Raw genomic sequence first — 57,129 nt, 5'->3', positions numbered from 1 at the left:
GCCGTTCCTGTACGGCCAGGTCGTCGATCAGACCGGTCAGCCGATCCGCTGGGAAGGTCGCGCCACGAAATTTGCCGACTACCTGCTGCAGACGCGCCTGAAAAGCCGCTCTAACGGTCTGAAGATTATCTATAGCGTCACCATCAACCTTGTCCCGAACCACCTCGACAAGCGTGCGCATAAGTACATTGGGATGGTGCGTCAGGCCTCACGCAAATACGGCGTGGATGAGTCGCTGATCCTGGCGATTATGCAGACCGAATCCTCGTTCAACCCGTACGCGGTAAGCCGTTCCGACGCCCTGGGGCTGATGCAGGTTGTGCAGCACAGCGCCGGGAAAGACGTCTTCCGCGCGCAGGGGAAATCCGGCACGCCGAGCCGCAGCTATCTGTTCGATCCGCAAAGCAACATTGATACCGGCACGGCCTACCTGGCGATGCTGAACAATGTGTACCTGGGCGGAATTGATAACCCAACGTCGCGCCGCTATGCGGTGATCACCGCCTATAACGGCGGTGCGGGCAGCGTGCTTCGCGTCTTCTCGAATGACAAAGTGCAGGCCGCGAACATCATCAACAGCATGGCGCCGGGGGATGTCTACTCTACCCTCACCACCCGCCACCCGTCTGCGGAATCCCGCCGCTATCTGTATAAGGTGAATACGGCGCAGAAGAACTATCGTCGCCGCTAAAAAACACCCCTCACCCTAACCCTCTCCCCAAAAGGGAGAGGGAACGTGAACACCCATACGAAAATGTTATTTGCATCACAATCCAAACTGCAAATTAATGTGGATTGCATTTTTTTGCGGGAGGTAACAAAACATATTGTTGCCAACTGATAGAATTGCATCAAATAACAACCCTGAATGTTCCCAAAACAACATATCTCCCGCTCACTTGTGAGGAAAGTAACATGAACCTTAAGCTGCAGCTTAAAATTTTGTCGTTTCTGCAGTTCTGCCTGTGGGGTAGCTGGCTGACTACACTCGGCTCCTATATGTTTGTGACGCTCAAGTTCGATGGTGCGTCAATCGGTGCCGTTTACAGCTCGCTCGGTATTGCGGCTGTCTTCATGCCAACGCTGCTGGGCATCGTGGCGGATAAATGGTTGAGTGCGAAATGGCTGTACATGCTTTGCCATCTGGTGGGCGCGGGGACGCTGTTTATGGCAGCCCAGGTGACCACGCCGGGGGCGATGTTCATGGTGATCCTGCTTAACTCGCTGGCCTATATGCCAACGCTTGGCTTGATCAACACCATTTCCTACTATCGCCTGAAGTCTGCGGATATGGATATCGTGACCGATTTCCCGCCAATCCGTATCTGGGGCACCATCGGCTTTATCATGGCGATGTGGGGCGTGAGCTTCGCGGGCTTCGAACTGAGCCATATGCAGCTCTATATCGGTGCGGCGCTCTCCGTGGTGCTGGCGATCTTCACCCTGACGCTGCCAACCATTCCGGTTTCTAACCAGCAGAAAAACCAGAGCTGGAGCACCATGCTCGGCCTGGACGCCTTCGCGCTGTTTAAAAACAAACGCATGGCGATCTTCTTTATCTTCTCCATGCTGCTGGGTGCGGAGCTGCAGATCACTAATATGTTCGGCAACACCTTCCTGCACAGCTTCGATAACAACCCGCTGTTCTCCGGCAGCTTTATCGTTGAACATGCGTCGGTGATGATGTCCATCTCTCAGATCTCTGAGACGCTGTTCATCCTGACCATCCCGTTCTTCCTGAGCCGCTACGGCATCAAAAATGTCATGCTGATCAGTATCGCGGCGTGGATGTTGCGCTTCGGTCTGTTCGCCTACGGCGACCCAAGCCCGTTCGGTACCGTGCTGCTGGTGCTGTCGATGATCGTTTACGGCTGCGCCTTCGACTTCTTCAATATCTCTGGTTCGGTGTTTGTGGAAAAAGAGGTGAAGCCTGAAATCCGCGCCAGCGCGCAGGGTATGTTCCTGATGATGACCAACGGCTTCGGCTGTATTCTGGGCGGCGTGGTAAGCGGTAAAGTGGTTGAGATGTACACCACCAACGGCATTACCAACTGGCAGCCTGTGTGGCTGATCTTCGCCGCATACTCGCTGGTGCTGTTCTTCGCGTTCATCGCGCTGTTCAAGTACAAGCATGTACGCGTGCCGAATGGTGCACAGCCAGTCGCACATTAATGACGATCCCCTCTCCTTTCAGGAGAGGGGTAATTTCGACAGCACCCACCCCACCGACAGCAAATCCGCGCTGCCGCCCGGGCTCAGATTACGCTCAATCAATGCTTTATCCATCTTAAGCAGCGCCTCGCGATCCCAGCCGTTAGCCAGTAATTCCCGCGCATAGCCCTGAACGTAGCGCAGCCCTTCAATGCCGCCTCGCGACACGAGATTACTGTCCTGATTGACCGCCATCAGGCGTAACAGCAGGCCGTGAAGAGACTGTCCGTTCCACTGCGCCAGCGCCCTACGCGCCGTCGCAAAGCCGCTCTCAGCCTCGCCGCGCGCCCCGGTTAAGCCGTACAGATGAAACTGCCGCTCGCCCGCAGTCGCCTGTCCGCCGCGCGCGGCCAGCTCACGCGACACCAGCCCGCTGCAGATGTTACTCACCTCACAGCAGAGGCTGTCTGCGGAGATATTTTTCACACGCCCGGCGGTGAAGCACAGTAAACCCAGGGCAAAAATCCCGCCCTTGTGGGTGTTCACTCCGTTCGTCGCGGCATACATCGCCTGTTCACAGGCCATCCCCATCGGGCGGATAATTCGAAGCTGCCCGGCGGCAGGTTTATCCGCATGCGCGTTACCGAGTTCAGCAAAGCGCGAAAACCACGGCGTAATCGCCGCGATGCTGCGGACGAACAGCGCGTGGTTCATATCGCGATGGGAACCGTTATTGAGCTTGTCCACCAGCCCCGGCTTGGGCGTCAGCTCAAGCTCCTGCCACAGCGCCGCTTCGGCAAGCGCGGGCACATCAACCGGGCGCGGTTTAGTCGCGAGCAAACCAGTCATCGATCGTCTTCTCCACGCGGGAAACCACCTGCTCAAGGGGGTGATTGCGCGAACGGGAACAGGCATGAGCGGGTTCGTCGCAGATTAGGCAGCGTCTGAGATTCGTCCCCAGCGACTGACGCCCGACGTGGCCGTGCTGTGGGCAGATCACGTCCAGATCCCACAGCCTGCCGAGTGGGTGCGTCTGCTCCAGCTCCGCGCAGTGCGCTTTGATTTCCACCGCGGGATGGGCCACGCACCACAGGGCTTCTGGCCCGGTAGGGAGCCACAGCACCTGGCGGTCCAGCACCGGCCAGCGGTTTTCCCACAGCAGCTGGTCGCACATCTGCAGCGCCACGCCCATGGTATTGCGATAGCGCAGGCTGTCTTTGATTTCCCCTGGCGTGACCAGCGTTAGGGAGATCACCGGTTGTTGATAGTGCGTAAGCCAGTCAGCCTGGCGCGCCGCGCGGCGATCTTTCGCCGCCAGCAGTTCGTCCAGGCTGACACCCGCCCGCACGGGTGTCGCTATTGTCATAACTACTCCTTTACCTGTCGCACGGTATCGATCACGCTGCCGTCGCGGTAGCGGATCACCCCGACGATTTTGTCGGTAAATTCAATCGGTTTCGGTACGCCGGTCAGGGAAATCGCCCGCTCGTAAAGCGCGCTGATATCCACAACTTTGAGCCCGGCCTCCAGCAGGCGCTCGCGGATCTCCGGGCGCGCCGGGTTGACCGCAATGCCGTGGTCGGTGACCAGCACGTCGATGCTTTCGCCCGGCGTGAGGCGCGTGGTGACATGCTTCACGACCGTTGGAATGCGGCTGCGCAGCAGCGGCGCTACGACGATGGTCAGGTTTGCCGCGGCGGCCACGTCGCAGTGTCCGCCGGACGCGCCGCGCATCACGCCGTCGGAGCCGGTGATAACGTTGACGTTGAAATCGACGTCGATTTCCAGCGCGCTGAGGATCACCACGTCGAGCTGGTCGCAGCTTGCCGCCTTGCTGCCGGGGTTGGCGTAGACGTTGGTGGAGATCTCCACGTGGTTCGGGTTGCGCGCCAGAGAAGCCGCCGCCTGGCCATCAAAGCACTGGGTATCGAGCAGCTTTTCGATGAGCCCCTTCTCGTGCAGATCCACCAGGCTACCGGTGATGCCGCCGAGCGCAAAGCGCGCCTTCACGCCGCTGCGCTCCATCTTCTCTTCCATAAAGCGCGTGCAGGCGGTCGCCGCCGCGCCGGAGCCGGTCTGCATCGAGAAGCCCGGTTTGAAGTAGCCGGAGTGTTCAATCACGTCCGCCGCATAGCGGGCGATCATCAGCTCGCGCGGGTTGCTGGTGACGCGCGCCGCGCCGACGCTGATTTTCGCCGGGTCGCCCACGCTTTCAACCTGCACGATGTAGTCCACCTGGTCCTGCACCAGGCTGGCGGGCATATTCGGAAACGGCACCAGTTCTTCAGTCAGCAGCACTACCTTACGGGCAAAGTGGGCGTCCACCATCGCGTAGCCCAGGGACCCGCAGCACGATTTACCGTGCGTCCCGTTGGCATTGCCAAACTCATCGCTGCACGGCACGCCGAGAAACGCCACGTCGATATTCAGCTCGCCGTCCTGGAGCAGCTTCACTCGCCCGCCGTGGGAGTGAATTTGCACCGGCTCGTCCATCAGGCCGTGGGAGATGGCATCCGCCAGCCTGCCGCGCATGCCCGAGGTGTAAATCCGGGTGATGACGCCGCTTTCAATATGCTCGATCAGCGCGTCGTTGCAGGTCATCAGCGAGCTGGAGGCCAGCGTCAGGTTTTTGAAGCCCATGCGCGCCAGCAGCGCCACAACGGTGTTGATCACCCGGTCGCCTTCGCGAAACGCATGGTGGAAGGAGATGGTCATCCCGTCCTGCAGGCCGCAGCGCTTAACCGCCTCTTCAACAGAGGCGCAGAGCTTGCGGCTGTGCTTCGCGTCGCTGTCCGCCAGCCACGGTGTAGCGCTGTGGGCGGTATCAAAGGGTTTTAAGTCCCGCAGATGGGGAAAATTCACGTGAAGAAGTTCAGTCTGATTCATTATTTTATCCTTACCGACGCACGCCGGAGGCCGCCGCGCGCTCCAGCACCACCTGCGCATGGTTAATAATCGGTGCATCCACCATTTTGCCGTTAAGCGACACCACGCCCAGGCCGTTACGCTCGCCCTCTTCTGCAGCCTCAATCACCCTTTTGGCGTGATCCACCTCTTCCTGAGTCGGGGCGTAGGCGTTGTGCAGCAGGTCAATCTGGCGCGGGTTAATCAGCGATTTGCCGTTAAAGCCCATCTTGCGGATCAGATCGACCTCGCGCAGGAACCCGGCCTCGTCGTTAACGTCTGACCACACTACGTCGAAGGCGTCGATACCCGCCGCGCGGGCGGCGTGCAGCACGGCGCAGCGGGCGTAGAACAGCTCGGTGCCGTCGCCGCGCTCGGTCTGCATGTCCATCACGTAGTCAAAGGCGGCCAGCGCAATCCCGATGAGGCGCGGAGAGCTGCGGGCAATCGCCACGGCGTTGATGACGCCAATGGCCGATTCAATCGCCGCCATCACGCGGGTGGAGCCGACCTCGCGGCCGCACTCCTGCTCAATGCGTTCGAGGTGGCCTTCCAGCTCGTAGATATCGTCCGGCGTGTCGGTTTTCGGCAGGCGGATCACGTCCACGCCGGCCCGCACGGCGGCCTCCAGATCCAGCAGGCCAAACGGCGTGCTGAGCGGGTTAATGCGCACCACGGTTTCAATATCCTGATACATCGGGTGCTGCAGGGCGTGGAACACCAGCATGCGCGCGGTATCCTTCTCGCGCAGGGCAACGGCGTCCTCAAGATCAAACATGATGGAGTCAGGACGGTAGATAAAGGCGGTGGAGAGCATGGCGGCGTTGGCACCCGGCAGGAACAGCATACTGCGGCGGAGTTTGCTCATTTCAGCGCCCCCCAGTTGATGGCCTTTTCATCGGCGGCACGCATCAGCGCGCTTTGCAGGCGGGCGCGGATCACACAGTCCAGCGCCCCTTTGTCTTCAATAATGATTAATCCCTGGTGCACGTTCATGGCGCGCAACGTGTCGTTGACCACCTGGCGAATTTGCTCGCCAAACTGCTTAATCACTTCACTGTGGATGACTATCTCCAGCTCGCCGTGAGCGGGAGCGATTTTCACCATCAGGTCGCTGGACTCCTGCGTTCCGGCCAGCGCCTCCCTTACAATTTTCATGATAAATTCCTGGTAGTTAAGCGACTTCCGCACTCGCACGGTAATGCGTTTCGAGATGCGCGAAGGTGGAGTCCGGGACAATCTCCCGGATCCGGGAAAACTGCTGTGTCTTCAGTAAGCGGCGCACTTCCGACGCTGATATGGCGTTACCGGTGGCCTTGATGCGCGGCATTTCCACCACCTCAATATGCGAGGCCAGCAGGTCGTGCAGCGTCTGGTTGTACTGGCGGGTGATATCGCAGAACGGCTCCGAGCCGATGAAGCGGTGCGTGATGCCGAGCGCCGGGGCGATAAAGTCCCGGAAGATCAGCACGTCGATTTCGCTCCACGCCTGCTGCACTTTGCCGGTCTCCTTCAGGAAGTAGGCCGGGAAGGTGGCGCGGGAGATGATGTACTGAGAGCCCTCATGCACCACGACGTTCGGCAGATGCGCCACGCCCGCGCGCACCATCTCGAGGCGCGCGCTGAACGGGAAGAACGAGGCGTCTTCGCGCACCACGAACAGGTGCAGGGCGTCGCACCGCTGCGCCGCCTGCTCCACCAGATGGCGGTGGCCGAGGGTGAACGGATTGGCATTCATCACTATCGCGCCAACGTTCTCCCCGCACTTACGCTTCGCGCGCAGGGAACGGCAGTAGCGTTCGATCCCCTGCGGGGTGTTCTCCATCAGCACCGCGTTGTTCCCGCTCTGGGCAATCGGCCAGAATCCGCTGCGGGCAAAGCGCTCCCGGTTGCACGGACGGGTGCAGAGGAAGAGGTGAAAATGGCCGCACTCCAGCGCCGCATTTTCCACCTCAGCAAGCAGCCGCGCGCTGAGGTTCTCGCCGCGAAGCTGCTCGTTGACCGCCACGCACTTGATGACGTTGGCAGCAAGCCCTGCGCAACCCACCAGCTGCGAGCCGGACCAGGCTTCGACAAACAGCGTGATGTCGTTGTCCAGGCCAAGGCCGCTGTCTGCCAGCAGGTAACGGATCTGGCTTAAGCGTTCCGGGTGTTTCGCCACGACGGTGTGGCGAAAATCGATGGGTTGACTGTTCATGCCGCCTTACTCAGTGTGCTGCCGCAAGCCCGACGGCTGGCGCTTCCACGATCACGTTGCTGAGATGACCGATATGCTCGATCTCCACCTCAATGCGATCCCCCTCTTTCATAAACAGCGGTGGATTGCGCTTTTTACCCACGCCGCCAGGGGAGCCGGTGATGATCACATCGCCCGGGCTGAGGCGGGTGAAGGTGCTGATGTACTCGATAAGCTCCGCAACCTTGTGGATCATGCTGCTGGTGTTGTCTTCCTGCACCATGCGGCCGTTCAGCCAGGTGCGGATCGCAAGCTGGTGCGGATCCGGGATCTCATCCGCCGTGGCCATCCACGGCCCAAACGCGCCGGTTTTGCGCCAGTTTTTACCGGCGGTAAACCAGGTGTGCTGCCAGTCGCGGGCGGAGCCGTCCATGTAGCAGCTGTAGCCCGCCACGTGGCGCAGGGCGTCGTCGCGGCTGATGTTCTCCCCGCCTTTGCCGATGATCACCGCCAGCTCGCCTTCATAGTCGAATTCGCTGGAGTGGCGCGGCTTCAGCACCGGCTCGTTGTGGCCGGTCTGTGAATCCGGGAAGCGAACAAACAGCGTCGGGGCCGGATTGTGCTGGTCAAACTCCTTGCGCTTGTCGGCATAGTTCATGCCCACGCAGAGGATCTTTTCCGGCTGCTCGATCACCGGTAAGAAGGTGATGGCGCTCATCGGCACGTCCACGGCATCGTTCAGGTAGCGGGTGGCCTGCGCCAGCCCGTTGCCCTGCAGCAGCGCCTTAAGGTCGCTGTAGCGGTCGCCGAGACGGCGGCCTAAATCAATCACGCCGTCGGCCTGGACGATGCCGTAGCTGCGTTTTCCCTGGTATAAAAAGCTTGCGAGTTTCATTGTTCTTTCCTGAAAACTTAAACGAGGAAGTTGCCCAGAATCAGCAGTGAGACAGAGACGTTAATCGCTCCGCCGATACGGGTAGCAATCTGGGCGAACGGCATCAGGCTCATGCGGTTGCCTGCGGTCAGGATCGCCACGTCGCCGGTACCGCCCTGGCCGCTCTGGCAGCAGGAGACGATGGCGACATCAATCGGATGCATACCAATCTTTTTGCCGACGAAGAAGCCGGTTGCCACCAGTGCGGAAACGGTGCTGACAATCACCAGCAGGTTGCTGACGGTGAACGCCGCCACCAGTTCATGCCACGGGGTGATGGCCACGCCGACGGCGAAGAGAATGGGGTAGGTCACGGAGGTCTGGAAGAATTTGTACACCACCTGAGAGCCTTCCAGCAGGCGCGGAGAGGCGCCGTTGCAGAGCTTCACCAGGACCGCCATAAACAGCATGCCAACTGGTGCAGGCAGGCCAATCAGCTTGTGGCCGAGCATGCCCAGCATGTAGAGCAGCACCGCCAGCAGCGCGCCGGAGGCGATAGTGGTGACGTCCGCTTTGCCGGAAAACGCAGGCTGAGAGACCGTAGCATCGGCATTCGCGCGGTTAGGCATCAGCTGGCCTTCACCGGTCAGGTGCGGGAAGCGTTTACCGAGCTGGTTCAGGCAGCCGGAGATGATGATTGCCGTCAGACCGCCGAGCATCACCATTGGCAGCACGCGGCCGAGCGCTACGCCCTGGTCCATGTGCAGCAGGGTGGCATAGCCGATGGAAAGCGGGATCGCCCCTTCCCCGACGCCGCCCGCCATAATTGGCAGAATGATAAAGAAGAAAATCTGGAACGGCTCAAGACCCAGCGCCAGGCCGACGCCCATCCCTACCAGCATGCCGACGATTTCGCCGCACAGCATCGGGAAGAAGATGCGCAGGAAGCCCTGAATCAGCACCGTGCGGTTCATGCTCATGATGCTGCCAACGATAATGCAGCAGATGTAGAGGTAGAGGATGTTGGTGGATTTGTAGAACTTGGTGGTGGACTCGACCACCACGTCCGGCAGCAGGCCATAGTAGACCAGCGCGGAAGGGATAAAGGTGGCGCAAATCGCCGCCGCGCCGAGCTTGCCGACAATCGGCAGGCGTTTGCCAAACTCGCCGCAGGCAAAGCCGAAGAAGGCCAGCGTTGCCACCATCACCACGATATCGCTCGGCAGTTTTCCGCCCAGACAATCAATCGCAATCAGCGCGCCCGCCAGAACGAACAGCGGCAGAGGAATAATCCCAATTTTCCAGGTATCCATAATATGCCACCAGCGCTCTTTGAGCGAAGGTCGCTGAATTTCAATCGGGTCGTGGGTAACAGAGAAAGAATCGTCAGTTGTGCTCATAATAAGCCCCTTGGTTATTTTGTGCGTTCAGCTTAGAGTCACAAAGGCTTACTTTATGTGAGGAATGGCATATTAAAAGCGAAGTTTTAATGGCAGCTATGGTTTTAATGGTTTCTTTTATTTAATGTGATTGATACCTTATTTATTGCCGTGGTTTTTATGGTTTCTTTTCCGAATTGAACAAACAAATAACATTTGTTCGTGCAGCCCGAAGCACGTTAGCCTTCAGGATAACTCTTTTACAGCGCCCGCTGTGCAAGGGATCACAAGTTTTCGGCAAAGCGGGCGTCAGCGCAAAAAAAGATGATATATTGGCGATCTTTGCTGCTACCTCGCGTGATAGTTATGAAACTCTCCTTCCAGATTAAGCTGTTTATTTCGCTGGTTGCCTTTTTCTCAGTGCTTTTCGCGCTGCTGGGCGGATATTATTATGCCGATGTTGGGAAACAGCTTTATCAGGAAATGAGTACGCGAGCCAAAATACAGGCTGAAGAGATTGCGCTTATTCCGACATTGCGTCATGAAGTTGAACAAAAGAATATCAACGCCATCCATGATTTTATGCAGAAAATTTCTGCGCACAGTGACGCCAGCTTTATTGTGATTGGCGATAATAAGGGCCAGCATCTTTTTCACTCCGTCTTTGCCGACAGAGTGGGCACAACCCTGGTTGGCGGAGACAATGAAGCCGTATTGCAGGGTAAAAGCATTACCACCATCCGCAAAGGCGGGCTGGGCATTTCGCTGCGCAGTAAAGCCCCCATCTTCAACGCTGCCGGACAGGTGGTCGGCATTGTTTCGGTTGGCTATCTCACCAGCTACCTGGACACCATTACCGTCAGTAAAGTGGTCAATATCCTGATTGCCGCCGTGCTGCTGCTTATCGCTCTCTTTATCTTCTCCTGGTTCTTTACCCGCAGCATCAAGAAGCAGATCTTCTCCCTTGAGCCGCGCGAGATCGGCCTGCTGGTGCGCCAGCAGAAGGCGATGATGGAGTCTATTTATGAAGGGGTGATTGCCATTGACGATCGGCGGCGGATTGAAGTGATCAACCAGGCGGCGCGCAAGCTGCTGGGCCTGAGCCAGCCCGCCCGTGAACTGCGCGGACAACTGATAAGCCAGGTGATCGATCCGGTCCCGTTCTTCGACACGCAGACGATGCTGGCGAAAGATACCCATGACGAGATTTGCCGTTTTAACGATCTCACGGTGATTGCCAGCCGGGTGCACATCATGCTTGAGGGTTCGCTACAGGGCTGGGTGATCACCTTCCGCGATCGCAACGAGATCGACTCGCTGAGCGCCCAGCTCAGCCAGGTAAAACGCTATGTCGATAACCTGCGCATCATGCGCCACGAGCAGTTAAACAGGATGACCACCCTCTCCGGCCTGCTGCACATGGGCCGCTATGAGGAAGCCATTGGCTACATTCAGGCGCAGTCTGAACACGCCCAGGAGCTGCTGGACTTTATCTCTTCGCGCTTCAGCTCCCCGACCCTGTGCGGCCTGCTGCTGGGGAAAGCTGCCCGCGCGCGGGAGAAAGGCGTCGAACTGTATTTCGACCCGGCCTGTCGGCTGGACAGACCGTTCCAGCCCCTTGGGGAGCAGGAGCTGATTTCAATTATTGGCAACCTGCTGGATAACGCCATCGAAGCGACACAGCGGTCGCCGCTTCCCCATGCGCCGGTAGAAGTGCTGATTAAACTTAGCGATCAGGAGCTGATTATTGAAGTCGCCGACCAGGGCGTTGGCATCAAGCCCGAGATCCGTGAGCGGATCTTTGAACGCGGCATCACCACCAAAACGCGCGGCGATCATGGGATTGGTCTGTATCTGATCGAAAGCTACGTCACACAGGCTGGCGGCGCGATAGAAGTTGCCGATAATACCCCGCGCGGCGCCATTTTCTCCTTGTTTATCCCGGCCACGGGAACCGCCCGGCAACTGGAAGACACCGACTATGCAACATGAACTTATCGACGTACTGATTGTTGAAGATGAGAACGAGCTGGCGCAACTGCACGCGGAGCTGATAGGCAAACATCCGCGTCTGAGGCTGGTGGGCATTGCCTCGTCGCTGGCTGCGGCCCAGGCAGAGCTTGCAAACAAACAGCCGCAGCTGATGCTGCTGGACAACTACCTGCCGGACGGCAAAGGGATCTCGCTTATCAATAACCCCATGCTGGCCCGCGCCAACTGCTCGGTGATTTTTATTACTGCCGCCAGCGATATGGACACCTGCAGCCAGGCGATTCGCAACGGCGCGTTCGACTACATCCTTAAACCCGTCTCCTGGAAGCGGCTCAGCCAGTCGCTGGAGCGGTTTGTGCAGTTTGCCGAACAGCAGCGGGTCTGGAAGATTGTCGACCAGCAAAACGTGGATTCTCTGTATCAGCTCCAGGCGAAAAACTACCGCCTGGACAACGGCAGCAAAGGCATTGAGGAAAATACGCTGGCGCGAGTGCAGACGCTGTTCAACGACAAGGCAACGCACTGCTTTACCGTGGATGAGGTTGTGAGCGAGACGGGATTAAGCAAAACCACCACCCGGCGCTATCTGGAGCACTGCGTGGAGGCGGGTTTTCTGACGGTGGAGATGCTGTACGGCAAGATTGGGCATCCGAGGAGGATGTACAAGCGTAGTGCGGTTTGATGAAACGTTCCCTCTCCCTGTGGGAGAGGGTTAGGGTGAGGGAAACAGCCCGCACTATCTTAAAACATACCCATACAGCCGCTTAATCCCGTCGGCATCCTTCTCGCTGTAAACTCCCTGCAGCTCCGGCGAGAAGCCCGGCAGCAGGTTGACACCCTCCTCCAGCGCCAGGAAGTAACGCTGTACCGCCCCGCCCCAGACCTCACCCGGCACCACGCACAGCACGCCCGGCGGATAGGGCAGCGCCCCTTCGGCAGCAATGCGCCCTCCGGCATCCCGTATGCGAACCAGCTCCACGTCACCGCGAATATAGGCCCGGTTTGCATCCTGCGGGTTCATCACCACCTCCGGCAGGCTCTCCTTGCGGAACATCGCCTTCTGCAGATCCTTCACGTCAAAGCTGACGTAGAGATCGTGCATCTCCTGGCACAGCTGGCGGAGGGTGTAATCCCGGTAGCGCACCGGGTATTTCTGAAAGATCGTCGGCAGCACGTCCGCCAGCGGCGTATCGTCTTCAATATGCTGTTCGAACTGGCCCAGCATCACCACCAGCTGCGCCAGCTTCTCGCTGCTTTCGGCAGGCGTCAGCAGGAACAGGATCGAATTGAGGTCGCATTTCTCCGGTACGATGCCGTTTTCGCGCAGGTAGTGCGCCAGAATCGTCGCCGGGATCCCGAAATCCGTGTACTCCCCGGTTTCGGCATCAATGCCCGGCGTGGTCAGCAGGAGCTTGCACGGGTCGACAAAGTACTGCTCGCGGGCATAGCCCTCAAAGCCGTGCCATTTGGCCCCCGGTTCAAAGCTGAAGAAGCGCAGCTCGCGGGCGATGGCGTGCGTCGGATGATCCTGCCACGGCCGCCCCGCCACCACCGGCGGGATAAACGGTTTGATCATATGGCAATTCGCAACGATCGCCTTACGCGCTTCAATCCCCAGCTCGACGCACTCCGCCCACAGCCTGCGTCCGCTTTCACCTTCGTGGATCTTGGCATTCACGTCCAGCGCTGCGAACAGCGGATAAAACGGGCTGGTGGAGGCATGCAGCATAAACGCGTTGTTCAGCCGCTTGTGCGGACAGAAGCGCGCCTGACCGCGAATGTGGTTATCCTTTTTATGGATCTGCGACGTTTGCGAGAACCCGGCCTGCTGTTTGTGCACCGACTGGGTCACGAAAATCCCCGGATCGTTCTCGTTCAGCTCCAGCAACAGCGGGGACGTTTCCGCCATCATCGGAATAAACTGCTCGTAGCCCACCCATGCGGAGTCAAAGAGGATGTAGTCGCAGAGATGACCGATCTTGTCGATCACCTGGCGGGCGTTGTAGATCGTCCCGTCGTAGGTGCCAAGCTGAATGATCGCCAGGCGGAACGGGCGCGCCTCGTCGGCCTTTTCAGGCGCCGCCTCGCGGATAAGATCCCGCAGATAGGCATCGTCAAAGCAGTGGTCGTCAATTCCGCCAATAAAGCCAAACGGGTTACGCGCGGCCTCAAGATAAACCGGCGTGGCGCCCGCCTGGATCAGCGCCCCGTGGTGGTTAGACTTATGGTTATTGCGGTCGAACAGCACCAGGTCGCCGCGGGTCAGCAGCGCGTTGGTCACCACCTTGTTGGCCGCTGAGGTGCCGTTCAGCACGAAGTAGGTTTTGTCCGCGTTGAACACTTTTGCCGCGAACTTTTGCGCATGCTTGGCGGACCCTTCGTGGATCAGCAGATCGCCCAGCTTCACGTCGGCGTTGCACATATCGGCGCGAAACACGTTCTCACCGAAGAAATCATAGAACTGTCGCCCAGCCGGATGTTTTTTGAAAAATGCCCCGTGCTGGTGGCCCGGACAGGCGAAAGTGCTGTTGCCCATCTCCACATACTGGCTCAGGGTGTCGAAAAAAGGCGGCAGCAGATTCTCTTCGTAACGGCTGGCAGCGCTCTCCAGTTCCAGAAACTCCTGAGCTTTACCCGAGATGACCGCGGTGGCGCCGTCGGGTACGTCCGTTGGCTCCTGCGAGAAAATAAACACCGGTAGCTGAAAGCCCGTGCGTTTCAGCAGTGCAAGAATGCCGCTGCGGCTTTCAGCTGTTGTGATGACGACGGCCGCCACATCGGTAAAATCAGTGCTGTCCAGCGTCACCTTTTCGCGGTGCGTAGACACAGTGGAGAGCAGCTCGCGGCTGACGGCAATTTTCATGGTTTTCATAGGCGCAGTTACCCTCACCGGGCGGTGAGACAGGGAGGAGAAAATTCGCGCAATAATGTCACCTTTTATTTTGAGGTGCAAGAAGGAATCAGTATGCACGAAATCAACCAAAGCTAAGGCCCGCGCAGCCCTGTCGTGCCATAATAATGCAATATCAATGATTAAATAACAGGAGTTAACTTTGGTTATCGGGCCATTTATTAACGCAGGCGCCGTATTGCTGGGCGGCGTACTCGGCGCCGTGCTGAGCCAGCGGTTGCCGGAGCGTATTCGCACCTCCATGCCCTCAATATTCGGCCTGGCATCGTTAGGGATCGGTATTCTTTTAGTCATCAAATGCGCCAACCTGCCGGTGATGGTGCTGGCCACCCTGCTCGGCGCGCTGATTGGCGAGTTCTGCTATCTGGAAAAAGGCATTAACAGCGCGGTGAGCAGAGCCAAAAACCTGATTGCCCGACCGGGCAAGGCGAAACACGGCACGCACGAGTCGTTTATTCAAAACTATGTCGCCATCATCATTCTGTTTTGCGCCAGCGGCACCGGGATTTTCGGTTCAATGCAGGAAGGGATGACCGGCGACCCGAGCATATTGATTGCGAAAGCGTTCCTTGATTTCTTCACCGCCACCATTTTCGCCACTACCCTTGGCGTCGCCGTGGCGGCGATTTGCGTCCCGATGCTGCTTATTCAACTCGCGCTCGCCACCTGCGCCACGTTGATTCTCCCGCTCACCACGCCGGCGATGATGGCAGACTTTACCGCCGTCGGCGGCCTGCTGCTGCTGGCTACCGGGCTGCGCATCTGTGGGATCAAGATGTTTGCCGTGGTGAACATGCTGCCCGCACTGCTGCTCGCCATGCCGCTCTCCGCGCTCTGGACGCACTTTTTCGCTTAAGGATGCGGCGAAATGGTGAGAGATTGCGCAGTCTGTAACGAAAACAACATTTTTCGTTGACGCCACGGGGCAGATCGGGTTTAATGCGCCCCGTTGCCCGGATAGCTCAGTCGGTAGAGCAGGGGATTGAAAATCCCCGTGTCCTTGGTTCGATTCCGAGTCCGGGCACCACTATTTAAAGAACCCGCCCTCGTGGCGGGTTTTTGCTTTTGGTTTCACCCCGCCCCAGGGATCGTTCCCACCTGCGTCCAGCAGTTTGTTTTTAAAGATAAACAAACACGCCTCGTTGAAGTTTTCAGCCCCCAGGCGTTCCGAGAGCGCCGTTCGTTTGCGATAGAGGCTTTTGACCGACGTATTTAGCTCATCGGCAATGGCTTCCATCGACATCCCTGCCCTCAGCAACCGCAGCATGATCGCTTCGTGCGTGCTAAGCCGTAAGTTAAGCAGCCACTTCGTGGTCAGGCGCCTGCCCTTCATATTGAGCACCAGGTTAAATAACGACGCCATATCCGGCGCGGTCAGCGACGTGTTCATAAACAGCTTCATACTGAGCAGATTCTCCTCGCGGTGTCGCATATCGAGCATAACGCAGCAGATTGTTTTTTTCGTTCTGGCCGGATGGCGTATCAGGTAATCATATAAACGGAGCGGAGAACGACTATCAATCAATACAGAATATTCATCTGCACCGTTATCAAATATGTTTCTGTCAATCGAGTCGAGCAGGATAATATCCGGAAAAAATATCCGCATCCCCCTGACAAGGTAGCGATCCTGAGTCACTAACACTATTGAAGTTGCCACTAACCATCCCTTTTAGATTAAAGCAAGAACGATCCCTCGCAAAGAAGGCCGCCTTCGTTTTATAGCGCTGTTATATTAACGATAAATGTATTCTGGCTTTGGACATCCCTCAATACAGACATTGATGAGTAAGACTTCCTGTAGACTATCATTCAATGGCTGCCATTAATTATAAATAAAAAACAATCGCAGAAAAGTCACTTCCCTAAACATTAAGAGTTTTTGTCATGAAACTTCCCAAACATGCACCAGAAAGTACTTTAATTGAGGCGGGCAAACCACATTAAAAATATATACAAAGCTGTCACAATATAAATAAAACACCCATTCATCAATCACTTACAAATAACCAATCATTTCAATAAAACCGCCAAAAACCACTCGATACAGAATTATCTCAAAACAACACGCCCCCATTTCAACATATTTATCCGGCAACATATCAGGTGTACATTAGCTTTCACCCAGTCCACTGAGATAAGGAACCATAATTACCTTTAGGTAAGTACCCCATAACGTTACTGCATTCAGATTTAATGTTCTCATTTATGGCCTTTAACGCTGAGTTTAAAGGCGGCCGTGTTATGCAATGGATTCATGATAAACAAATGGCAAATAGATATGGAAAGATCGCTTCGCTTCAATACGTTATTCTTTTATCGCACCCCAACATTATTGTTTCTGTTATTCCTCTTTCCTGTTCTGGCTCAGGCTACTGAATCCGTTTATGAGCAACAGATTCAACAGGCGAGAAACGGTAATTACTCACCGTTTCTCGATTATCTTCATCGTTATCAGCAGCAGCATGCCCTCACGCCAGAACACGTTGCGGACTGGTTACAGGTTGCGTCCTGGGCAGGTCATGATGACGAGGTTATTCAGGTCTGGCAGCGTTACGGTATTTATATGCCGCTGCCCGCCCGTGCCGTTGCTGCCGTCGCGCAATCCTGGCGTAATAAAAAAGCGTGGCAGCCGGCCCTGGCGCGCTGGAAAGAGGCACGTAGCCTTGCGCCGGATAACGACGATTATCGTATCGGCTACATCAAAACTCTCGCCGATGCCCGCATGGACACGCTTGCCCTGCAGGAAGCCCAACGGCTGGTAGCGGAAAATTCCTCTCAGGCACATCTTGAGACGCTCTCGTATGTCTGGTTACGCCAGGGAAAAAGCTGGGATCGGCTTCTGGCAGACGCGCGCGCGCTGAATATCGCACCTGAGAATAAAGCGCTCCTCAGCGAGCTGATCGACGCGCTAACGGATAGCCGGGTGAACACCCCCGCGCTCCAGCTTTCACAAAGCGTTACGCTGTCCCCCGCGGAGCGTCGCCGTCTTGAACGTAATGCCGCCGCCGAACGTGTTCGCCTTGCCGATGTGCCCGGCAGAACAGAAAAGGAACGCCTGCAGCTTGCGCAATCTGCGCTGAATCGTTACGACGCCCTGCTTTCCCGCTGGCAGAACGAGCCGCAGGCGGCGGAAGACGTCGTCCTTGCGCGTATCGACAGGCTTGGCGCGCTGTACGCCCATGCTGATTACCCACAGGTGATTAGCGAATATCAGGATCTTACGGCAGCCCAGCATCCGGTGCCGGGCTGGGCAATCGGCTGGGTCATCTCCGCATATCTGCAGGAGAAAAACGCGGCCGCCGCCTTCGCGCTTCTGCAACGCTACCCACAATACGCTTCCGACCCGCAGGACGAGGAGCACGCGCTTTTCTACGCCTGGCTGGATACGGGAGATTATCAATCCGCCCGCCGATATGCTGAGCGCCAGACCCACAATGTCCCCTGGACCCGCTACGATTTCGGCTCCCCTACCCCTCAGCCGAACGATCGGTGGCTTACCGGACAGTCGCTCCGCTTTAACTATTTGCTGGCGACGAATGCCCTGCCGCAAGCCGAAAAGCTGGCGCACCATCTGGCGACAACGGCGCCGGGCAATCAGGGGTTACAGATTGACTACGCCACCCTGCTTCAGGCGCGGGGCCTGCCGCGCGCGGCCGAGCAAAAGCTGAAAAAGGCGGAGGCGCTGGAGCCCTCGAATCTGGAGCTTGAGCAGCAGCAGGCTTACGTCGCCATGGATCTGCAGGAGTGGCGGCAAATGGATTTACTAGCCGACGACGTGCTTGCCCGCGCGCCAGCCGACCGCAGCGCATGGCGTCTCGACAGGCTCCGCACCGTCCACCATATGTCCGAGCTGCGCCTCAACGCGAGCAAGGGTTTGCACTCCGATAACCCCGTCAGCGGGACGCACGACCTCAACTGGGACGCCACGCTCTATGGCCCGCCTCTGGCAGACAAATGGCGGCTGTTTGCCGGCACCCGCTATGCAGAGGGTAATTTCGATGAAGGCAAAGGCACCAGCCGTCACCTGTTGGGCGGCGTCGAATGGCGACCACGCGATCTTCAGCTTGAAGCCGAGCTCTCCAGCAACCGCTATCACGGTGAAAACAAGCCGGGTGCTCGACTCTCAACAACCTATTTTGTGACCGATAGCTGGCAGGTCAGCGGCAGCCTGGAACGCCTGTCGCGCACCACGCCCCTGCGAGCGTTACGTAACGGAATTAGCGCCAACCGGAGTGAAGGTGGGGTGCGCTGGTATCAAAACGAGCGGCGTGAGTACCAGTTCAGCGCCGCCCTCAGCCGCTTCTCCGACCATAACCGTCGCCAGGAATACACCCTCACGGGCAAGGAGCGTCTCTGGCAGACCCCGTCCCTGACGCTGGATCTCGAGCCGGGGATCGCCGCCAGTAAAAACAGCCTGCGCGACACGCTCTATTACAACCCGGCGCGGGATCTGTCCGTGACGGCCGCCCTGGCCGTTGACCATGAGATGGTCCGCCATTACGACACCCTCTGGAGCCAGCAGTTTGTGGCGGGAGGCGGCAGCTACTGGCAGAAAAATCAGTCCGCTGGCGCCATCGCCCTGCTGGGTTACGGACAGCGCGTCCAGTGGAACAACGTTATTGATACCGGCGTGATGTTGAACTGGGACAAGCGCCCTTATGACGGCAAACGCGAGAGCAACCTCTCCGTCACGTTTGACGCGACTTTACGCTTTTAAGGATGAATATGCTGAACACACGTTTTTCCGTGAGCCTGATACTCCTCGGCTGGCTCTGCCTCAGCGCAAATGTCTGCGCGCAGGCGATCTCGTTCATTGCGCCCAAAGATCGGCCGCAGCTGGAGGCAAGCAAACCCTGGCCGAAGAACCAGTTTCTGGTTCTGGCCTACCACGATGTAGAAGACGATGCCGCCGATCAGCGCTATCTCTCCGTCCGCACCAGCGCGTTAAACGAGCAGATAAGCTGGCTACTGCACAACGGCTACCACGCCATCAGCGTGCAGGACATTCTTGACGCGCATGACGGGAAAAAAACGCTGCCGCCAAAAGCCGTTCTGCTCAGCTTTGACGACGGCTACAGCAGCTTTTACACCCGCGTCTGGCCGCTGCTTCAGGCCTGGAACGTTCCTGCGCTGTGGGCGCCGGTGGGCAGTTGGGTCGATACGCCAGCGAATCAAAAGGTGAATTTTGGCGGCCTGATGACGCCCCGGGATCGCTTCGCGACGTGGGACATGGTGCGCGAGCTCAGCCAGTCCCCGCTGATTGAGATCGGATCGCATACCTGGGCCTCGCATTACGGCATTCCGGCCAACCCGCAGGGCAGCCGCGAGCCGGCGATCGCCAATCGCTTTTATGACAGCGCGACGGGTCGCTATGAAACCGATCGGCAGTTCAGCCAGCGGATCGGCGATGACGTTCGCAAAGTGACTGAAAAAATCACGCAGGTGACGGGCAAAGCGCCGCGCGCCTGGGTCTGGCCCTACGGCGCCGCTAACGGTACGTCGCTCGCTATCGCCAGACAGCAGGGTTATCAGCTGGCCTTCACCCTTGAGGACGGGCTGGGGAACGTGCAGGATCTGGGCAACATCCCCCGTCTGCTGATCGCCGGAAATCCCTCGCTCAAGGCGTTTGCCAGCACGGTCAGCCAGGTTCAGGAGCGCGATCCGGTGCGCGTCATGCACGTCGATCTCGACTACGTTTACGATCCCGATCCGGCCCAGCAGACCCAAAACATCAACAGGCTGATCCAGCGGGTCTACGACATGAAGATCAGCCATGTTTTCCTGCAGGCGTTTGCCGACCCGCAGGGCGACGGCAGGATCAAGGCGCTCTATTTCCCCAACCGCCGGCTGCCGGTCCGGGCCGATCTCTTTAATTTTGTCGCCTGGCAGCTGCAAACCCGCGCGGGGGTAAAAGTCTTCGCGTGGATGCCGGTGCTCTCGTTCGATCTCAATCCTTCCCTGCCGCGCGTGCAGCGCAGGGATCGTCAAACCGGCGAGCTGCGCGAAGCCACCGAACCCTATATCCGGCTTTCCCCGTGGGACCCGCAGGTGCGCCAGCAGGTGACGGACATCTATGAAGATCTGGCCCGCTATGCCAGCTTCAACGGGATTTTGTTCCATGACGATGCGGCGCTGACGGACGTGGACGATGCCGGTCAGAACACCACGCGTCAGAAAAGCCAGACGCTTATCGGACTTACCCACGCCCTGAGCCTGGCGGTGAAGCATATCCGTGGCCCGCAGATAAAAACCGCGCGCAATATATTCGCCTTACCCATTCTGCAGCCCGAAAGCGAAGCGTGGTTTGCGCAGAATCTTGATGATTTTCTGGCGGAGTATGACTGGACGGTGCCGATGGCCATGCCGCTGATGGAGTCCGTCCCGGCAGATGAAAGTGATGCCTGGCTGACGCGTCTGGTTAACGCGGTAGCCGCACGCCCCGGCGCGCTCGATAAAACCATTTTCGAGCTGCAGGCCAGGGACTGGGACCAGAAACCGCAGCGCGCCGTGTCCGACAGCCAGCTTGCGCAGTGGATGCGCGTGCTCCAGCTGAACGGCGTCAAAAACTACGGTTACTACCCCGACGACTTCCTTAACAATCAACCTGATATCTCACGCATCAGGCCTGAATTTTCTTCGTACTGGTACCCTGACAATGACTGATCGCATTATCGCCTTCTCTATTTTATGTCTGGTATTCGGGTTGCCGTTAGGCGTGGCCGCCCTCTTTACCGGCGAACTGATTCTGGATTTTGTGTTCTTCTGGCCGCTGTTCATGTCGGTACTCTGGATAACAGGCGGCCTCTATTTCTGGTTTCAGCTTGAACGCCACTGGTCGTGGGATAAAGACACGCCCGCCCCGACGCTCGCGGGTGAGCCGCTCATCTCCATTCTTATCCCCTGTTTCAACGAGGGACGAAATGCCCGGGAGACCATCAGCGCCGCGCTGGATCAGCGGTATGAAAATATAGAAGTTATCGCCATCAACGACGGGTCTTCTGACAACACCGCGCAGGTGCTGCAGGAGCTGGCGCAGGAACAGCCGCGCCTGCGGGTGATTAACCTCGCGGAAAACCAGGGGAAAGCGCTGGCGCTCAAGGCCGGAGCCGCGGCGGCACGGGGCGATCTGCTGGTCTGCATTGACGGCGACGCCCTGCTCGACCGCGATACCGCCGCTTATCTGGTGGCCCCGCTGATTCAGTACCCCCACGTCGGCGCGGTTACCGGGAACCCGCGTATTCGCACGCGCTCCACGCTGATTGGCCGCATTCAGGTGGGCGAGTTCTCATCCATTATTGGGCTCATCAAGCGGACGCAGCGGATCTATGGCCGGGTCTTTACCGTCTCCGGCGTCATCGCCGCGTTTCGCCGACAGGCGCTGGCGGACGGCGGGTACTGGAGTCCGGACATGATCACCGAAGATATCGACATCAGCTGGAAGCTTCAGTTGCGCCACTGGGATATCTTTTTTGAGCCGCGGGCGCTGTGCTGGATCCTGATGCCGGAGACGCTGAAGGGCCTGTGGAAACAGCGTCTGCGCTGGGCCCAGGGGGGCGCGGAGGTGTTTCTGGTTAACCTTCGCAGGATTGTGCGCTGGGAGCATCACCGCATGTGGCCGCTGTTTCTGGAGTACGCGCTGTCAACGCTGTGGGCCTTCGCGTACGCGATGACGGTGCTGCTATTCCTCCTCAGCCATGTTGCGCCTGTTCCCGCCAGGCTAACCGTGGAGAGCCTTTTTCCACCGGAGTTTACCGGCCTGCTGCTGGGCGTGATGTGCCTGCTGCAGTTCCTGGTCAGCTTGTACATCGAGCGGCGCTATGAACGAAAAGTGGCCAGCTCGCTTTTCTGGGTGATCTGGTTCCCGATGGTGTACTGGATGATCGGCCTGTTCACCACCCTCGTCGCATTTCCAAAAGTCATGCTTAAACGCCAGCGCGCCCGCGCTCGCTGGATCAGTCCGGATCGAGGAAAAGGGAGCATTTAATGAACGAAAATACCTTAATTTTGACCGAGCATCGGCTCTTGCCGCGTCTTTTCGATGCAGCGTTGACGCTGGTGGCGTGGGGAGGATTTCTGTTTTTCCTGTATGCCCGTCTGTGGATGCAGCTAACCGATGAGAGCGACCACCGCTGGGGCGTGATTATCGCGTCCTTTAATACGGTGTTGATCTACCTGCTGTTCGCCGCGCTTAACGGCTGGCTGCTGATTTTGTGGTATCAGTACAACCGCCGCCGCGCCAACGTGAGACGGCGCCAGCCGGGCTATTTTCACCAGGAGGAGCTGGCCCGCAGCTTTAACGTCTCGCCGCAGATCATCTCCGAGATGAGCCAGTACAACCTGCTGACGGTGTATCACGATCAGATTGGCCGCATCATCGATCTGAAGGTAAGCGAGCAGCAGGAAGAGGAAGAACAGTAGCGAAAAGCCCCCGCAGGAGACCCTGCGGGGGCTTTTATATTGCGGGTGTGAACTACTTATCTTTAACCACAATCAGCGGCTCGATATCGCTCTCTTTCTTCACCACCAGCGAGTCATCGCCGCGCAGACAGGTGCCGCCGTAGTTCCCGCCTACGGTGAAGGTGCAGACCTGTATGTACTTGCCGTCGACCTTCGGCAGGCACCACAGCTGCTGGTAGATATTCTTGCGGTCGACAAACTTGCCGCTGGATTTATCCAGCAGTTCGTCCTGGGCGCTGATGAGATCGATATTGCTGCCGCAGCGGCCGGCAATCGGCTTGGCAGCGTAGCCGGTCTGCTTCAGTAGATCGTTAACCTCAAAATCGGTGTCGAGCAGGTAACGGTGATTCGGGAACAGCTGCCACAGAACCGGGAGAATCGCCTTGTTGCCGGGAATAACGGTCCACAGCGGTTCAAAGACCAGCACCTCCGGGCGCAGCAGGACGTCAATCAGGCGCACCTCGCCCTTAGGATGTCCGGTGCGAATCGGCACGGCGGCGTATTCGGTTTCGCTCACCTCGCGGATCTGCTCTATCGCCGTTTCCCACGCCCAGGTTTTCCACACGCAGTTGACGTGGCGACCTTCGTCGTCAATCAGCTGTCCGGCGGCATCCCAGCTGAGCGCCCCCAGCCCGTGCAGGATTTTGGTCTCGAACCCGGCCTGCATCAGCGAACGCTGTATAAAGAGCGCGTGATAGTCCTCTTCGACATCGTTGTCCTGCATGATGTGGACGAACGGCCGCGCGTGGCTGTGCTTCCATGCCCCAGTCAGCTCTTCCAGCAGCCCTTCCGCCGGGTTATGCCCGTTGCCGCGATAGCCGTTTTTCACCCACTCTTCGAGAATCAGCCCGCCCTCGGTATGGCAGGAGGCGGAATCCGCGTTGTACTCGTAGACCTTAATGCCGCGCTCATCCATGCAGAAATCCATACGACCGGTGATCATATGGTGGCGACGCCACTGCCAGGAGAGGCGCAGGCGTGGCCAGAGGATTTTCGGGATGTCGAAAAGCGCCAGCAGGCTGTCGTCTTTCAGCACCTTGTCCGTCGCGTGCAGGTACATCAGATGCAGTTCGTTGGTGGCCTTGATCAGCTCCTGCTCGGCGCTTTCGGTAATGGTGAAGTACTGGCAGGGATCTTTGTTGATCACATGGCCGTTGGCGCGGATATACGCCTGCTGTAGCGCGTCATTTTCGTTAAGCCATTTTCCGTCAAACTGACGTTTGTTTTTCAGCCGCGCGCCGCTGATTTTCAGCAGTTCGCCGTCGATTTCCGGCTGAGGAATGCTGTGTTCCGTGTCTTCGGTCTGGATCATCCAGCCGAGAATCTCCGTGTCGTTGAAGGTGTCATGAATTGTATAACACCCGTTCTCCACGCTCAGACGCAGCTCGCGCGTCCACTGCTGCCCGAGCGGCAGCGGGGAGTGAATCACGTTCTGCTCCGCAATACGTACCCTATCGTCGAGAAGCTGGGTGATCACCGCCACGTGGCCGGTCTCGTGAAACTCGCCGCCCTTTTGCCAGATCAGCAGCGCCCCGGCGCGCGGCGCGCGTTTTGAGCCGTTGGCAAAAGCCTGAAGGGGCAGAATGTTATCGTTCACTACCTGACGCAAAAAGCGCAGGGAGAAGATTTCCCACGCCATGCCGACGTCGGTAAACACGAAGCCATAGTTGAGAAACAGGAAACGGCGGGCAAACTCAACGCACTGCCACTTGTGGCCCATGTACTCGTTGCCGATGTAGCTGCGAAAATACGCGTCCTGCGGGTAGCTGCGCGGGTCCAGACTGCCGTAATTTGAAGAGTAAATCGCCACGCCACCGGGCGCATAGCCTAACAATGTCCCGAATGGCGCATCACTGCTTAACTTTCCTTTACGCATGTATCCAACCTAAAACAGGCAGGCGGCAATTTTTTAAGGGTTGTCGTCGTCTGCACGTTGTAATTAACCTGACAGAGGAGCGTTTATCATACACCTGCGCGGTGCATTAACTACATGTTAAACAGCCAGCATGCCGCGAAATGCCCTGGCGCAATCTCCTGCATGGCAGGCTCCTGCGTCTGGCAAACCGGCATGGCGTGCGGGCAGCGGCTGCAGAACTTACAGCCCGGCAGCACGGACGTGGGGCCGGGAATGTCGCCGCGCAGGGTGGCGTCTTCGAGATTGCGAATGCGCGGGTCGGGCTGGGGAACCGCCGCCAGCAGCGCACGGGTATAAGGGTGCGCCGGATGCTGATACAGTTCATTCGCCGGGGCCACCTCCACCAGTTTGCCGAGATACATCACCCCAATGCGGCTGGAGATATGCCGAACCATGGAGAGATCGTGGGCGATGAACAGATAGGTTAGCCCCAGCTCCTGCTGCAGATCCTGCAAAATATTCACCACCTGCGCCTGCACCGAGACGTCCAGCGCCGAGAGCGGCTCGTCGCACAGCACGAATTCAGGATGCACCGACAACGCGCGGGCGATACTGATGCGCTGGCGCTGCCCGCCGCTGAACTCATGCGGGAACCGTTCGAGGTGTTCGTGCTTCAGCCCCACCTTGTAGAGCAGCGTTTCCGTACGTTCCCGCTGTTCTTCCCGGCTGTAGCCGTGGATCTGCATCGGCTCGGCCACCAGCTGTCGCACCGTCATTCCAGGGTTGAGCGAGGAGTAGGGATCCTGAAAAATCGCCTGCATCCGCTTGCGCAGCGGCTTGAGTTCTTTTTCGCGGGCGTGGGCGATCGCCTGTCCGGCGAAGTGGATCTCGCCAGAGGTGATATCAAAAAGGCGCAGTATGGCGCGCCCGAGGGTGGATTTTCCGCAGCCGGACTCCCCCACCAGGCCAAACGTCTCGCCGGGCTGGATATCAAAGCTCACGCCGTCAACCGCCTTCACGGCCACGCCTTTACGCAGTAAACCGCCGTTAAGCTGATAGTGCTTGCGCAGATCGCGCACGCTCACTAAGGGCGCCTGTTGTTCACTCATGCCTGAATCTCCTTGTCGGCCCATAGCCAGCAGGCGGCGCGATGGCCCTCTCCGGCGGCGTAAAAGGCGGGCTGTTGTTCACACTGGAGCATGCGCTTCGGGCAGCGTTCCGCGAACGGGCAGCCCGGCGGCGGGTTAAGGAGGCCGGGCGGCGAGCCTTCAATGGGCGATAAACGCTGATTCACCTCATCCGGACGCGGCAGCGAGGCCAGCAGACCCCGGGTGTAAGGATGCGCAGGGCGATAGAAAATGTCCTCCACGCTCCCCTCCTCCATCACCAGCCCGCCGTACATCACCACCACGCGGCTGCAGACCTGCGCCACCACGCCGAGATCGTGAGTGATCAGCAAAATCGCGGTTTGGGTCTGCTGTTGCAGGCTTTTCAGCAGGCGCAGGATCTGCGCCTGAATGGTCACGTCCAGCGCGGTGGTCGGCTCATCGGCAATAAGCAGCTTAGGGTTGCAGGAGAGCGCAATGGCGATCATCACCCGCTGTCGCATCCCGCCGCTAAACTCGTGGGGATACTGGTCGTATCGGCGTTCCGCCTCGGCAATCCCCACCTGTTCCAGCATGGCGATTGCCGCCGCTTTGGCCGCTTTTTTTGTCAGCCCTTTGTTGCGCACCAGGATCTCTGCCATCTGCTTGCCGATGGTCAGCACCGGGTTCAGGGCGGTCATCGGATCCTGAAAAATCATCGCGATCTCGTTGCCGCGAATGGCGCGCATCTGCGCGGGCGTTTTCTGCGCCAGATCCTCATTCTGGAAGCGGATGCTGCCGCCGGCGATCCGTCCGTTGCTCCCCAGAAGCTGGATAATCGACTTGCAGGTGACGCTTTTCCCACAGCCCGACTCGCCGACGATGCCGACAAGTTCTCCCGGCCGCACCTGAAAGCTCACGCCGCGCACCGCGTGAACCTCGCCCTCGCGGGTGCGGAACGTGGTTTGCAGGTCCTCAAGCGCTAATAAGTTACTCATCGCGATTCGCTCCCGGCTCAAAGGCGGTACGGAATACATCGCCGAGCACGTTAAAGCTGAACACCGTCAGCAGGATCAGAATGCCGGGGAACATCGCCAGCCACGACGCTTCGCCTATATAAGACTGCGCGTTGTTAAGCATGCTTCCCCACGACGCCGCGGGCGCCTGCACGCCCAGCCCTAAGAAGCTGAGCGTCGACTCCATCAGAATGGCCGAGGCGATATTGAGCGTGGCCGCCACGATAATGGTCGGCAGCACGCCGGGAATGATGTGGCGCGCGATGATGCGCAGCGGATGTTCCCCCGACGCGCGGGCATAAAGCACGTACTCGCGCTCTTTCACCGACAGGGTTTCAGCACGCACCAGACGCGACATGTTCATCCACGTCAGCAGGCTGATAATCAGAATGATGTTATCCACGCCCGGCTTGAGGTAAGCATTCACTACCAGCAGCAGGAAGAAGGCCGGAATGGCCATCAGGATATCCACGGCGCGCATCATCAGGTTATCCAGCCAGCCGCCAAAATAGCCGCTCACCGTTCCCACCACCGTGCCGATAAGCGTAGAAAAGAGCATGGCGAGAAAGCCGACCATCAGGGAGATCTGGCCGCCATACAGCGCGCGGGTGAAGTAGTCGCGGCCGTATTCGTCGGTGCCAAACCAGTGCGCGGCATCCGGCGGCAACGTGCGCGCGCCGAGCGCCATTCGATCCGGATCGTACGGGCTTAACCCCGCACAGAGCGCGGCGACAACGAAAATAAAAAGCACAAACAGGGAGAACTGCGCCGGACGGTTGCGGCGCAGCTGGTGACGAACCTGCTGCCAGCGTCTGCTCATCCGGGCTACCTCAGCGTACGAATGCGGGGATCGGCGAAGCGATAAAGCACGTCGGCGATCAGGTTTCCGAAGATCAGCATCATCGACGAGAGCATGATGATCGCCATGATCAGCGGGTAATCCAGCGAGGCGATCGACTGGATCCCGAGCAGCCCCATCCCCGGCCAGGAGAAGACGCTTTCCGTCACATAGGCCCCCACGATCAGCTCACCGAACGAGAGGCCGAACAGGGTGATCACCGGCAGCAGCACGTTTTTCAACACGTGGCGGAACAGAATACTGGAGCGCGTGGCGCCGTAAGCCAACTGGGTCTGCACGTAGTCGGCCGAGAGCTGCGAGATGGTGTTGGAGCGGATGTAGCGCACGTAGCTGGAAAGGTTGTAAAACGTGAGGGCGATACACGGCAGCACGCCATGACGCAGCACGTCCAGCGCATTATCCTCCATGCCGATGGTGCGCATCCCCATGCTGGGGAACCAGTTAAGCTGCACGGCAAAAACGGTGATGAGCAAGATGCCAAACCAGAATATCGGAACAGAAATGCCGATATAGGCGAATAAATTGAGCAGATGATCCAGCCAGCGGTGCTTAAATGCCCCGGCCAGCAGGCCCAACGGGATCGCCAGCACGATCGCCATCAGCAGCGACGCGCCCATCAGTCCCAGCGTGGCCGGTATGCGTTCGCCGATCATCTCCAGCACTGGGCGGTGGTAAATCAGCGAATAGCCGAGATCGCCCTGCAGGACGTTTTTCAGCCACAGGACGTACTGCGTGACCAGCGGCTTATCCAGCCCCAGGCTCTGGCGAATACGTTCGATATCCTCCGGGGCCATACGCGGCGTAATGTACGCCGCCACCGGATCGCCGGGCGCGAGCTTGACCAGCAGAAACGCCACCAGTGAAATAAAAAACAGCATCGGCAGCAGCTGCAGCAGCCGACGCGTGAGGAGTGTGTTCACGACGTGCCCTTTCAAAAGCCCCGACCTGACGGCCGGGGCAATCACTTATTTCTGATAGATTTTTGACAGATCCTGGAACAGATAGACCGGTTTCGGCTCCGCTTCCTCGGTGCCGCCAAAACGCTTGTCCACCGCGACGGTCGCATTGGTGTAGGCGATCGGGTAGTACGTCATGTCGTTCGCCACGGTCTGCTGAATTTGCTTATAGATATCGGCCCGTTTTGCGGCGTCGGTTTCCACTGCGCCTTTATCCCACAGGGCATCAAACTGCGGATTTTTGTAGTGCGCGTAGTTATAGGCTTCGTTGCTCATGAACAGCGATTTGTAACCGTCTGGCTCGGAGCCCATGATGTAGCCGCCCAGGTTCAGCTCCCACGCGGTGTTGTTCATATCGAGGCTGCGCTGAGACATGGCGTTAGAGTCCAGCGGCATCAGCTCCACGTTCACCCCAATGCCCTTCAGCGCCTGCTGAATGTAGAGCGCCATGCTCTCCTGGGTTTTGTTGGTGTTCACATACGCCAGGCGCAGCTTGAGGTTGTCCGGCGCGCCGGACGTCTTCAGCAGGTCTTTGGCTTTTTGCAGATCGAACTTGTACTGCTCGACGTCATCCGTCTTGTAAAGCGTATCTGGCGTCAGGAACGAGGTCGCCGGTTTAGCGTAGTCCAGCGAGGTAAACGCGGTCTGAGTGAGCTCGTCTTTGTTGATGGCATACGCGATGGCCTGACGCAGCGCTTTGCTCTTCATCACCGGCACGTTCTGGTTGAACGTCATATAGGCCAGACGGCCTTCCGGATAGACCACGAAGTCAAACTTACCGGTATTTTTCAGGCGGTTCACATCCTGCGGGTCAACCATCTTGAGGTTGATTTCCCCGTTTTGCAGCGCAAGGTTGGCGGCGTTGCTGTCTTTCGCGAAACGGTAGGTGACCGAATCAAGCTTCGCTTTGCCGTTCCAGTAATCGTCAAAACGGGTCAGGGCGTAATACTGCCCGGCGCGATACTCCTTAAATTTGAACGGCCCGGAGCCGACCGGCGCATCGTTTTTACTGCTCTTTTCCAGGTCGCCTTCACCGGCGAACACGTGCTGCGGGATCGGGTAGATCTGTACCAGGGTGCCGGTAAAGGCCGCGCTGACCTGCGGTAAGGTGAACTTAACGGTGCGCTCATCAACCTTGCTCACCTCAACAGGCTTGCCGCCCCAGGTAAACATGCTGCGGAAGAAGCTGTGCTGTTTGGCATCCAGCAGCTTATTGAACGTAAAGACCACGTCGTCCGACGTCAGCGGCTGGCCGTCCTGCCATTTGAGGTTGGGTTTTAACGTCAGGGTATAGCTCAGGTTGTCGGCGGAGGGCGTCAGGCTTTCCGCCAGGCCCCACTCAATGTTGCCGTTATTAAAGCTGTACAGCGGGGCATAGAGCGCCTGCATGATCGTTAACGTCGTACGGTCACTGGCATAGAGCGGATTCACGGCTAACGGGTCGCCGGAGGTAATACCAATAATCAGCGAACCGCCCTCTTTTGGCGCGTCGTTTTTTGCCGCTGAGGGCGTATTTGTCTCTTTATTTTTCGCATCATCACAGCCCGCCAGGCCTAACGCGAGCGAAACGACCACTGCCGATAACAGAAGCTTGCGCATCTCACTAACTCCTTGCCTTATAAAGTTTTTATTACTGCATTTTTTATTTATGTTGAAGCATCATATTCAGCTTTATCGGTTTTCGCATTAATTATGAAAATGCGATTTTCGATTAAGCTTATGCCGGATTTGTTATATATAAGCGCCAGAAGGAATAGCGGTTAATTGATTGCGCTCGCAACGTTAAACGGTTCACAAATCTCCTGCTACACTGCCTCAACACATCACTCAAAAGGCAGGCCAACATGTCAGACAACACGTATCAGCCACCAAAAGTGTGGGAATGGAAAAAGAACGGCGGCGGCGCGTTCGCCAACATCAACCGCCCGATTTCCGGCGCGACCCATGAGAAAGATCTGCCCGTGGGCTCTCACCCGCTGCAGCTTTACTCTCTCGGAACACCGAACGGCCAGAAAGTGACGATCATGCTCGAAGAGCTGCTGGCGCTGGGCGTGACGGGTGCGGAGTATGACGCATGGTTGATCCGCATCGGCGAGGGCGATCAGTTCTCCAGCGGGTTTGTTGAGGTGAACCCGAACTCGAAAATACCGGCGCTGCGTGACCACTCCACGAACCCGCCAACGCGCGTATTTGAATCCGGCAATATCCTGCTCTATCTGGCAGAGAAATTCGGTCACTTCCTGCCGAAAGATCCGGCTGGACGCACCGAGACCCTGAACTGGCTGTTCTGGCTGCAGGGCGCAGCGCCGTTCCTCGGCGGCGGCTTTGGCCACTTCTACAACTACGCGCCGGTAAAAATTGAATACGCGATTGACCGCTTCACCATGGAAGCCAAACGCCTGTTCGACGTGCTGGATAAACAGCTGGCGCGCGGCCGCTACGTGGCGGGTGAGGAGTACACCATCGCGGATATCGCCATCTGGCCGTGGTTCGGCTGCGTGGCGCTGGGCAGCGTCTATAACGCCGCCGAGTTCCTCGACGCAGAGAAGTACACGAACGTGCAGCGCTGGGCGAAAGACGTGGCGAATCGCCATGCCGTCAAGCGCGGCCGTATCGTTAACCGCACCAGCGGCGAGCTGAACGAGCAGCTCCACGAGCGCCACGCGGCGAGCGACTTCGATACCAATACGGAAGATAAGCGTCAGGCGTAATGTTCCGCCGGGCGGGTCCCCGCCCGGCAACTGAGATCCTTGCTCAGGGCATGATTAGCTTAAAGGTTGAGCCGGTATTGCTGGCACTATCTGGACGTTTTTCTCGCGTGAGATACGATGTCTCAACCGACAGCAGTCACAAAGGATCTGTTATGAAACTGATTAAAACAACGCTGGTTATCAGCGCCCTCATTTTTTCCACCTCGGGAATGGCAATCGACAAAACTGCCGCCGGCGCGGTAGCAGGCGCGGCCATTGGTGCGGCCACGGGCAAAGATCTCAAATCGACCGTTGGCGGCGCCGTCGTGGGCGCAGGCACCGGTGCCATGTTCAAAAACGGCGGCAAAGGTAAAGCCGCGCGTAAGGGCGGCGCGGTAGGGGCTGCCGTAGGCGCTGGTGCCGCAGCGGTTACCGGCAAGAGCATGCTGAAAGGTGCAGCCGTTGGTGCGGGCACGGGTGCGCTGATTGGTGAAGCGACGCACTGATAAATACAGCCGGGCAGCGCTGCGTTTGCCCGGCATGAATCACATTCCCGATGACGCCCTCCGCTTATTGTTCGTGTCTCATCCCTGGATAGTTTTCGTTAACCGCATTAATACTTAATGTCCCGCGCTTTTTGTCTTCCGGACTGTTTCATCTGACGCTTGTCCTGACGGCAGTCGTGATTGCTCTGGTTATTGTTCGCCACGCAGGTCTGCTTCACCTGCCGCGACGCGTCGCGGGTTTCCTGCCTGACATCACGCGCTACACGCCGCTCCTGCGCCTACCGGGTCGAGCTGGCAAAAACCGAGAACAGCATCAGAAAAATGAAAGAAAGGACAGGAATGACAGATAACGATCTGTTCATAAAGGGTTAGCAAAAGAATAGCAGTTTCAGAAGGGGCTGAATGGGGAAGGCGTTAATAATACAAGGCCGCACCGGGCGGCCCTGGAAAGTTGCGTTATGCCGTGAGGCGGAACTTCTGCACCGAGCGCTGAAGCTCTTCGGTCTGGCGCTCCAGCGCCGCCGCCGCGGCAGAAACTTCTTCAACCAGCGAGGCGTTTTGCTGGGTCACGCCGTCCATCTGGGTAATGGCAATCCCGACCTGCGAAATACCCTTGCTTTGCTCCTCAGAGGCGGAAGCGATTTGCTTCATGATGGTTGTCACTTCCGTCACGTCACGTAAAATCGCATCCATGGTGGTGCCGGTGTCGCTCACCAGCTGCGCGCCCTGCTCGACGCGGGAAACGGAATCGGTAATCAGCCCTTCAATCTCTTTGGCCGCGTTGGCGCTGCGGCTTGCCAGGTTGCGCACTTCTCCTGCCACTACCGCGAAACCACGCCCCTGTTCACCCGCGCGCGCCGCTTCAACCGCCGCATTGAGTGCCAGAATATTGGTCTGGAAGGCAATGCTGTTGATCACGTTGGTGATTTCAGCAATTTTCTTCGAGCTTTCCGAAATACCGCTCATGGTGGTCACCACCTCTTCCACCAGCGAGCCGCCGCGGCTGGCGGTGGTTGAGGCCACATCGGCCAGCTGGCTGGCCTGACGCGCGCTTTCCGCGTTCAGTTTCACCGTGGCGGTCAGCTGTTCCATGCTGGCTGCCGTCTCTTCCAGCGCAGCCGCCTGCTCTTCGGTACGGGAAGAGAGATCGTTGTTGCCGCTGGAGATTTCCGTCGCGCCGCGCCAGATATTTTCACTGCCGGAGCGAATCGTGCTGACCGCTTCGCGCAGGCTGTCCTGCATGGCGCTCAGCAGCGGCACCAGCTGCCCCACGCAGTTACGACCGAACGGCTCAATGGGCTGGCTGAGATCGCCCTGGGCAATCTGGCGGAACTGCTGGCGAATGCGAGCCAGCGGTTTGACCAGCATCGCCACCAGGTAACGGTCGGTGAAGAGCAGGATCAGCAGGCCGATAATCGTGGCGACAACAATCACCGTGCGGGTCATGCTTGTCAGGCCGTCCACCACCACGCGGGTGCTGTCGAGCGACTTCGCGGCGGCATTGTTGAACTCTTCAGCCGCCGCACCGAACGCGCGGCTCAGCGGTGGGGTGACGTTGTTGGCCTGCTGGCGATACCCCTCCAGATCCCCCTGCTTCGCCTGCTGCATTTGCGGCGTTACGCCCTGTTCAAGCAGCGCCTGCCAGGAGCCGAGCACCCGGGATGAGATCTGCTCATCCATCGGGCCTGGGGAGATCGCTTTCATCTCGGCCAGTTTCTTGCCCATGTTATCCAGCGCCTGTTGGGCGGAGGAGAGATCCGGCGTGCCGCCTGCGGCTTTGACTTCCATCGCGCGGCTCAGACGGGTCACAAAGCGGAAATATTGATCGTTACCCTGGCTGAGTACCGTCATCTGTTTAACCAGCTGGCGATCGACCTCATTGCCATCTGAAACGCGAGAAAGGGACCAGGTGCTGTACAGCCCAACGCCCGCCCACATTAAACAAAAGATCCCGAGAATCGTCAGCATGACGAAGCGGATCGTGAAATTACGGAGCATATTCATAAGTCTTCCTTGCCGTGAGGGTGAGTTCGCCCAGAGGCGAGTACTACTCTCGTTATCGGCAGGAAAAAGGGAAATTATAACGTTTTGTGATCATTTTTAATTAGCGTGGCTTCACTGGTCACACAGCAGTCGTTAATCATTAGGCCCGCGCTTAGGGATGCAATTTGTGATGTGATAAGTGCAGAGTGGGAAAGCGCTTTGAATCTGTGGCAGGCGTCGTCGGATAAGTCGTCGGATAAATAGTGCGGTCTGATGCCCTCACCCGGGCCCTCTCCCACAGGGAGAGGGAGCTTAAGTAAGGGGAATTACTTCTTACTGATCTTATCCAGATACCCCATCACAAACGCAGACAGCACAAACGTCAGGTGGATGATGACGTACCACATCAGTTTGTTATCCGGCACGTTCTTCGCGTCCATAAACACGCGTAACAGGTGAATAGAGGAGATCGCCACAATCGACGCGGCGACTTTATTCTTCAGCGATGAAGCATCCATTTTTCCCAGCCAGCTGAGCTTCTCTTTACGCTCGTCGATATCGAGTTGGGAGACAAAATTCTCGTAGCCGGAGAACATCACCATCACCAGCAGCCCGCCCACCAGGGTCATGTCCACCAGCGACAGCAGAACCAGAATCAAATCCGCTTCGGCAATAGAAAAAATGTTCGGCAGAACATGCCAGATTTCCTGAAAGAACTTAATCGTCAGCGCGATAAGTGCCAGCGAGAGGCCAAAATAGACGGGGGCCAGTATCCAGCGAGAGGCGTACATGGCATTTTCAAAAAAGCGTTCCATAGAGTCCTGTTTGCAAAAGAAACCAGCGTCCAGTATATCTCAACGGCGCTGGCTGTTTGCAATAACTCAACGGTACGTCATTCAGACGTTGTCCGGGTTAACCTCGGGACGTGCGTACTCCGGCCAGACAAGCGCCACCAGTTCAGGATAGGCTTCAAGACTGAACTCGCGAAAACACTGCCGCAAATTTAATACGTCCAGATCGGAATAAGAGACCTTTTCGCCGTTAAGGCAGCGCTTTTTGATATTGTCATAATATTTATAGACTGCTGAATTCAGATCGCTACAGCGACGCTGCGCCTCAAACAGTCCGGGCGTATCATTAATTTCCGACATTTTCATGCGCTTAATTGTCGCGTGTAAAAAGTCGATATATTCGTGGTTCACCCGCCAGTACCAGACAGGCGTAACGGAGTTCATCAATACAGAGAAATGGTCTTCCCCTTCCTCTTTTGTCATCAGTTCAGGTTGCGGGGGTTCACTGGTGTCTTTAGACACTTTCGTTTTATTGAACTCCTGCATCAATAAAAGCACACCAGCGGTCAGTAATAGTAATGTGATGACCGTAAAAAAGATGCTGTTCATGGGTAGACTCCATTTTTTTTGATTTTAAAATTGCCTCATGATATTGTCAACGAATCTCACGCCTTTACCAACCCCACCCTGTTGAAATTAAAGGAAATTAAAAATGCTGCCCGACTATCTCGTCCCGGCTAAGTACCACATTACGCCTGTGGAACAGCAACCGACGGAAGCAGAAAAAGAGGCCAGTTTCACTCAGGGGAAAAGAAAGCTCTCTGATTTCGAGCCCGATATATTAATTGGTGTTTCCCGAACTGGCAAATCCCGAAATATGTTGCTGGAAGAGCACGATCGCCATATAAAAGACCGCTTATTTCGCGCCATAAAAATTGAAGCCTTTGTCCACCTGCTGAATGACCTGCAGGCTGAGGGTGAAATAGATGCCCAAAAACTCAGTCAAATAATGGCCGAGAAAACCGAAGAAATTAATGAAGCGGGCAATAAAATTTGGCTTAATTTAATTACGCGTGAAAAGAACAACCCAATTTTTTACAGCCTGGGGGAAGATTAACGTGAAAGAAGTTAAAAACAACGACGTTTATTTGACTTTAGATGATAAAAAAAGTGATGAATTTATCTTAAAGCAAAATCTCGACGCACTGAGAAACACAAAAAATGACGAGATGACGCGAATTACACAAGACCTGGTATCGATCCCGGCGACGCTGGTTCGTCTGAAATGGCGGAACCGTCGTGAAATTTATCCGCTACAGGTCAAAGAAGAAATTTACGGTGCCGTGATGAACGCCATCATTGAACAGCGTCCAGAACTGAAAGAGAAGCTTCTGGGACGTCTCGAGGCCAATTATCAGTACCTGCTTGCCAGAGAAATCGCCACCCTGCGTCTGACGCGCAAGCTGTCAGACGGTGAGTACCGTACCTCAAACGTCACCTGCGTAGCGCTTGATGAGGACGCGCTGGCACCCTCTTCTACTGCACCGACGGATAGCAAAAACACATAAACCGACAGGCATAAAAAAAGCCGGCTTTCGCCAGCTTCTTTATCACTTCGAGGCCGCTTTCTCTTCGCCGACCAGTCCAATCTTCAGGTAACCCGCCTGATGCAGCGTGTCCATTACCTTCATCATGGTTTCATAATCAACGGTTTTATCCGCACGGAAGAAGACCGTGGTGTCTTTCTTACCGCCCGTAAGCTGCTCCAGCGCCGGGATGACAGAGTCGGCCGTCACCGGGTCGTTCCCGAGGAACATGGATTTATCCGCCTTCACCGACAGGTAAATAGGCTTCTCCGGGCGCGGCTGGGGCTGGCTGGAAGATGCCGGCAGATTCACCTTCACATCCACCGTCGCCAGCGGTGCGGCCACCATGAAGATAATCAGCAGAACCAGCATGACGTCGATAAACGGCGTCACGTTGATTTCATGCATTTCACCGTTATCGTCCAGATTTTCGTTTAGACGCATCGCCATACTCTTAACCTGCGCGCAGTTTAGACGCCGCGTGCACCGGCTTAACCGAGCTGGCATTCAGGTCCAGATCGCGACTTTGCAGCAGCAGAACCTGTGCGGCAACGTCACCCAGCGTGGCTTTGTAGCTGCCAATCATACGCGCGAAAATGTTATAGATGACCACCGCCGGGATAGCGGCAACCAGACCGATGGCCGTCGCCAGCAGCGCTTCTGCGATACCCGGCGCAACGACCGCCAGGTTGGTGGTATGGGTCTGCGCGATGCCGATAAAGCTGTTCATGATGCCCCAGACCGTACCGAAAAGACCGATGAACGGTGAGATCGCGCCGATGGTCGCCAGATAACCATTGCCGCGTCCCATGTGTCGGCCAACGGCCGCCACGCGACGCTCCAGGCGGAAACCGGTACGTTCTTTGATGCCTTCGTTATCTTCACTGCCAGCGGAGAGTTCCAGCTCGTTCTGTGCTTCATTCACTAAAAGGGTGGTCAGGCTTTTCGCGTGGAAGGATGAGGTCATATCTGAAGCCTGATCCAGAGAGCGGGCTTCTGCCAACTGCTGCTGTTCCCGCTTAAGGCGACGCTTCTGCGAAAGCAGCTCGGCGCTTTTGCTGAAGAAGATAGCCCAGGTGACAACGGACGCCAGAATCAGGCCGATCATCACAATCTTAACCACGATGTCAGCATGATGATACATGCCCCAAACGGAGAGATCCGTCTGCATCAAATTATTACCCACTCTGTATCTCCAGGACGCAAATCACAAAATCTGAACGTAATAATATCAAAACGTCGTCGAATTGATAGTAGTTCTCATTAGTATTTGCATAGTGCCGTAATTTTCGCTCACTTTCCTTGCGCTTACGCAGTAAAAATTTCTTATGCGAATTTTTGCTAATATTTTCTGCTTATTCGATAAGTCTCGGGGTGCAGTTTTTTCCAATCGTGGTAGTCTGGACGTCCAGACGTATAAAAACAGGGTTAGCGAACATGACAAAGAAGCATCTTGATACCACGCTGGTACAGGCAGGACGCAGCAAAAAATATACGCAGGGATCGGTCAACAGCGTGATTCAACGAGCCTCCTCGCTGGTGTTTGATACCGTTGAGGACAAAAAAATCGCCACGCGCAACCGCGCGAAAGGCGGGCTGTTTTATGGCCGTCGCGGCACGCTAACCCATTTTTCGCTGCAGGAGGCGATGTGCGAGCTGGAAGGCGGCGCGGGCTGCGCGCTGTTCCCGTGCGGGGCGGCGGCGGTCGCCAACACCATTCTGGCGTTTGTGGAACAGGGCGACCATATCCTGATGACCAACACCGCCTATGAACCCAGCCAGGACTTCTGCACCAAAATCCTCAGCAAGCTCGGCGTAACGACCGGCTGGTTCGACCCGCTGATTGGTGAAGGCATTGCCGAACTTATTCAGCCAAACACGCGCATTGTGTTCCTGGAATCGCCGGGATCGCTCACCATGGAAGTTCACGACGTGCCGGCCATCGTGAAGGCCGTACGCAGCAAAGCGCCAGAGGCGATCGTGATGATCGACAACACCTGGGCTGCAGGCGTGCTGTTTAAAGCCCTGGAATTCGACATTGATATCTCGATTCAGGCGGCGACGAAATACCTGATAGGCCACTCTGACGGCATGATTGGCACGGCGGTCTCCAACGCGCGCTGCTGGGATCAGCTGCGTGAAAATGCCTACCTGATGGGCCAGATGGTGGATGCAGACACGGCCTACATGACCAGCCGCGGACTACGCACGCTGGGCGTTCGCCTGCGTCAGCACCATGAAAGCAGCCTGAAGGTAGCCGAATGGCTGGCGCAGCATCCGCTGGTTGAGCGCGTAAATCATCCCGCGTTACCGGGAAGTAAAGGCCACGAATTCTGGCAACGTGACTTTACGGGCAGCAGCGGGTTGTTCTCATTCGTGCTGAAAAAACGGCTGAATAACGACGAGCTGGCGAGCTATCTGGATAATTTTACCCTCTTCAGCATGGCCTACTCGTGGGGCGGTTTTGAATCCCTGATCCTGCCTAATCAGCCGGAACAGGTTGCGGCTCTACGCCCCGGCGGTGAAGTAGACTTCAGCGGCACCCTGATTCGACTGCATATCGGTTTAGAAAATGTTGACGATCTGATTGCCGATTTAGCAGCAGGGTTCGAGCGTATCGTGTAGAGTGCTGGCTGAAAATGTACTCTCTGGACGCTTTTGTGGACACGGCAATGAGAAAAGTCTGCATGAGTTGCGCCCGGGATCAAACCCGACGGGCGAATAAGGGAGTACAATAGCGCTATATCTGCTGTTCCACAGGAAAGTCCATGGCTGTTATTCAAGATATTATCGCGGCGCTCTGGCAACACGACTTTGCCGCGCTGGCGGATCCTCACATCGTTGGTATCGTTTACCTCGTGATGTTCGCAACACTGTTTCTGGAAAATGGATTACTGCCAGCCTCGTTTTTACCCGGTGACAGCCTGCTTTTACTTGCCGGGGCGTTAATCGGGAAAGGCGTCATGGACTTCACGCCAACGATGGTTATTCTTACCTCCGCAGCCAGCCTGGGCTGCTGGCTGAGCTATCTGCAGGGCCGCTGGCTTGGGAATACTCGCGTCGTGAAAGGCTGGCTGGGGCAGTTACCGCATAAATATCATCAGCGTGCGACCTGCATGTTCGACAGGCACGGCCTGCTGGCATTGCTGGCGGGGCGTTTCCTGGCGTTTGTTCGCACGCTTCTGCCTACGATGGCGGGCATTTCCGGTCTGTCAAACCGCCGCTTCCAGTTTTTCAACTGGCTGAGCGCCCTGCTGTGGGTGGGCGTGGTCACGACGCTCGGCTATGCGCTAAATATGATCCCCTTTGTGAAACACCACGAAGATCAGGTGATGACCTTCCTGATGGTGCTACCGATGTTCCTGCTGGTGGCAGGGCTGGTGGGAACCATCGCGGTGGTAATTAAGAAGAAGTACTGCAGCGCGTGATGTCAATTGCCGGGTAGCGCTGCGCTTACCCGGCCTGTGTTTCCCCTCAAGCACCCTGCATCGTTCTGATACGTGACGCATCCTCTCCCGGCGTGACGCCAAAATAGCGCTTAAACTCCCGACTGAACTGCGACGCACTTTCGTAACCCACCCGCATCGCCGCCGCGCTGGCCTTCATGCCGTCGTGGATCATCAGCATCCGCGCCTTATGCAGCCGGTAGGTTTTAAGGTACTGCAGCGGGGAGGTGCTGGTCACCGACTTGAAGTTATGGTGAAACGCCGAAACGCTCATGTTCGCTTCCGCCGCCAGCTGGTCGACGCTGAGGTTTTCCGTGTACTGGCTTTCGATACGCTTGAGCACGCGGCTTATCAGGCTGAAGTGGGTCTGTCGGCTCACCAGAGCCAGTAACGCCCCGCCGCCCGGGCCCAGCAGCACATGGTAGAGAATTTCGCGGACAATCTGCTTGCCCAGAATGCGCGCGTCCAGCGGCCTTTCCATCACGTCCAGCAGACGTTCAATGGCGCAGAGGATCTCTTCCGAAAGCGTCGCCGAGTTAATCCCGCTCGACGCCATCGAAGGCTGGAAGAACTCATCTTCGCCTATCTCCATCAGCAGCTCCTGCAGCTGAAGAATATCGACGTTGACGCGAATACCGGCCAGCGGAACGGCCTCTGTCGCGAAGGTTTCACATTCGAAGGGTAAAGGTACCGTCAGGAGCAGATATTCATTGGTGTCGTAGCGGAACACGCGTTCGTTGATATAGCCAATTTTATGGCCCGAGAAGAGAAAAACGATGCCCGGCTGGTACATGACCGGCGTGCGCGTCCCGGGCTGCGTGCCATAAAGCAGGCGAATGTCAGGAAGCAGATCGCTGACGCCATTTTCTTTATCTATCAGTCTCTTAATCTGCGCAGTGAGCTGCTGGCAGATAGCCTCACGGTTCATCTTGCGTTACTCCGGGTACGTTTTTCGACGTTGACAGTGTGCGTCGTTTTCCGCGCTTTCTCCAGCGCTCTGTAGAAATGGGCAAGACATCGGCAGGAATGTGCATTGAGGGCGTAGCCCCGGACAGCCACAATGTGCAGCATCAGGTCGCCCTCAGCGCCACCACGGTTTTTCACCCACTAAAGGGAACGAGCAATGAACAACTTTAATCTTCACACCCCAACCCGCATTCTGTTTGGTAAAGACGCTATCGCCGATCTGCGCGCCCAGGTCCCTGCTGACGCCCGCGTACTGATCACCTACGGTGGTGGCAGCGTGAAAAAAACCGGCGTGCTGGATCAGGTTTACAGCGCCCTGGACGGTCTGGACGTGCGTGAGTTCGGCGGCATCGAGCCAAACCCGTCTTACGAAACGCTGATGAACGCGGTGAAAATCGCCCGCGAAGAAAACATTACTTTCCTGCTGGCCGTCGGCGGCGGCTCCGTGCTGGACGGCACCAAATTCATCGCGGCGGCAGCGCACTACGCTGACGGCATCGATCCGTGGCACATCCTTGAAACCCGCGGGAGCGACATCAAAAGCGCCATCCCGATGGGCTCCGTACTGACCCTGCCGGCCACCGGCTCTGAATCCAACAAGGGTGCGGTGATCTCCCGTAAAACGACCGGCGACAAGCAGGCCTTCATGAACGAACACGTTCAGCCTGTATTCGCCATCCTGGATCCGGTTTACACCTACACCCTGCCTGCGCGTCAGGTAGCGAACGGCGTAGTCGATGCCTTTGTTCATACCGTTGAGCAGTACGTCACGTATCCGGTAGATGCCAAAATTCAGGATCGCTTCGCGGAAGGCATTCTGCTGACGCTCGTCGAAGACGGCCCGAAAGCGCTGAAAGAGCCGGAAAACTACGACGTGCGTGCCAACGTCATGTGGGCGGCAACGCAGGCGCTTAACGGCCTGATCGGTGCTGGCGTGCCGCAGGACTGGGCAACCCATATGCTGGGCCACGAGCTGACGGCGATGCACGGTCTGGACCATGCTCAGACGCTGGCCGTTGTGCTGCCTGCGCTGTGGAACGAAAAGCGGGATACCAAGCGTGCCAAACTGCTGCAGTACGCAGAACGCGTGTGGAACATCACCGTAGGTTCTGACGACGCGCGTATTGATGCCGCCATCGAAGCGACCCGCAGCTTCTTTGAAGGTCTGGGCGTGCCAACGCGTCTCTCTGGCTACGGTCTGGACGGCAGCTCCATCCCTGCCCTGCTGGCGAAACTCGAAGAACACGGCATGACCCACCTGGGCGAGCACGGCGACATTACGCTGGACGTCAGCCGTCGCATCTACGAAGCGGCACGCTAAGCGTTTTTGCCCTCCCGACTTTCGTTTTTTGACATTTCGTCCAGACTTAATGCACATCCCATCGCCGGAGTCTCCCTCCGGCGATGCGCACCTGAAGGAGGAAAAATGGCAAACCAAACCGTAATCAAGCTGCAGGACGGCAACGTGATGCCCCAACTGGGGCTAGGTGTATGGAAAGCCGGTAACGACGAGGTCGTCTCCGCCATTCATAAAGCCCTGGAAGTCGGCTATCGGTCTATTGATACCGCTGCCGCATACAAGAACGAGGACGGCGTGGGTAAGGCACTTGCCAGCGCTGGCGTCCCCCGCGATGAGTTATTCATCACCACGAAACTGTGGAACGACGATCAAAAACGCCCCCGCGAAGCGCTGGAGGAGAGCCTGGAGAAACTCCAGCTCGATTTCGTCGATCTCTGGCTGATGCACTGGCCGGTTCCGGCTATCGACCACTACGTTGAGGCCTGGAAAGGGATGATTGAACTGCAGAAAGAGGGGCTGGTGAAAAGCATCGGCGTCTGTAACTTCCAGGTTCATCACCTGCAGCGACTGATTGACGAGACGGGCGTTACGCCGGTGATTAACCAGATCGAGCTGCACCCGCTGATGCAGCAGCGCCAGTTACACGCCTGGAACGCTACGCATAAAATCCAGACCGAGTCCTGGAGCCCGCTGGCGCAGGGCGGCGAAGGGGTGTTTGATCAAAAGATTATCCGTGAGCTGGCGGATAAATACGGTAAAACCCCGGCGCAAATCGTCATTCGCTGGCATCTCGACAACGGCCTGGTGGTCATTCCGAAATCGGTCACGCCGTCGCGCATCGCCGAAAACTTCGACGTCTGGGACTTCCGGCTGGATAAAGATGAGCTTGGTGAGATTGCGAAGCTGGATAAGGGTAAACGTTTAGGCCCGGATCCGGATCAGTTTGGCGGATAGATAAAAAACACCCCGGCTTGCCGGGGTGTTTATTTTACGCTTTACGTTTGGCTGGCTTCTTCATCGTCGCCCCACCGTTCGAACGCTGATGCACAATCGGCGTGTGCTTGGTCAGCGCCGGGCGCGTATTGCGGTTCTGGCGACGCGCTTCGCGCATCTCATCCAGCGTCGGAGCCGGTACCAGACAGTCGCGGCGCGAGCCGATCAGGTGTTTTTTACCCATCTCTTCCAGCGCCTGACGGATCAGCGGCCAGTTTTTCGGATCGTGGTAGCGCAGCAGCGCTTTATGCAGACGACGCTGTTTATCCCCTTTCGGCACCACCACCTCTTCACTCTTGTAGCCAATCTTACTCAGCGGGTTCTTGCCGGTGTAATACATGGTCGTCGAGTTGGCGAGCGGTGACGGATAGAAGTTCTGCACCTGATCCAGGCGGAAGCGACGCTGCTTCAGCCACAGCGCCAGGTTCACCATGTCCTCATCACGCGTGCCCGGGTGGGCGGAGATGAAGTATGGGATCAGATACTGCTCTTTACCCGCCTGCTTCGAATAGGTATCGAACAGCTCCTTAAAGCGATCGTAGCTGCCCATGCCCGGCTTCATCATCTTCGACAGCGGGCCTTCCTCGGTGTGCTCCGGCGCAATCTTCAGATAGCCGCCGACGTGGTGCGTCGCCAGCTCTTTGATGTAGCGCGGATCTTCCACGGCGATGTCGTAACGTACCCCGGAGGCTATCAGGATCTTCTTGATGCCCTTCAGGTCGCGCGCGCGGCGGTAGAGGTTGATCGTCGGCTCATGGTTGGTGTCCATATGCTCGCAAATGCTCGGATAGACACAGGAGAGGCGACGACAGGTTTGCTCCGCGCGCGGCGATTTGCAGCGCAGCATGTACATGTTCGCGGTTGGGCCGCCAAGGTCGGAAATCACGCCGGTAAAGCCCGGCACCGAGTCGCGAATCGCTTCGATCTCATTGATGATCGAATCTTCAGAGCGGCTCTGGATAATGCGCCCTTCGTGCTCGGTAATGGAGCAGAAGGAACAGCCGCCGAAGCAGCCGCGCATGATGTTGATCGAGAAGCGGATCATCTCATATGCCGGGATACGGGCGTTACCGTACGCCGGGTGCGGCACGCGCTTGTACGGCAGCGCAAAGACGCTGTCCATCTCTTCGGTGGAGAGCGGGATTGCCGGCGGGTTGATCCAGATAAAGCGCTCGCCGTGCTTCTGCATCAGCGCGCGGGCGCAGCCCGGGTTGGTTTCATGGTGCAGAATACGGGACGCGTGCGCGTAGAGCACCTTGTCGGCTTTCACCTTCTCGTAGGACGGCAGCAGCACGTAGGTCTTTTCCCACGGTTTCGGGCGCGGCGGCTGCACAACGATAGCCTTCGCTTCCGCTTTTTTCGGCTCAACCGGCTTGTTATCGGCACACGGCAGATCTTCGCCGTACGGGTGCGGGATCGGGTCGATTTTGCCCGGCATATCAATGATGCGGGAATCCACACCGCTCCAGCCCGGCAGCGCCTCTTTCACCATGATGGCGGTATTGCGCACGTCGCGGATGCTGCTCACCGGTTCACCCTGCGACAGACGGTGCGCCACTTCCACCAGCGGACGCTCGCCGTTACCGTAAATCAGCATGTCGGCTTTGGAATCCACCAGCACCGAGCGGCGTACGGTATCTGACCAGTAGTCGTAGTGGGCGGTGCGGCGCAGGCTCGCCTCGATGCCGCCCAGGATCACCGGCACGTCTTTCCAGGCTTCTTTACAGCGCTGGGTATAGACCAGGGTCGCGCGGTCGGGGCGTTTACCCGCCACGTTATCCGGCGTGTAGGCGTCGTCATGACGCAGCTTGCGGTCGGCGGTATAGCGGTTGATCATCGAGTCCATGTTGCCTGCGGTGACACCGAAGAACAGGTTCGGTTTACCCAGACGCATAAAGTCGTCTTTGCTGTTCCAGTCAGGCTGGGAGATGATCCCCACACGGAAGCCCTGCGCCTCAAGCATACGGCCACAGATGGCCATACCGAAGCTCGGATGGTCAACGTAGGCATCGCCCGTGACCAGAATGATGTCGCAGCTGTCCCAGCCCAGTTGGTCCATCTCTTCCCGGGACATCGGCAGGAATGGCGCCGGTCCAAAGCAGGCCGCCCAGTACTGGGGCCAGGAGAAGAGGTCACGATCCGGCTGGATCAGGGAAATTGCGCTCATAATGCTTCCGAAGAAAAAATAGACAAAAGGAGCGGGATTATACGCTGTTCATCCGCCAGATTTGAAGAAAAGGATGCCGGAAGCAGGCAGATATTCGGGGAAGTCGTTAAAATACGGCGCCCTGATAATTTTGAATCATAATATTCACTATATTTTCCGGTGATTTGCCCCGGAACGTGTTATTGCGCGGAGCTCTGTCGTGAAGCCCAACGATTCGTTACATGTATCCCAGCTGCGGGTTGTCCTTCATCTCTGCGGTTTTCTGGTTCTACTGTACAGCCTTTCTATGCTGCCGCCGATGGTTATCGCCCTGCTGAATAAAGAGCGGACCTACTTTGCCTTTCTGACCACCTTTTTAACCTTTTTTACTCTTGGAGGGCTAACCTGGCGTGCAACCCGTCACGCGGGAATACAGCTGCGCACCCGCGACGGGTTTGTGATTATCGTGCTGTTCTGGCTGCTGTTTTCATTCATTAGCGCCATGCCGCTCTGGATGGACGACGGGCTGCAGCTCTCCTTTGCCGACGCGCTCTTTGAAGGGGTTTCCGGGATCACCACCACCGGGGCAACGGTGATCGGGGACGTCAGCGCCCTGCCTAAGTCGTACCTTTATTACCGCGCTCAGCTGAATTTCATTGGCGGGTTAGGCGTCATCGTGCTGGCCGTCGCGGTCCTGCCGCTGCTGGGCATTGGCGGCATGAAGCTCTATCAGTCAGAGATGCCGGGGCCGTTCAAGGAGGAGCGTCTGACTCCCCGCCTTGCCGATACCGCGCGCACGCTGTGGGTGACCTACTTCGCGCTGGGCGTGGCCTGCACCCTGGCCTACTGGCTGGCGGGAATGTCATTTTTTGACGCCCTCTGTCACGGGCTGTCGACCGTGTCGCTGGGCGGGTTCTCCACCCGCAGCGAGAGCATTGGGTTTTATGACAGCCACGCGATTGAGCTGGTCGCCGGGGCGTTTTCACTGCTCTCCGCGTTCAACTTCACCCTCTGGTACGTCGCCATTGTCCGACGCACCCTGAAGCCGATTCGCCGCAGCCCTGAGGTGAGATTCTTTCTGAGCGCCGCCGCGGTGATTATTGTAATCACCGCCTGGCAGGTCTGGCATGCCGGGATGTACAACGCTACGGATAGCCTGGTGCACGCATTCTTCCTTGCCAGTTCAATGATGACCGATAACGGCCTTTCGACAGCCGATTATGCCCAATGGCCCGCACACACCATTTTCCTGCTGTTGAGCGCCAGCTTTTTTGGCGGCTGCGTAGGCTCGACCTGCGGCGGGATCAAAGCCCTGCGTTTTCTCATTATGTTCAAGCAGAGTATTCAGGAGATGAACCAGCTGGCGCATCCGAGAGCGCTGCTGAGCATTAAGGTGGGCAAAAGCGTGGTGAATGAACGCGTCCTGCGCTCGGTGTGGAGCTTCTTCTTTCTCTACGTGATGATCACGGGCTTTTTTGTCTGGGCGCTTAATCTGATGGGCTACGACCTGTTTACGTCATTCGCAACGGTTGCCGCCTGTATCAACAACATGGGGCTGGGGTTTGGCGAGACGGCGTCGACGTTCGGCACGTTAACAGAGGGGGCAAAACTGCTGATGTGCGCGGCGATGATCTTAGGGCGTCTGGAAATTTACCCGGTGCTGATTCTGTTCTCGCGCTTTTTCTGGCGGGCATAAACCATTCCCGGCGAACCGGGAATGTTGGGTTAAGGTGCGGGGTTGATCAGCATCTGCCCTACGGAGCCCCTGTCCATCATCTCCAGCGTCTGGCTGTGGAACAGGAACGGGAAGTGCGGCCACGAAGGCTGACCATAGTAGACAAGCAGTTCAACCTGACCGTCCACCCAGACGGTATCTTTCCAGCCGCGGTCTTCAGGGAACGGCATCGCTCCGTTGACGTTGCGGATCAGGAATGCCACCCCTTCAATATGGAACGACTGCGGCATATCTGAACGGACCGTCCAGCGCTCCCAGGTGCCCTGCTGCGCGGTAATGTCGATGCGGTTGACGTCCCACAGCGCGCCGTTGATCCCCGGATCGTCGCCCAGGCTGATATCACGGCTGCGCACCGGCGAGCCGCTCATGATCTCCTGCGGCAGCAGGCGCATTGGCAGGCTATCGGTCACCAGCGGCAGCAGACCGGTCGGGCGCAGGGTCAGCACCAGGGTCGAGACAAGAATGCTCGACGGTTCAAAGAACCCGCGAATACGGTCAACAATGCTCGCCGCTTCACCGCAGGTTAGCGACACTTCATCCCCGTTGGTCATGTCCACGAGAATTTCGCGACGTTCACCCGGCGAGAGCGCCAGCTGTTTGACGGACACCGGGGCCGGTAAAAAGCCCTGGTCGCCCGAGATCACGTGCAGCGGACGGCCATCGCTCATTTGCAGCTGATAGCGGCGCGAGTTAGACGCGTTGAGCAGGCGCAGGCGCACCCAGCCGCGCGAAACTTCCACATACGGGCTTTGCGCGCCGTTGACCAGCAGCGTATCGCCGACAAAGCCACCGCTGCCTGGCTCGCTGTATTCTGGCGTACCGAAATTATCCAGACGTTTGTCCTGGATGATAATCGGGAAATCATCCACGCCGTAGTGGTTCGGGATCGGCAGAGATTTGCTGACCTCATCTTCCACCAGCCACATTCCGGCCAGGCCGTTATAAACCTGCTGCGCCGTACGGTTAGGCGTGTTGGCGTGATACCAAAGGGTGGCCGCGCTCTGGCGAATCGGCAGAACCGGCGCCCAGTCGGCGCTGGGTGACATCATTCGCGCCGCGCCGCCAATCAACGGGCCAGGCACCTGTAAGCCGCTGATGGTCATGGCGACATTTTCAGGGGTACGGTTACTGTAGATGAGCTTTACGTCATCGCCATTCCACACGCGTATGGTCGGCCCAAGGTAACGTCCGTTAATGCCCCAGACCGGCGCGCGCGTCCCCTGGGTAAAGGACCAGTGGCTACGCTGCAGCGTCAGGAAAAGCGGCTGACCGCGACGAGATTCAATTAATGGCGGAATGGGCAGCGGCTGTTGCTGCCCGGCGGCGCTGGCTGTCAGCGGCATCGCACCCGCACAAAGGGCGATCCCCGAAGCCTGAATAAACTGACGCCGACTGAGTGACATATAAGCTCCATCTGAAACGACTAACAACGCGGGAATTCGTTTTCCCTTCAACGCCGGATTAAATCTTACCGGCGGCTTCTCTCTCTGCGACTTCTTTGTCGAGCTGCGCAATATGCTGAGCCATCAGCTCACGGCAGTGCGCTGCCAGCTCGCGCACCTGGTCTTTACCGTATTTGCTGGTATCGACGGGTGGCAGCATTTCGACAATCACCAGCCCGTTATTCAGGCGGTTAAGATTAATCTTATTCGAAGTATTGGAAACGCACACAGGAATAATTGGAACACCTGCCGCAATTGCGGCATGAAACGCCCCGGTTTTAAACGGCAGCAGGCCGCGGCCGCGGCTGCGCGTTCCTTCCGGGAACATCCAGATTGAGATTTTGCGCTTTTTAAAATGATTCACCACTTCCGCAATGGTGCTGTGTGCTTTCGCGCGGTTGTTACGGTCGATCAGCAGGTTACCGGTTAGCCAGTAAAGCTGGCCAAAAAACGGGATCCACAGCAGGCTTTTTTTCCCCACCGTCACGGTCGGTGGAAGCACGATATTTGCGGCGGTCACCATATCGTAATTGTTCTGATGGTTGGCGATATAGATGGCGTTACCGAAATTCTCCGCCCCTTCCGGCAGACGTTTTTCAACCTTCAGACCAAACAGCGGCGCAAGACGACCGAACATATGGCCAAAGGTGGCAACATGCTTCGGATTACGCGGACTGAACAGGCAGTAGATGCAGCCGAAAATACAGACCAGAATGCAGTAGATAACGGTAAGAATAAGACGAACAATATATAGCATAGCGACCTCTGAAGCCCCAACAGCTGACAATTATACTTCACCTGTGGCCAGGTAAGGACTTTATTACGAGCGCGTATTGTTAATCGCAACGCACGAATTAACAACGATTTTACGGGAAATTTTATTGAAACTCCCCCTCCGGGCAGAGGGGGATATCACGACATTACTCTTCGCTGTCACCCGCGGTGCTGCGTGCAGGAGAGTCAATCTCCACGCGGTCGATGCGCTGCAGGCCGCGCATCAGCGAGCCGCGGCGACCGCGCTCACCCACCACTTTCTGCAGCTCTTCCGGACGAAGCTTGATCTTACGCTTGCCGACGTGAATGGTCAGCGTGCTCTGCGGCGGCAGGAGGAAGAGGTGCGCCAGGCTATCTTCGCCTTTCGCGGCTTCCGCCGACGGGATGTTGATGATCTTGTTGCCCTTGCCTTTAGACAGCTCCGGCAGATCGCTGACCGGGAACATCAGCATACGCCCGGCGGTGGTGATCGCCAGCAGCATGTCGCTTTCGTTCTCGATCACCAGCGGCGCCATCACGTGGGCGTTGTCCGGCAGGCTAATCAGCGCCTTACCGGCACGGTTACGGGAGACCAGGTCGTTAAAGGTACAGATAAAGCCGTAGCCCGCATCGGACGCCAGCAGCAGCTTCTGGTCATCGGCTTCCATCAGCATATGGTCAACCGTCGCCCCCGGCGGCAGCGTCAGCTTGCCGGTGAGCGGCTCGCCCTGCCCGCGCGCGGAAGGCAGCGTAATCGGGTCGATGGCGTAGCTGCGGCCGGTGGAGTCGATAAACGCCACCGGCTGGTTGCTCTTGCCTTTCACCGCCGCTTTGAAGCTGTCGCCCGCTTTGTAGCTCAGGCCCGGCGCGTCGATATCGTGGCCTTTGGCGCTGCGCACCCAGCCGCTCTGCGACAGAACAATGGTCACCGGCTCGGACGGCTGCATGTCGTGCTCGTTCATCGCCTTCGCCTCTTCGCGCTCGTGCAGCGGAGAACGACGGTCGTCGCCGAAGGCATCGGCATCGGCCTGCAGCTCTTTCTTCAGCAGGGTGTTCATCTTGCGCTCGGACGCGAGGATCGCCTGCAGCTGATCGCGCTCTTTTTCCAGCTCGTTCTGCTCGCCGCGAATCTTCATCTCTTCCAGCTTGGCGAGATGGCGCAGCTTCAGCTCGAGGATCGCTTCGGCCTGGGTTTCGCTGATGCCAAAGCGCGACATCAGCGCCGGCTTCGGCTCGTCCTCGGTACGGATGATCTCAATCACTTCATCGATATTGAGGAACGCCACCAGCAAACCCTCGAGGATATGCAGGCGCTTAAGCACTTTCTCCAGACGATGGTTCAGACGACGACGGACCGTATCGCGGCGGAAGGTCAGCCATTCGGTGAGGATCTCCAGCAGGTTTTTCACCGCCGGGCGTCCGTCGAGGCCAATCATGTTCAGGTTGATGCGGTAGCTTTTTTCCAGATCGGTGGTGGCGAACAGGTGGTTCATCACCTGCTCCATGTCCACGCGGTTGGAGCGCGGCACGATCACCAGACGGGTCGGGTTCTCGTGATCCGATTCGTCGCGCAGGTCGTCCACCATCGGCAGCTTTTTATTGCGCATCTGGGAGGCGATCTGCTCCAGCACTTTGGCACCGGAAACCTGATGCGGCAGCGCGGTGATCACCACGGCGCCGTCCTCTTTATTCCACACCGCGCGCATACGCACGGAGCCGCGACCGTTCTGGTAGATTTTGCGGATTTCCGCGCGCGAGGTGATGATCTCGGCTTCGGTCGGGAAATCTGGCCCCTGCACGATATCCAGCAGCTCGTCGAGCGTCGCTTTCGGCTGCTCGATCAGGGTAATGGCGGCTTTCGCCACTTCACGCAGGTTGTGCGGCGGAATGTCCGTCGCCATACCGACCGCGATACCGGTGGTGCCGTTCAGCAGAATGTTCGGCAGACGCGCAGGCAGCATCTTCGGCTCCTGCATCGTACCGTCGAAGTTTGGCACCCAGTCAACGGTTCCCTGACCCAGCTCGCCCAGCAGCACTTCGGCATATTTAGAGAGGCGGGATTCGGTATAACGCATCGCCGCGAAGGATTTCGGATCGTCCGGCGCACCCCAGTTCCCCTGCCCGTCCACCAGCGGATAGCGGTAAGAGAACGGCTGCGCCATCAGCACCATCGCTTCATAACAGGCGCTATCGCCGTGCGGATGGTATTTACCCAGTACGTCACCGACGGTACGGGCGGATTTCTTGAACTTGGCGGTGGCGTTCAGCCCCAGTTCGGACATCGCATAGACGATGCGGCGCTGAACGGGCTTCAGGCCATCCCCGATAAACGGCAACGCCCTGTCCATGATGACGTACATGGAGTAGTTCAGGTAGGCGTTTTCCGTGAATTCATGTAGCGCGAGGCGCTCTGCCATATCGCTCATTACGTGTGATTCCTCAACTCAGAAACCGAAGGGTTTCAGGCAATATTGCCGCAGATACTACCTCATCTGATGAATTGAGTCACAAAGAAAAAGGGCCGCTTATGCGGCCCATTTCGGGTTATTTGTTTAGCTTGATGACCTGCTTCACGTCGATTTCAAACTCGTTCCAGTCTTTATCGACTTTACCCTGCAGTTCGACCTTATCCTGCGGGGTGACGGTTACGCCGTTCCAGCGCTTGTGGTCGATCTCAACCACTACCGTGCCGGACTCATCGCGGAAGGTGTAACGATCATCGGACAGGCGCTCGGTGATGTTCCCGCGCAGCTTTACCCAGGCATCGTCTTTCAGATCCTTCACTTTTGCCGCGGTGGTGAGGTTGGCGTTGTTATCGACAAAACCGCCCTGCTGGGTTTGCGTCTGGGTCGCGGTTGCAGACGGGCCGCTAAATCCGCCCTGCGCAGCAAAAACAGGGGCAGTGGTCATCATCATGATGGCAGCAATTGCAGCGAATTTTTTCATATTAATCTCTCCCTTTAATGTGGTTTCGTAGTCCATTAAACAGGGTAATCCTTAACAACTTCTTAAGGGAAAAATTTATTTATTATTGCTGTACAGCAGGCGCTTACAGAGGGTTTACTGACGACATCAAGGAGGGAATATGCGCATTTTACTGGTAGAAGACGACAGGTTAATCGGCGACGGTATCAAGGCGGGGTTAAGCAAAATGGGCTTTAGCGTGGACTGGTTTACCGACGGAAAAACCGGTCAGTCCGCGCTCTCCTCTGCGCCCTATGATGCCGTGGTGCTGGATCTGACGCTGCCGGAAATTGACGGTCTGGAGATCCTGCGCGCGTGGCGCGAAAGCGGTCGCAGCGAGCCGGTACTGATTCTGACGGCGCGGGATGCGCTTAACCAGCGCGTCGAAGGGCTACGTCTTGGGGCGGATGATTATCTCTGTAAGCCGTTCGCGCTGATCGAAGTGGGTGCCCGCCTCGAAGCGCTGGTCCGCCGCAGCCACGGCCAGGCGCGTAGCGAGCTGCGTCACGGGAAGGTCACGCTCGATCCGACCCGTCTCGTCGCCACGCTGGACGGTGAGCCGCTGACGCTCAAGCCGAAAGAGTTCGCGCTGCTGGAGCTGTTAATGCGTAACGCTGGTCGGGTGCTGCCGCGAAAGCTGATCGAGGAAAAGCTTTATACATGGGACGACGACGTCTCCAGCAACGCCATTGAGGTTCACGTCCATCATTTGCGCCGCAAGCTTGGGAGCGAGTTTATCCGCACCGTGCACGGCATCGGCTACACCCTGGGTGACGCATGAAACTGAGCCTGAAGCTGCGCCTGACGATTCTCTTTTTACTTCTCTCTCTGACGGCCTGGTTTGCCGCCAGCCTGGTCGCCTGGCAGCAGACGACCCACAAGCTCGACAAGCTGTTCGATACCCAGCAGATGCTGTTTGCCAAACGGCTGCTGACGATGGATCTGGACGAGATCCGCGCCCCCGAACGCATGCGCGAGATCCCGAAAAAAGTGAAGCACGGTCGCCTGGACGACGACGCGCTGGCTTTCGCCATTTACGCCGTCGACGGCAAAATGCTCCTCAACGACGGTGAAAACGGACGCGATATACCGTACCACTATCGCCGCGACGGGTTCGATAACGGGCAGCTACAGGGCGACAACGACGAGTGGCGTTTTTTATGGCTGACCTCACCTGACGGGAAGTACCGCGTGGTGGTCGGCCAGGAGTGGGAGTATCGTCAGGAGATGGCGCTGGACGTGGTCAGCTCGCAGCTGACCCCCTGGCTGGTGGCGCTGCCCGTGATGTTGCTCTTGCTGATTTTCCTCCTGAGTCGGGAGCTGAAGCCGCTGAAAAAGCTGGCGCAGACCCTGCGCTCCCGCTCGCCGGATGCCACCGATAAACTGCCGACGGAGGGTGTCCCGACGGAAGTGCGTCCCCTGCTTGATTCGCTGAATCATCTCTTCGCGCGCACCCAGGAGATGATGACCCGCGAGCGCCGCTTTACGTCCGATGCCGCCCACGAGTTGCGCAGCCCGCTGGCGGCACTGAAGGTGCAAACTGACGTGGCGCAGCTCTCTCATGACGATCCGCAGGCGCGGGAAAAGGCGCTGATGCAGCTGCATGCGGGCATCGACCGCGCTTCCCGGCTGGTGGATCAGCTCCTCACGCTGTCGCGTCTGGACTCGCTGGATAACCTTGACGATGTCGAACCGATTCCCCTGGCCGACTTGCTGCAGTCGGCCGTGCTGGATATCTGGCATCCGGCGCAGCAGGCGGGCATTGATATTCGCCTGAATATCCATGCACCAGAGGTGACACGCACGGGCCAGCAGCTGCTCCTGAGCCTTCTGGTGCGCAACCTGCTGGATAATGCGATTCGCTACAGCCCGCGCGGCAGCGTGGTGGACGTGACGCTGGAGGCGCGTAGCTTTACCGTGCGCGACAACGGCCCCGGCATTTCACCGGACGCGCTGGTGCGCATCGGCGAGCGCTTTTATCGCCCGCCGGGTCAGGATGCCACGGGCAGCGGGCTGGGGTTATCCATTGTAAAACGCGTCGCCGCCCTGCACGGAATGCGCGTTTCGCTGAGCAATGCGCCTGAAGGCGGTTTTGAAGCGAAGGTCAGCTGGTAGGGATTATTGCGTTTAACGCAAAAGACTTTGCACATTTTGCTCATTTTTCCGTTCCGTCCTCGCGCGTAGAATACTCGCCATACTCTCATCATCGAGGACAACTAATGAGCAACATCCTGATTATCAACGGTGCAAAAGAATTTGCGCACTCTAAAGGCCAGCTGAATGACACCCTGACCGAGGTCGCGGACGGTTTCCTGCGCGACGCCGGGCATGATGTTAAGGTCGTGCGTGCAGACAGCAATTATGACGTGAAGGCCGAAGTGCAGAACTTCCTGTGGGCTGACGTGGTGATCTGGCAGATGCCAGGCTGGTGGATGGGCGCGCCGTGGACCGTGAAAAAATACATGGACGATGTGTTCACCGAAGGTCACGGCTCACTGTATGCCAGCGATGGCCGCACCCGCTCTGACGCCTCCAAAAAATACGGCTCGGGCGGCCTGATTCAGGGCAAAAAATATATGCTCTCCCTGACCTGGAACGCACCGCTGGAAGCCTTCACCGAGAAAGATCAGTTCTTCGAAGGCGTGGGCGTCGACGGTGCGTACCTGCCGTTCCACAAGGCTAACCAGTTCCTGGGCATGGATCCGCTGCCGACCTTTATCGTCAACGACGTGATTAAAATGCCTGATGTCCCGAGCTATATCGCAGAATATCGCAAGCATCTCGCGGAAATTTTTGCTTAACTGGTAGCCTGGAATTAAAGGAGTAGTAAACATGCTTACCGTAATCGCAGAAATCCGTACTCGTCCAGGTCAACATCACCGCCAGGCGGTGCTGGATCAGTTCGCGAAAATTATCCCGACCGTACTGAAAGAAGAAGGCTGCCACGGCTACGCGCCGATGGTCGATGCCGCCACTGACGCCAGCTTCCAGGCGACCGCGCCAGACTCGATCATCATGGTTGAGCAGTGGGAAACCGTCGCGCACCTTGAAGCGCACCTGCAGACCCCGCACATGAAAGCGTGGAGCGACGCGGTGAAGGGTGACGTGCTGGAAACCCACATCCGCATTCTGGAGCAAGGGGTTTAAGTTTCCCCTCACCCTGCCCTCTCCCGAAAGGAGAGGGAGAACAGATCCAGGCCCGGTGAGCGTCAGCGCCACCGGGCTTTGTTTTTAGGTACTTTTCTTCCCCGGCTTTAACCCACGGTGTAACTCGTTGATGCGCTTCATCGACTTGATGGTGCGCTGCGGCTCGGTGGAGGCGACGGATAAAATGATCATCTCCAGACACAGCAGCACCGTGCCGTGGAGCGGAATTTTGCCTTTTTCGCCGCCGCGCGGAACGTGGATCACCACGCTGGCCTCCTTGCTGAAACGCGAATCGAGGGCGTTGGTCAGCAGGATGGTGGGAATGCCCAGCCGTTTTGCTTCACGCAGCGTGGTTTGCCCCTCCCGGTGCGCGGATTTCTGCGCCATCATCACCAGCACGTCGCCGCGCTGAAGCGCAATCAGCTGCTCGGCAAGCCCTATTCCGGTACGGTTAAGCGGCGTGGCGGGTAACCCCATACGGCTGAACAGCCTGGCGGTATACTCGGCCAGAATGCCGGAGGCGCCAATGCCAAATATGGCGACCTGCCTCGCCTGCGCCAGCAGAGAGACCGCCTGGGCCATTGCGTAGCGGTTGTGGGGCTCGGATAACACCTCGCAGGTGTGCTGATGCCCCTCCAGCACGAAATCAATGCTCGCGTTGACGTCGCTGGCGAGCGTATTCACCGTAGTGGACATCTTTTCGCTGGAGGTGACCACCGGACCAAACCACTGCTCCAGCGTTTGCTTAAGATCGCGCAGCCCGGCGAAACCCAGCGCCTGAATGGCGCGGACCACCGTGGCATCCGACGTTTTCAACAGCGTCGCAATCTCCATTGCGGTCTGTTCCATCACCGCTTCGCGGTTGTCATGGATATAGCGTGCAACCTGCAGCAGACGCGGCGTCAGCTGATGCGCACGTGCGCGAAAGCGGTCGCCATAGACATCCACGCGCCCTTTCTCTTTGCGGATCACCGTGACGCCTCCGGCAGCGGACGTCCGGCAATCTGCGACTGCACCTGCACGGCCATCAGACCTAACGAGGCGTACGAATTCGAGATGGCCTCTTCACGCGAGATCAGCACGTAATGCCCGGTTCGGCAGGCATTCAGGAACTGACACCAGCCCGGCATGACCGCATCCATCGCCGCCAGCTCGTCCTGCGGTTTACCGCCCGTATCCCCGCGCCAGGTGGCGAAGACGAAATCGGCATCCAGCTCCGGCAGGCGCTCGGCGCTGACGTCAATCCGTCCCCCTTCCGGGATGGACTCAATCAGCGGCGGGAATTTGAATCCTGCGTCGCGCAGAACGCGGCCCAGCGAGTGGTAGCTGTGCATGGCGTTAATCTTCCCCTGATTCGCCTGAATCACGGACACGGTCACCTTGCTGGTATCAATAGTCGCCTTCAGCGCCTTGATTTGTTCCTGATAGCGGCGTTCCAGAATGTCTAGCCTTGCCTGCGTGCCCGTGAGCTGAGCCAGCTTGCGGTAGATCTTCGGCGCGCCGCCGTCGAGATGATCGATGCTCACCGTCGGGGCAATTTTCGCCAGCTGTTCCACCGGGGTGTTGCGGGTCGGCTCGGTAACGATCAGATCAGGCTTTGCGGCGGCGATGGCTTCAATGTCGATATCGGCCGTACCGATAAATTTAATGTCGGAATTATCGAAGTCGACGCCGGTCAACATGCCGCTTGAGCGCAGAAAGTGGCTGCCGTCCGGCCGCGTGCGGCCATGGCTCGCCACCGGCGGCACGCCAAGCTCAATCAGCGGAATGGTGATATCCAGATCGTGTAATGAAACAATCCGCTTCGGATGAACCGGCACCACCACTTTTCGGTTAAGATCGTCAGTAAACGTCTGCGTCGGCTCCGCCGCCCCCACCGCGAACCCCACCAGCAACAGCATCGAAAACAGTACGCGCATCATAGTCTCCTAAAATCTGTCCCGACGCTGCCAGAGCAGCAGCAGGAAAAACGGTCCGCCAATCAATGAAATGATAATTCCCGCCGGCAACTGCAGCGGGAGGAATGCCAGACGTCCGACGTTATCCGCCAGCAGCACCAGCAG

At 57.5% G+C, this 57,129-nt stretch carries 52 protein-coding genes and 1 tRNA gene (2 of these 53 cut by a window edge); 23 read left to right on the top strand and 30 right to left on the bottom strand.

Annotated elements, in window-relative coordinates; translation table 11 throughout:
* Window positions 1-691 carry the 3' portion of a membrane-bound lytic murein transglycosylase MltC gene (gene mltC, locus LA04_RS00980; protein ID WP_033146615.1) on the top strand. 386 nt of this gene lie to the left of the window's left edge, so the window shows 691 of its 1,077 coding nt (coding positions 387-1,077); the start codon falls outside the window, past its left edge; its stop codon occupies window positions 689-691.
* 224 nt (window positions 692-915) lie between these two features.
* On the top strand, window positions 916-2,172 hold the full coding sequence (locus LA04_RS00975) for a nucleoside permease (protein ID WP_047650166.1): 1,257 nt from the start codon (window positions 916-918) through the stop codon (window positions 2,170-2,172).
* A gap of 18 nt (window positions 2,173-2,190) precedes the next feature.
* Here the strand turns inward: LA04_RS00975 and citG are convergent, their stop codons facing one another.
* The 8 genes from citG to LA04_RS00935 are packed head-to-tail and all read right to left on the bottom strand — an operon-like array spanning window position 2,191 to window position 9,505.
* Entirely contained in the window at window positions 2,191-3,000 is an 810-nt protein-coding gene (citG, locus tag LA04_RS00970) for a triphosphoribosyl-dephospho-CoA synthase CitG (RefSeq protein ID WP_047650165.1), read from the bottom strand.
* A complete protein-coding gene (gene citX, locus LA04_RS00965; protein WP_047650164.1) occupies window positions 2,978-3,517 on the bottom strand; it encodes a citrate lyase holo-[acyl-carrier protein] synthase in 540 nt (179 codons plus the stop codon). Before citX ends, citG begins: the two co-directional genes overlap by 23 nt.
* Window positions 3,518-3,519: 2 nt before the next feature.
* Window positions 3,520-5,037, bottom strand: a complete 1,518-nt coding sequence (gene citF / locus LA04_RS00960) for a citrate lyase subunit alpha (RefSeq protein ID WP_047650163.1) — start codon at window positions 5,035-5,037, stop codon at window positions 3,520-3,522.
* 10 nt (window positions 5,038-5,047) lie between these two features.
* Complete coding sequence (gene citE, locus LA04_RS00955) at window positions 5,048-5,923, bottom strand: citrate (pro-3S)-lyase subunit beta (RefSeq protein WP_023306921.1); 876 nt, start codon at window positions 5,921-5,923, stop codon at window positions 5,048-5,050.
* Window positions 5,920-6,213 carry a citrate lyase acyl carrier protein gene (gene citD, locus LA04_RS00950; RefSeq protein WP_047650162.1) on the bottom strand — a complete coding sequence of 98 codons (294 nt, stop codon included), beginning with the start codon at window positions 6,211-6,213 and terminating at the stop codon, window positions 5,920-5,922. Before citD ends, citE begins: the two co-directional genes overlap by 4 nt.
* 16 nt (window positions 6,214-6,229) lie before the next feature.
* Window positions 6,230-7,252, bottom strand: coding sequence for a [citrate (pro-3S)-lyase] ligase (gene citC, locus LA04_RS00945; protein WP_047650161.1), 1,023 nt, complete (start codon window positions 7,250-7,252; stop codon window positions 6,230-6,232).
* A gap of 10 nt (window positions 7,253-7,262) precedes the next feature.
* Entirely contained in the window at window positions 7,263-8,126 is an 864-nt protein-coding gene (locus LA04_RS00940) for a fumarylacetoacetate hydrolase family protein (protein ID WP_021242089.1), read from the bottom strand.
* A gap of 17 nt (window positions 8,127-8,143) precedes the next feature.
* Window positions 8,144-9,505, bottom strand: coding sequence for a 2-hydroxycarboxylate transporter family protein (locus tag LA04_RS00935; RefSeq protein WP_047650160.1), 1,362 nt, complete (start codon window positions 9,503-9,505; stop codon window positions 8,144-8,146).
* Between the two features lie 345 nt (window positions 9,506-9,850).
* Between LA04_RS00935 and LA04_RS00930 the strand changes: the two genes are divergently transcribed.
* Window positions 9,851-11,476: an ATP-binding protein gene (locus LA04_RS00930; protein WP_047650159.1), complete on the top strand. Its 1,626-nt coding sequence runs from the start codon at window positions 9,851-9,853 to the stop codon at window positions 11,474-11,476.
* Window positions 11,466-12,158 carry a response regulator gene (locus LA04_RS00925; protein WP_047650157.1) on the top strand — a complete coding sequence of 231 codons (693 nt, stop codon included), beginning with the start codon at window positions 11,466-11,468 and terminating at the stop codon, window positions 12,156-12,158. The genes LA04_RS00930 and LA04_RS00925 overlap by 11 nt, the downstream gene beginning before the upstream one ends.
* Before the next feature lie 54 nt (window positions 12,159-12,212).
* On the opposite strand, the gene LA04_RS00920 is transcribed toward LA04_RS00925, so the two are convergent.
* Entirely contained in the window at window positions 12,213-14,348 is a 2,136-nt protein-coding gene (locus LA04_RS00920) for an ornithine decarboxylase (RefSeq protein ID WP_047650156.1), read from the bottom strand.
* Window positions 14,349-14,529: 181 nt separating this feature from the next.
* Between LA04_RS00920 and LA04_RS00915 the strand changes: the two genes are divergently transcribed.
* Both LA04_RS00915 and LA04_RS00910 read left to right on the top strand, forming a co-directional pair.
* Window positions 14,530-15,243: a DUF554 domain-containing protein gene (locus LA04_RS00915; protein WP_047650155.1), complete on the top strand. Its 714-nt coding sequence runs from the start codon at window positions 14,530-14,532 to the stop codon at window positions 15,241-15,243.
* Window positions 15,244-15,338: 95 nt separating this feature from the next.
* Window positions 15,339-15,414 (top strand) — tRNA-Phe (locus tag LA04_RS00910).
* Here LA04_RS00910 and LA04_RS00905 read toward each other — a convergent pair.
* Window positions 15,415-15,996, bottom strand: coding sequence for a helix-turn-helix transcriptional regulator (locus LA04_RS00905; protein WP_052119507.1), 582 nt, complete (start codon window positions 15,994-15,996; stop codon window positions 15,415-15,417). It abuts the tRNA gene before it with no gap.
* A gap of 672 nt (window positions 15,997-16,668) precedes the next feature.
* Between LA04_RS00905 and pgaA the strand changes: the two genes are divergently transcribed.
* Genes pgaA through pgaD form a run of 4 tightly spaced genes read left to right on the top strand, consistent with a single transcriptional unit; the run spans window position 16,669 to window position 22,808 of the window.
* Complete coding sequence (gene pgaA / locus LA04_RS00900; RefSeq protein WP_047650153.1) at window positions 16,669-19,107, top strand: poly-beta-1,6 N-acetyl-D-glucosamine export porin PgaA; 2,439 nt, start codon at window positions 16,669-16,671, stop codon at window positions 19,105-19,107.
* A gap of 8 nt (window positions 19,108-19,115) precedes the next feature.
* Window positions 19,116-21,053 carry a poly-beta-1,6-N-acetyl-D-glucosamine N-deacetylase PgaB gene (pgaB, locus tag LA04_RS00895; protein ID WP_047650151.1) on the top strand — a complete coding sequence of 646 codons (1,938 nt, stop codon included), beginning with the start codon at window positions 19,116-19,118 and terminating at the stop codon, window positions 21,051-21,053.
* Window positions 21,046-22,374 carry a poly-beta-1,6-N-acetyl-D-glucosamine synthase gene (gene pgaC, locus LA04_RS00890; RefSeq protein ID WP_047650150.1) on the top strand — a complete coding sequence of 443 codons (1,329 nt, stop codon included), beginning with the start codon at window positions 21,046-21,048 and terminating at the stop codon, window positions 22,372-22,374. Before pgaB ends, pgaC begins: the two co-directional genes overlap by 8 nt.
* Window positions 22,374-22,808 carry a poly-beta-1,6-N-acetyl-D-glucosamine biosynthesis protein PgaD gene (pgaD, locus tag LA04_RS00885; protein WP_047650148.1) on the top strand — a complete coding sequence of 145 codons (435 nt, stop codon included), beginning with the start codon at window positions 22,374-22,376 and terminating at the stop codon, window positions 22,806-22,808. Before pgaC ends, pgaD begins: the two co-directional genes overlap by 1 nt.
* A 52-nt stretch (window positions 22,809-22,860) precedes the next feature.
* Here the strand turns inward: pgaD and gss are convergent, their stop codons facing one another.
* The 6 genes from gss to LA04_RS00855 form a co-directional block, all read right to left on the bottom strand.
* Entirely contained in the window at window positions 22,861-24,723 is a 1,863-nt protein-coding gene (gene gss, locus LA04_RS00880) for a bifunctional glutathionylspermidine amidase/synthase (RefSeq protein WP_047650146.1), read from the bottom strand.
* A 110-nt stretch (window positions 24,724-24,833) separates the two neighbouring features.
* A complete protein-coding gene (locus LA04_RS00875; protein ID WP_047650145.1) occupies window positions 24,834-25,811 on the bottom strand; it encodes an ABC transporter ATP-binding protein in 978 nt (325 codons plus the stop codon).
* Window positions 25,808-26,785: an ABC transporter ATP-binding protein gene (locus LA04_RS00870; protein ID WP_047650143.1), complete on the bottom strand. Its 978-nt coding sequence runs from the start codon at window positions 26,783-26,785 to the stop codon at window positions 25,808-25,810. Before LA04_RS00870 ends, LA04_RS00875 begins: the two co-directional genes overlap by 4 nt.
* A complete protein-coding gene (locus LA04_RS00865) occupies window positions 26,778-27,623 on the bottom strand; it encodes an ABC transporter permease (RefSeq protein ID WP_029740724.1) in 846 nt (281 codons plus the stop codon). The genes LA04_RS00870 and LA04_RS00865 overlap by 8 nt, the downstream gene beginning before the upstream one ends.
* A 5-nt stretch (window positions 27,624-27,628) precedes the next feature.
* Window positions 27,629-28,582: an ABC transporter permease gene (locus LA04_RS00860; RefSeq protein ID WP_047650369.1), complete on the bottom strand. Its 954-nt coding sequence runs from the start codon at window positions 28,580-28,582 to the stop codon at window positions 27,629-27,631.
* A 45-nt stretch (window positions 28,583-28,627) separates the two neighbouring features.
* Window positions 28,628-30,217: an ABC transporter substrate-binding protein gene (locus LA04_RS00855; RefSeq protein WP_047650141.1), complete on the bottom strand. Its 1,590-nt coding sequence runs from the start codon at window positions 30,215-30,217 to the stop codon at window positions 28,628-28,630.
* Window positions 30,218-30,462: 245 nt separating this feature from the next.
* Here LA04_RS00855 and yghU point away from each other — a divergent pair, with 245 nt between their 5' ends.
* Together yghU and LA04_RS00845 are read left to right on the top strand one after the other, a co-directional pair.
* Window positions 30,463-31,329, top strand: a complete 867-nt coding sequence (gene yghU, locus LA04_RS00850; RefSeq protein ID WP_023309162.1) for a glutathione-dependent disulfide-bond oxidoreductase — start codon at window positions 30,463-30,465, stop codon at window positions 31,327-31,329.
* A gap of 152 nt (window positions 31,330-31,481) precedes the next feature.
* Window positions 31,482-31,814 carry a hypothetical protein gene (locus LA04_RS00845; RefSeq protein ID WP_047650138.1) on the top strand — a complete coding sequence of 111 codons (333 nt, stop codon included), beginning with the start codon at window positions 31,482-31,484 and terminating at the stop codon, window positions 31,812-31,814.
* A 456-nt stretch (window positions 31,815-32,270) separates the two neighbouring features.
* Here the strand turns inward: LA04_RS00845 and LA04_RS00835 are convergent, their stop codons facing one another.
* The 3 genes from LA04_RS00835 to LA04_RS00825 form a co-directional block, all read right to left on the bottom strand.
* Complete coding sequence (locus LA04_RS00835; protein ID WP_047650137.1) at window positions 32,271-33,818, bottom strand: methyl-accepting chemotaxis protein; 1,548 nt, start codon at window positions 33,816-33,818, stop codon at window positions 32,271-32,273.
* Window positions 33,819-34,123: 305 nt separating this feature from the next.
* A complete protein-coding gene (locus LA04_RS00830) occupies window positions 34,124-34,612 on the bottom strand; it encodes a TIGR00645 family protein (RefSeq protein ID WP_023309169.1) in 489 nt (162 codons plus the stop codon).
* An 81-nt stretch (window positions 34,613-34,693) separates the two neighbouring features.
* Window positions 34,694-35,197: an ESA_00282 family adhesion-associated protein gene (locus LA04_RS00825; protein WP_023309170.1), complete on the bottom strand. Its 504-nt coding sequence runs from the start codon at window positions 35,195-35,197 to the stop codon at window positions 34,694-34,696.
* Between the two features lie 103 nt (window positions 35,198-35,300).
* Here LA04_RS00825 and LA04_RS00820 point away from each other — a divergent pair, with 103 nt between their 5' ends.
* Both LA04_RS00820 and LA04_RS00815 read left to right on the top strand, forming a co-directional pair.
* Window positions 35,301-35,705 (top strand): hypothetical protein, encoded by a 405-nt coding sequence (locus tag LA04_RS00820; protein WP_047650136.1) that lies wholly within the window; start codon window positions 35,301-35,303, stop codon window positions 35,703-35,705.
* A 1-nt stretch (window position 35,706) separates the two neighbouring features.
* Window positions 35,707-36,156, top strand: a complete 450-nt coding sequence (locus LA04_RS00815) for a hypothetical protein (RefSeq protein WP_047650135.1) — start codon at window positions 35,707-35,709, stop codon at window positions 36,154-36,156.
* Window positions 36,157-36,198: 42 nt separating this feature from the next.
* On the opposite strand, the gene exbD is transcribed toward LA04_RS00815, so the two are convergent.
* Both exbD and exbB read right to left on the bottom strand, forming a co-directional pair.
* Complete coding sequence (gene exbD, locus LA04_RS00810) at window positions 36,199-36,624, bottom strand: TonB system transport protein ExbD (RefSeq protein WP_023309173.1); 426 nt, start codon at window positions 36,622-36,624, stop codon at window positions 36,199-36,201.
* A 4-nt stretch (window positions 36,625-36,628) separates the two neighbouring features.
* Window positions 36,629-37,360, bottom strand: a complete 732-nt coding sequence (exbB, locus tag LA04_RS00805; RefSeq protein ID WP_047650134.1) for a tol-pal system-associated acyl-CoA thioesterase — start codon at window positions 37,358-37,360, stop codon at window positions 36,629-36,631.
* A gap of 251 nt (window positions 37,361-37,611) precedes the next feature.
* On the opposite strand from exbB, the gene metC reads away from it, so the two are divergent.
* Complete coding sequence (metC, locus tag LA04_RS00800) at window positions 37,612-38,799, top strand: cystathionine beta-lyase (protein ID WP_047650133.1); 1,188 nt, start codon at window positions 37,612-37,614, stop codon at window positions 38,797-38,799.
* Window positions 38,800-38,942: 143 nt separating this feature from the next.
* Window positions 38,943-39,602 (top strand): DedA family general envelope maintenance protein YghB, encoded by a 660-nt coding sequence (gene yghB, locus LA04_RS00795; protein ID WP_047650131.1) that lies wholly within the window; start codon window positions 38,943-38,945, stop codon window positions 39,600-39,602.
* Between the two features lie 46 nt (window positions 39,603-39,648).
* On the opposite strand, the gene LA04_RS00790 is transcribed toward yghB, so the two are convergent.
* On the bottom strand, window positions 39,649-40,548 hold the full coding sequence (locus tag LA04_RS00790) for an AraC family transcriptional regulator (RefSeq protein WP_047650129.1): 900 nt from the start codon (window positions 40,546-40,548) through the stop codon (window positions 39,649-39,651).
* A gap of 195 nt (window positions 40,549-40,743) precedes the next feature.
* On the opposite strand from LA04_RS00790, the gene yqhD reads away from it, so the two are divergent.
* Window positions 40,744-41,907 (top strand): alcohol dehydrogenase, encoded by a 1,164-nt coding sequence (gene yqhD, locus LA04_RS00785; RefSeq protein WP_047650128.1) that lies wholly within the window; start codon window positions 40,744-40,746, stop codon window positions 41,905-41,907.
* 105 nt (window positions 41,908-42,012) lie between these two features.
* A complete protein-coding gene (dkgA, locus tag LA04_RS00780) occupies window positions 42,013-42,840 on the top strand; it encodes a 2,5-didehydrogluconate reductase DkgA (RefSeq protein WP_047650127.1) in 828 nt (275 codons plus the stop codon).
* Window positions 42,841-42,874: 34 nt separating this feature from the next.
* Here dkgA and LA04_RS00775 read toward each other — a convergent pair whose 3' ends face one another.
* A complete protein-coding gene (locus LA04_RS00775) occupies window positions 42,875-45,046 on the bottom strand; it encodes a YgiQ family radical SAM protein (RefSeq protein WP_047650125.1) in 2,172 nt (723 codons plus the stop codon).
* A gap of 199 nt (window positions 45,047-45,245) precedes the next feature.
* On the opposite strand from LA04_RS00775, the gene LA04_RS00770 reads away from it, so the two are divergent.
* Window positions 45,246-46,721: a TrkH family potassium uptake protein gene (locus LA04_RS00770; RefSeq protein WP_047650123.1), complete on the top strand. Its 1,476-nt coding sequence runs from the start codon at window positions 45,246-45,248 to the stop codon at window positions 46,719-46,721.
* A gap of 29 nt (window positions 46,722-46,750) precedes the next feature.
* Here LA04_RS00770 and ftsP read toward each other — a convergent pair whose 3' ends face one another.
* From ftsP to LA04_RS00750, 4 genes are all read right to left on the bottom strand, one after another.
* Window positions 46,751-48,163, bottom strand: coding sequence for a cell division protein FtsP (gene ftsP, locus LA04_RS00765; protein WP_047650121.1), 1,413 nt, complete (start codon window positions 48,161-48,163; stop codon window positions 46,751-46,753).
* 58 nt (window positions 48,164-48,221) lie between these two features.
* A complete protein-coding gene (plsC, locus tag LA04_RS00760) occupies window positions 48,222-48,959 on the bottom strand; it encodes a 1-acylglycerol-3-phosphate O-acyltransferase (protein ID WP_029740707.1) in 738 nt (245 codons plus the stop codon).
* 163 nt (window positions 48,960-49,122) lie between these two features.
* Window positions 49,123-51,381, bottom strand: a complete 2,259-nt coding sequence (gene parC / locus LA04_RS00755) for a DNA topoisomerase IV subunit A (RefSeq protein ID WP_047650119.1) — start codon at window positions 51,379-51,381, stop codon at window positions 49,123-49,125.
* A gap of 118 nt (window positions 51,382-51,499) precedes the next feature.
* Entirely contained in the window at window positions 51,500-51,901 is a 402-nt protein-coding gene (locus LA04_RS00750; protein WP_047650368.1) for a YgiW/YdeI family stress tolerance OB fold protein, read from the bottom strand.
* A 139-nt stretch (window positions 51,902-52,040) separates the two neighbouring features.
* Between LA04_RS00750 and qseB the strand changes: the two genes are divergently transcribed.
* The 4 genes from qseB to LA04_RS00730 all read left to right on the top strand — a co-directional run bounded on the left by qseB (window position 52,041) and on the right by LA04_RS00730 (window position 55,066).
* Window positions 52,041-52,700, top strand: a complete 660-nt coding sequence (gene qseB / locus LA04_RS00745; RefSeq protein ID WP_047650117.1) for a quorum sensing response regulator transcription factor QseB — start codon at window positions 52,041-52,043, stop codon at window positions 52,698-52,700.
* Complete coding sequence (qseC, locus tag LA04_RS00740) at window positions 52,697-54,034, top strand: quorum sensing histidine kinase QseC (RefSeq protein WP_047650115.1); 1,338 nt, start codon at window positions 52,697-52,699, stop codon at window positions 54,032-54,034. Before qseB ends, qseC begins: the two co-directional genes overlap by 4 nt.
* Window positions 54,035-54,138: 104 nt before the next feature.
* Window positions 54,139-54,720 (top strand): NAD(P)H-dependent oxidoreductase, encoded by a 582-nt coding sequence (locus LA04_RS00735; protein ID WP_047650114.1) that lies wholly within the window; start codon window positions 54,139-54,141, stop codon window positions 54,718-54,720.
* 31 nt (window positions 54,721-54,751) lie between these two features.
* Window positions 54,752-55,066 (top strand): putative quinol monooxygenase, encoded by a 315-nt coding sequence (locus LA04_RS00730; RefSeq protein ID WP_032640570.1) that lies wholly within the window; start codon window positions 54,752-54,754, stop codon window positions 55,064-55,066.
* 84 nt (window positions 55,067-55,150) lie between these two features.
* Here the strand turns inward: LA04_RS00730 and LA04_RS00725 are convergent, their stop codons facing one another.
* The 3 genes in view from LA04_RS00725 to LA04_RS00715 are tightly spaced (at most 9 nt apart) and all read right to left on the bottom strand, a layout consistent with a single transcriptional unit that may run on beyond the window.
* Window positions 55,151-56,038 carry a MurR/RpiR family transcriptional regulator gene (locus LA04_RS00725; RefSeq protein WP_033146656.1) on the bottom strand — a complete coding sequence of 296 codons (888 nt, stop codon included), beginning with the start codon at window positions 56,036-56,038 and terminating at the stop codon, window positions 55,151-55,153.
* Window positions 56,035-56,985, bottom strand: coding sequence for an iron-siderophore ABC transporter substrate-binding protein (locus tag LA04_RS00720; protein WP_047650111.1), 951 nt, complete (start codon window positions 56,983-56,985; stop codon window positions 56,035-56,037). Before LA04_RS00720 ends, LA04_RS00725 begins: the two co-directional genes overlap by 4 nt.
* 9 nt (window positions 56,986-56,994) lie before the next feature.
* Window positions 56,995-57,129, bottom strand: partial view of a FecCD family ABC transporter permease gene (locus LA04_RS00715; protein ID WP_047650110.1) — the final stretch only. The gene runs 906 nt beyond the window's last position; 135 of the gene's 1,041 nt are visible here — the last part of the coding sequence; its start codon lies off the right edge, out of view; it ends in the stop codon at window positions 56,995-56,997.

The sequence above is a fragment of the Enterobacter sp. UCD-UG_FMILLET genome (genome assembly GCF_000762975.1).
GTDB lineage: Bacteria > Pseudomonadota > Gammaproteobacteria > Enterobacterales > Enterobacteriaceae > Enterobacter > Enterobacter dykesii.
The sequence above is the reverse complement of the archived record's forward strand: the minus strand, read 5'-3'. Positions and strand labels throughout refer to the sequence as shown.

Bases quoted from the DNA above. Each gene is read 5' to 3' on its own strand.
- LA04_RS00975 (WP_047650166.1), top strand. From the start codon at position 916: ATGAACCTTAAGCTGCAGCTTAAAATTTTGTCGTTTCTGCAGTTCTGC.
- citG (WP_047650165.1), bottom strand. From the start codon at position 3,000: ATGACTGGTTTGCTCGCGACTAAACCGCGCCCGGTTGATGTGCCCGCG.
- citX (WP_047650164.1), bottom strand. From the start codon at position 3,517: ATGACAATAGCGACACCCGTGCGGGCGGGTGTCAGCCTGGACGAACTG.
- citF (WP_047650163.1), bottom strand. From the start codon at position 5,037: ATGAATCAGACTGAACTTCTTCACGTGAATTTTCCCCATCTGCGGGAC.
- citE (WP_023306921.1), bottom strand. From the start codon at position 5,923: ATGAGCAAACTCCGCCGCAGTATGCTGTTCCTGCCGGGTGCCAACGCC.
- citD (WP_047650162.1), bottom strand. From the start codon at position 6,213: ATGAAAATTGTAAGGGAGGCGCTGGCCGGAACGCAGGAGTCCAGCGAC.
- citC (WP_047650161.1), bottom strand. From the start codon at position 7,252: ATGAACAGTCAACCCATCGATTTTCGCCACACCGTCGTGGCGAAACAC.
- LA04_RS00940 (WP_021242089.1), bottom strand. From the start codon at position 8,126: ATGAAACTCGCAAGCTTTTTATACCAGGGAAAACGCAGCTACGGCATC.
- LA04_RS00935 (WP_047650160.1), bottom strand. From the start codon at position 9,505: ATGAGCACAACTGACGATTCTTTCTCTGTTACCCACGACCCGATTGAA.
- LA04_RS00930 (WP_047650159.1), top strand. From the start codon at position 9,851: ATGAAACTCTCCTTCCAGATTAAGCTGTTTATTTCGCTGGTTGCCTTT.
- LA04_RS00925 (WP_047650157.1), top strand. From the start codon at position 11,466: ATGCAACATGAACTTATCGACGTACTGATTGTTGAAGATGAGAACGAG.
- LA04_RS00920 (WP_047650156.1), bottom strand. From the start codon at position 14,348: ATGAAAACCATGAAAATTGCCGTCAGCCGCGAGCTGCTCTCCACTGTG.
- LA04_RS00905 (WP_052119507.1), bottom strand. From the start codon at position 15,996: ATGCGGATATTTTTTCCGGATATTATCCTGCTCGACTCGATTGACAGA.
- pgaA (WP_047650153.1), top strand. From the start codon at position 16,669: ATGGAAAGATCGCTTCGCTTCAATACGTTATTCTTTTATCGCACCCCA.
- pgaB (WP_047650151.1), top strand. From the start codon at position 19,116: ATGCTGAACACACGTTTTTCCGTGAGCCTGATACTCCTCGGCTGGCTC.
- pgaC (WP_047650150.1), top strand. From the start codon at position 21,046: ATGACTGATCGCATTATCGCCTTCTCTATTTTATGTCTGGTATTCGGG.
- pgaD (WP_047650148.1), top strand. From the start codon at position 22,374: ATGAACGAAAATACCTTAATTTTGACCGAGCATCGGCTCTTGCCGCGT.
- gss (WP_047650146.1), bottom strand. From the start codon at position 24,723: ATGCGTAAAGGAAAGTTAAGCAGTGATGCGCCATTCGGGACATTGTTA.
- LA04_RS00875 (WP_047650145.1), bottom strand. From the start codon at position 25,811: ATGAGTGAACAACAGGCGCCCTTAGTGAGCGTGCGCGATCTGCGCAAG.
- LA04_RS00870 (WP_047650143.1), bottom strand. From the start codon at position 26,785: ATGAGTAACTTATTAGCGCTTGAGGACCTGCAAACCACGTTCCGCACC.
- LA04_RS00865 (WP_029740724.1), bottom strand. From the start codon at position 27,623: ATGAGCAGACGCTGGCAGCAGGTTCGTCACCAGCTGCGCCGCAACCGT.
- LA04_RS00855 (WP_047650141.1), bottom strand. From the start codon at position 30,217: ATGCGCAAGCTTCTGTTATCGGCAGTGGTCGTTTCGCTCGCGTTAGGC.
- yghU (WP_023309162.1), top strand. From the start codon at position 30,463: ATGTCAGACAACACGTATCAGCCACCAAAAGTGTGGGAATGGAAAAAG.
- LA04_RS00845 (WP_047650138.1), top strand. From the start codon at position 31,482: ATGAAACTGATTAAAACAACGCTGGTTATCAGCGCCCTCATTTTTTCC.
- LA04_RS00835 (WP_047650137.1), bottom strand. From the start codon at position 33,818: ATGAATATGCTCCGTAATTTCACGATCCGCTTCGTCATGCTGACGATT.
- LA04_RS00830 (WP_023309169.1), bottom strand. From the start codon at position 34,612: ATGGAACGCTTTTTTGAAAATGCCATGTACGCCTCTCGCTGGATACTG.
- LA04_RS00825 (WP_023309170.1), bottom strand. From the start codon at position 35,197: ATGAACAGCATCTTTTTTACGGTCATCACATTACTATTACTGACCGCT.
- LA04_RS00820 (WP_047650136.1), top strand. From the start codon at position 35,301: ATGCTGCCCGACTATCTCGTCCCGGCTAAGTACCACATTACGCCTGTG.
- exbD (WP_023309173.1), bottom strand. From the start codon at position 36,624: ATGGCGATGCGTCTAAACGAAAATCTGGACGATAACGGTGAAATGCAT.
- metC (WP_047650133.1), top strand. From the start codon at position 37,612: ATGACAAAGAAGCATCTTGATACCACGCTGGTACAGGCAGGACGCAGC.
- yghB (WP_047650131.1), top strand. From the start codon at position 38,943: ATGGCTGTTATTCAAGATATTATCGCGGCGCTCTGGCAACACGACTTT.
- LA04_RS00790 (WP_047650129.1), bottom strand. From the start codon at position 40,548: ATGAACCGTGAGGCTATCTGCCAGCAGCTCACTGCGCAGATTAAGAGA.
- yqhD (WP_047650128.1), top strand. From the start codon at position 40,744: ATGAACAACTTTAATCTTCACACCCCAACCCGCATTCTGTTTGGTAAA.
- dkgA (WP_047650127.1), top strand. From the start codon at position 42,013: ATGGCAAACCAAACCGTAATCAAGCTGCAGGACGGCAACGTGATGCCC.
- LA04_RS00775 (WP_047650125.1), bottom strand. From the start codon at position 45,046: ATGAGCGCAATTTCCCTGATCCAGCCGGATCGTGACCTCTTCTCCTGG.
- ftsP (WP_047650121.1), bottom strand. From the start codon at position 48,163: ATGTCACTCAGTCGGCGTCAGTTTATTCAGGCTTCGGGGATCGCCCTT.
- plsC (WP_029740707.1), bottom strand. From the start codon at position 48,959: ATGCTATATATTGTTCGTCTTATTCTTACCGTTATCTACTGCATTCTG.
- parC (WP_047650119.1), bottom strand. From the start codon at position 51,381: ATGAGCGATATGGCAGAGCGCCTCGCGCTACATGAATTCACGGAAAAC.
- LA04_RS00750 (WP_047650368.1), bottom strand. From the start codon at position 51,901: ATGAAAAAATTCGCTGCAATTGCTGCCATCATGATGATGACCACTGCC.
- qseB (WP_047650117.1), top strand. From the start codon at position 52,041: ATGCGCATTTTACTGGTAGAAGACGACAGGTTAATCGGCGACGGTATC.
- qseC (WP_047650115.1), top strand. From the start codon at position 52,697: ATGAAACTGAGCCTGAAGCTGCGCCTGACGATTCTCTTTTTACTTCTC.
- LA04_RS00735 (WP_047650114.1), top strand. From the start codon at position 54,139: ATGAGCAACATCCTGATTATCAACGGTGCAAAAGAATTTGCGCACTCT.
- LA04_RS00730 (WP_032640570.1), top strand. From the start codon at position 54,752: ATGCTTACCGTAATCGCAGAAATCCGTACTCGTCCAGGTCAACATCAC.
- LA04_RS00720 (WP_047650111.1), bottom strand. From the start codon at position 56,985: ATGCGCGTACTGTTTTCGATGCTGTTGCTGGTGGGGTTCGCGGTGGGG.